The 57,671-nt window shown below is 41.2% G+C and carries 59 protein-coding genes and 1 riboswitch (2 of these 60 cut by a window edge); of the genes, 17 read left to right on the forward strand and 42 right to left on the reverse strand.

Going from position 1 to position 57,671, the window contains the following annotated elements; all coding sequences use genetic code 11:
• Positions 1-292 carry the beginning of a multicopper oxidase domain-containing protein gene (locus LG336_RS25280; protein WP_404330234.1) on the reverse strand. 761 nt of this gene lie to the left of the window's left edge, so only the first 292 of its 1,053 coding nucleotides appear in the window; the start codon lies at positions 290-292; its stop codon lies beyond the left edge, outside the window.
• 564 nt (positions 293-856) lie between these two features.
• Positions 857-2,548 carry a hypothetical protein gene (locus LG336_RS25285; RefSeq protein ID WP_404330235.1) on the reverse strand — a complete coding sequence of 564 codons (1,692 nt, stop codon included), beginning with the start codon at positions 2,546-2,548 and terminating at the stop codon, positions 857-859.
• A 768-nt stretch (positions 2,549-3,316) separates the two neighbouring features.
• On the opposite strand from LG336_RS25285, the gene LG336_RS25290 reads away from it, so the two are divergent.
• Positions 3,317-3,700: a YkvA family protein gene (locus LG336_RS25290; protein WP_404333282.1), complete on the forward strand. Its 384-nt coding sequence runs from the start codon at positions 3,317-3,319 to the stop codon at positions 3,698-3,700.
• 312 nt (positions 3,701-4,012) lie between these two features.
• Here LG336_RS25290 and LG336_RS25295 read toward each other — a convergent pair whose 3' ends face one another.
• Both LG336_RS25295 and LG336_RS25300 read right to left on the reverse strand, forming a co-directional pair.
• Positions 4,013-4,246, reverse strand: coding sequence for a hypothetical protein (locus tag LG336_RS25295; protein WP_404330236.1), 234 nt, complete (start codon positions 4,244-4,246; stop codon positions 4,013-4,015).
• Positions 4,247-5,073: 827 nt separating this feature from the next.
• On the reverse strand, positions 5,074-5,550 hold the full coding sequence (locus tag LG336_RS25300; RefSeq protein ID WP_404330237.1) for a hypothetical protein: 477 nt from the start codon (positions 5,548-5,550) through the stop codon (positions 5,074-5,076).
• A gap of 499 nt (positions 5,551-6,049) precedes the next feature.
• Here LG336_RS25300 and LG336_RS25305 point away from each other — a divergent pair, with 499 nt between their 5' ends.
• The 3 genes from LG336_RS25305 to LG336_RS25315 are packed head-to-tail and all read left to right on the forward strand — an operon-like array spanning position 6,050 to position 8,610.
• Positions 6,050-7,306: a M20/M25/M40 family metallo-hydrolase gene (locus LG336_RS25305; RefSeq protein ID WP_404330238.1), complete on the forward strand. Its 1,257-nt coding sequence runs from the start codon at positions 6,050-6,052 to the stop codon at positions 7,304-7,306.
• 24 nt (positions 7,307-7,330) lie between these two features.
• Positions 7,331-8,152 carry a DUF3100 domain-containing protein gene (locus LG336_RS25310; protein WP_404330239.1) on the forward strand — a complete coding sequence of 274 codons (822 nt, stop codon included), beginning with the start codon at positions 7,331-7,333 and terminating at the stop codon, positions 8,150-8,152.
• On the forward strand, positions 8,119-8,610 hold the full coding sequence (locus LG336_RS25315; protein ID WP_404330240.1) for a hypothetical protein: 492 nt from the start codon (positions 8,119-8,121) through the stop codon (positions 8,608-8,610). Before LG336_RS25310 ends, LG336_RS25315 begins: the two co-directional genes overlap by 34 nt.
• 97 nt (positions 8,611-8,707) lie before the next feature.
• Here LG336_RS25315 and LG336_RS25320 read toward each other — a convergent pair whose 3' ends face one another.
• From LG336_RS25320 to LG336_RS25360, 9 genes are all read right to left on the reverse strand, one after another.
• Positions 8,708-9,088 (reverse strand): hypothetical protein, encoded by a 381-nt coding sequence (locus tag LG336_RS25320; protein WP_404330241.1) that lies wholly within the window; start codon positions 9,086-9,088, stop codon positions 8,708-8,710.
• 809 nt (positions 9,089-9,897) lie between these two features.
• On the reverse strand, positions 9,898-10,650 hold the full coding sequence (locus LG336_RS25325; RefSeq protein ID WP_404330242.1) for a GntR family transcriptional regulator: 753 nt from the start codon (positions 10,648-10,650) through the stop codon (positions 9,898-9,900).
• Positions 10,651-10,748: 98 nt separating this feature from the next.
• Positions 10,749-10,886, reverse strand: coding sequence for a hypothetical protein (locus tag LG336_RS25330; protein ID WP_404330243.1), 138 nt, complete (start codon positions 10,884-10,886; stop codon positions 10,749-10,751).
• Positions 10,887-10,985: 99 nt separating this feature from the next.
• Positions 10,986-11,819: a PfkB family carbohydrate kinase gene (locus LG336_RS25335; RefSeq protein ID WP_404330244.1), complete on the reverse strand. Its 834-nt coding sequence runs from the start codon at positions 11,817-11,819 to the stop codon at positions 10,986-10,988.
• Between the two features lie 20 nt (positions 11,820-11,839).
• Positions 11,840-12,694 (reverse strand): carbohydrate ABC transporter permease, encoded by an 855-nt coding sequence (locus LG336_RS25340; RefSeq protein ID WP_404330245.1) that lies wholly within the window; start codon positions 12,692-12,694, stop codon positions 11,840-11,842.
• Position 12,695: 1 nt separating this feature from the next.
• Complete coding sequence (locus LG336_RS25345; protein WP_404330246.1) at positions 12,696-13,580, reverse strand: carbohydrate ABC transporter permease; 885 nt, start codon at positions 13,578-13,580, stop codon at positions 12,696-12,698.
• A gap of 71 nt (positions 13,581-13,651) precedes the next feature.
• Positions 13,652-14,938 (reverse strand): ABC transporter substrate-binding protein, encoded by a 1,287-nt coding sequence (locus tag LG336_RS25350; RefSeq protein WP_404330247.1) that lies wholly within the window; start codon positions 14,936-14,938, stop codon positions 13,652-13,654.
• A gap of 280 nt (positions 14,939-15,218) precedes the next feature.
• Positions 15,219-16,193 (reverse strand): SIS domain-containing protein, encoded by a 975-nt coding sequence (locus LG336_RS25355; protein WP_404330248.1) that lies wholly within the window; start codon positions 16,191-16,193, stop codon positions 15,219-15,221.
• Between the two features lie 541 nt (positions 16,194-16,734).
• Positions 16,735-18,882 carry a YecA family protein gene (locus LG336_RS25360; protein ID WP_404330249.1) on the reverse strand — a complete coding sequence of 716 codons (2,148 nt, stop codon included), beginning with the start codon at positions 18,880-18,882 and terminating at the stop codon, positions 16,735-16,737.
• Between the two features lie 676 nt (positions 18,883-19,558).
• Here LG336_RS25360 and LG336_RS25365 point away from each other — a divergent pair.
• Entirely contained in the window at positions 19,559-20,068 is a 510-nt protein-coding gene (locus tag LG336_RS25365; RefSeq protein ID WP_404330250.1) for a sigma-70 family RNA polymerase sigma factor, read from the forward strand.
• 257 nt (positions 20,069-20,325) lie between these two features.
• Here the strand turns inward: LG336_RS25365 and LG336_RS25370 are convergent, their stop codons facing one another.
• The 18 genes from LG336_RS25370 to LG336_RS25455 form a co-directional block, all read right to left on the reverse strand.
• Entirely contained in the window at positions 20,326-21,090 is a 765-nt protein-coding gene (locus LG336_RS25370) for a hypothetical protein (RefSeq protein ID WP_404330251.1), read from the reverse strand.
• Between the two features lie 87 nt (positions 21,091-21,177).
• Entirely contained in the window at positions 21,178-22,566 is a 1,389-nt protein-coding gene (locus tag LG336_RS25375) for an alkaline phosphatase (protein WP_404330252.1), read from the reverse strand.
• Between the two features lie 152 nt (positions 22,567-22,718).
• Complete coding sequence (locus tag LG336_RS25380) at positions 22,719-24,101, reverse strand: metallophosphoesterase (RefSeq protein ID WP_404330253.1); 1,383 nt, start codon at positions 24,099-24,101, stop codon at positions 22,719-22,721.
• A 125-nt stretch (positions 24,102-24,226) separates the two neighbouring features.
• Positions 24,227-25,081: a PhnE/PtxC family ABC transporter permease gene (locus LG336_RS25385; protein WP_404330254.1), complete on the reverse strand. Its 855-nt coding sequence runs from the start codon at positions 25,079-25,081 to the stop codon at positions 24,227-24,229.
• Complete coding sequence (locus LG336_RS25390) at positions 25,081-25,866, reverse strand: PhnE/PtxC family ABC transporter permease (protein ID WP_404330255.1); 786 nt, start codon at positions 25,864-25,866, stop codon at positions 25,081-25,083. Before LG336_RS25390 ends, LG336_RS25385 begins: the two co-directional genes overlap by 1 nt.
• Positions 25,856-26,644, reverse strand: coding sequence for a phosphonate ABC transporter ATP-binding protein (gene phnC, locus LG336_RS25395; protein WP_404330256.1), 789 nt, complete (start codon positions 26,642-26,644; stop codon positions 25,856-25,858). The genes LG336_RS25390 and phnC overlap by 11 nt, the downstream gene beginning before the upstream one ends.
• A gap of 33 nt (positions 26,645-26,677) precedes the next feature.
• Positions 26,678-27,706 (reverse strand): phosphate/phosphite/phosphonate ABC transporter substrate-binding protein, encoded by a 1,029-nt coding sequence (gene phnD / locus LG336_RS25400; RefSeq protein ID WP_404333283.1) that lies wholly within the window; start codon positions 27,704-27,706, stop codon positions 26,678-26,680.
• Positions 27,707-27,801: 95 nt separating this feature from the next.
• Complete coding sequence (locus LG336_RS25405; RefSeq protein ID WP_404330257.1) at positions 27,802-28,521, reverse strand: phosphonate C-P lyase system protein PhnL; 720 nt, start codon at positions 28,519-28,521, stop codon at positions 27,802-27,804.
• A gap of 31 nt (positions 28,522-28,552) precedes the next feature.
• Positions 28,553-29,731, reverse strand: coding sequence for a phosphonate metabolism protein PhnM (phnM, locus tag LG336_RS25410; RefSeq protein ID WP_404330258.1), 1,179 nt, complete (start codon positions 29,729-29,731; stop codon positions 28,553-28,555).
• A gap of 85 nt (positions 29,732-29,816) precedes the next feature.
• A complete protein-coding gene (locus tag LG336_RS25415; protein ID WP_404330259.1) occupies positions 29,817-30,662 on the reverse strand; it encodes an ATP-binding cassette domain-containing protein in 846 nt (281 codons plus the stop codon).
• Entirely contained in the window at positions 30,663-31,517 is an 855-nt protein-coding gene (locus LG336_RS25420; RefSeq protein WP_404330260.1) for an alpha-D-ribose 1-methylphosphonate 5-phosphate C-P-lyase PhnJ, read from the reverse strand.
• Complete coding sequence (locus tag LG336_RS25425) at positions 31,514-32,671, reverse strand: carbon-phosphorus lyase complex subunit PhnI (RefSeq protein ID WP_404330261.1); 1,158 nt, start codon at positions 32,669-32,671, stop codon at positions 31,514-31,516. Before LG336_RS25425 ends, LG336_RS25420 begins: the two co-directional genes overlap by 4 nt.
• Complete coding sequence (gene phnH, locus LG336_RS25430; protein ID WP_404330262.1) at positions 32,659-33,276, reverse strand: phosphonate C-P lyase system protein PhnH; 618 nt, start codon at positions 33,274-33,276, stop codon at positions 32,659-32,661. The genes LG336_RS25425 and phnH overlap by 13 nt, the downstream gene beginning before the upstream one ends.
• Before the next feature lie 16 nt (positions 33,277-33,292).
• Positions 33,293-33,715 carry a phosphonate C-P lyase system protein PhnG gene (gene phnG, locus LG336_RS25435; RefSeq protein ID WP_404330263.1) on the reverse strand — a complete coding sequence of 141 codons (423 nt, stop codon included), beginning with the start codon at positions 33,713-33,715 and terminating at the stop codon, positions 33,293-33,295.
• A gap of 25 nt (positions 33,716-33,740) precedes the next feature.
• On the reverse strand, positions 33,741-33,884 hold the full coding sequence (locus tag LG336_RS25440; RefSeq protein ID WP_404330264.1) for a hypothetical protein: 144 nt from the start codon (positions 33,882-33,884) through the stop codon (positions 33,741-33,743).
• Between the two features lie 66 nt (positions 33,885-33,950).
• Complete coding sequence (locus LG336_RS25445) at positions 33,951-34,652, reverse strand: GntR family transcriptional regulator (protein ID WP_404330265.1); 702 nt, start codon at positions 34,650-34,652, stop codon at positions 33,951-33,953.
• A gap of 202 nt (positions 34,653-34,854) precedes the next feature.
• Positions 34,855-35,487, reverse strand: coding sequence for a DapH/DapD/GlmU-related protein (locus LG336_RS25450; RefSeq protein ID WP_404330266.1), 633 nt, complete (start codon positions 35,485-35,487; stop codon positions 34,855-34,857).
• Positions 35,488-35,514: 27 nt separating this feature from the next.
• Positions 35,515-36,378 carry a PHP domain-containing protein gene (locus LG336_RS25455; protein WP_404330267.1) on the reverse strand — a complete coding sequence of 288 codons (864 nt, stop codon included), beginning with the start codon at positions 36,376-36,378 and terminating at the stop codon, positions 35,515-35,517.
• 647 nt (positions 36,379-37,025) lie between these two features.
• On the opposite strand from LG336_RS25455, the gene LG336_RS25460 reads away from it, so the two are divergent.
• The 3 genes from LG336_RS25460 (at position 37,026) to LG336_RS25470 (ending at position 37,705) form a co-directional block, all read left to right on the forward strand.
• A complete protein-coding gene (locus tag LG336_RS25460; RefSeq protein ID WP_404330268.1) occupies positions 37,026-37,241 on the forward strand; it encodes a DUF1659 domain-containing protein in 216 nt (71 codons plus the stop codon).
• 32 nt (positions 37,242-37,273) lie between these two features.
• Positions 37,274-37,492: a DUF2922 domain-containing protein gene (locus LG336_RS25465; protein ID WP_404330269.1), complete on the forward strand. Its 219-nt coding sequence runs from the start codon at positions 37,274-37,276 to the stop codon at positions 37,490-37,492.
• A gap of 69 nt (positions 37,493-37,561) precedes the next feature.
• The gene (locus tag LG336_RS25470; RefSeq protein ID WP_404330270.1) at positions 37,562-37,705 is read left to right on the forward strand and encodes a YvrJ family protein; all 144 of its coding nucleotides are present in this window, start codon (positions 37,562-37,564) and stop codon (positions 37,703-37,705) included.
• Between the two features lie 282 nt (positions 37,706-37,987).
• Here the strand turns inward: LG336_RS25470 and LG336_RS25475 are convergent, their stop codons facing one another.
• Positions 37,988-38,248 carry a hypothetical protein gene (locus LG336_RS25475; protein ID WP_404330271.1) on the reverse strand — a complete coding sequence of 87 codons (261 nt, stop codon included), beginning with the start codon at positions 38,246-38,248 and terminating at the stop codon, positions 37,988-37,990.
• Between the two features lie 469 nt (positions 38,249-38,717).
• Between LG336_RS25475 and LG336_RS25480 the strand changes: the two genes are divergently transcribed.
• The 6 genes from LG336_RS25480 (at position 38,718) to LG336_RS25505 (ending at position 44,449) form a co-directional block, all read left to right on the forward strand.
• The gene (locus LG336_RS25480) at positions 38,718-39,149 is read left to right on the forward strand and encodes a hypothetical protein (RefSeq protein WP_404330272.1); all 432 of its coding nucleotides are present in this window, start codon (positions 38,718-38,720) and stop codon (positions 39,147-39,149) included.
• A 780-nt stretch (positions 39,150-39,929) separates the two neighbouring features.
• Positions 39,930-41,576 carry a PhoX family protein gene (locus LG336_RS25485; protein ID WP_404330273.1) on the forward strand — a complete coding sequence of 549 codons (1,647 nt, stop codon included), beginning with the start codon at positions 39,930-39,932 and terminating at the stop codon, positions 41,574-41,576.
• Between the two features lie 80 nt (positions 41,577-41,656).
• Entirely contained in the window at positions 41,657-41,839 is a 183-nt protein-coding gene (locus LG336_RS25490; RefSeq protein WP_404330274.1) for a hypothetical protein, read from the forward strand.
• Positions 41,840-41,854: 15 nt separating this feature from the next.
• Entirely contained in the window at positions 41,855-42,106 is a 252-nt protein-coding gene (locus LG336_RS25495; protein WP_404330275.1) for a twin-arginine translocase TatA/TatE family subunit, read from the forward strand.
• Between the two features lie 177 nt (positions 42,107-42,283).
• Positions 42,284-43,009, forward strand: a complete 726-nt coding sequence (tatC, locus tag LG336_RS25500; protein WP_404330276.1) for a twin-arginine translocase subunit TatC — start codon at positions 42,284-42,286, stop codon at positions 43,007-43,009.
• A gap of 501 nt (positions 43,010-43,510) precedes the next feature.
• Entirely contained in the window at positions 43,511-44,449 is a 939-nt protein-coding gene (locus tag LG336_RS25505; protein WP_404330277.1) for a metallophosphoesterase, read from the forward strand.
• Between the two features lie 182 nt (positions 44,450-44,631).
• Here LG336_RS25505 and LG336_RS25510 read toward each other — a convergent pair whose 3' ends face one another.
• The 9 genes from LG336_RS25510 to LG336_RS25550 all read right to left on the reverse strand — a co-directional run bounded on the left by LG336_RS25510 (position 44,632) and on the right by LG336_RS25550 (position 54,538).
• Positions 44,632-45,498: an N-acetylmuramoyl-L-alanine amidase gene (locus tag LG336_RS25510; RefSeq protein ID WP_404330278.1), complete on the reverse strand. Its 867-nt coding sequence runs from the start codon at positions 45,496-45,498 to the stop codon at positions 44,632-44,634.
• Between the two features lie 233 nt (positions 45,499-45,731).
• The gene (locus LG336_RS25515; RefSeq protein WP_404330279.1) at positions 45,732-46,811 is read right to left on the reverse strand and encodes a M14 family zinc carboxypeptidase; all 1,080 of its coding nucleotides are present in this window, start codon (positions 46,809-46,811) and stop codon (positions 45,732-45,734) included.
• 612 nt (positions 46,812-47,423) lie between these two features.
• The gene (locus LG336_RS25520) at positions 47,424-48,287 is read right to left on the reverse strand and encodes a 5'-methylthioadenosine nucleosidase (RefSeq protein ID WP_404330280.1); all 864 of its coding nucleotides are present in this window, start codon (positions 48,285-48,287) and stop codon (positions 47,424-47,426) included.
• A gap of 116 nt (positions 48,288-48,403) precedes the next feature.
• A riboswitch (purine riboswitch) is annotated at positions 48,404-48,507 on the reverse strand.
• Positions 48,508-48,817: 310 nt separating this feature from the next.
• Positions 48,818-50,095: a TRAP transporter large permease gene (locus LG336_RS25525; RefSeq protein ID WP_404330281.1), complete on the reverse strand. Its 1,278-nt coding sequence runs from the start codon at positions 50,093-50,095 to the stop codon at positions 48,818-48,820.
• Between the two features lie 39 nt (positions 50,096-50,134).
• Positions 50,135-50,629, reverse strand: coding sequence for a TRAP transporter small permease (locus LG336_RS25530; protein ID WP_404330282.1), 495 nt, complete (start codon positions 50,627-50,629; stop codon positions 50,135-50,137).
• Between the two features lie 78 nt (positions 50,630-50,707).
• Positions 50,708-51,793 carry a TRAP transporter substrate-binding protein DctP gene (gene dctP / locus LG336_RS25535; RefSeq protein WP_404330283.1) on the reverse strand — a complete coding sequence of 362 codons (1,086 nt, stop codon included), beginning with the start codon at positions 51,791-51,793 and terminating at the stop codon, positions 50,708-50,710.
• Positions 51,794-51,841: 48 nt separating this feature from the next.
• Positions 51,842-52,711, reverse strand: coding sequence for an oxaloacetate decarboxylase (locus LG336_RS25540; protein ID WP_404330284.1), 870 nt, complete (start codon positions 52,709-52,711; stop codon positions 51,842-51,844).
• A 13-nt stretch (positions 52,712-52,724) separates the two neighbouring features.
• The gene (locus tag LG336_RS25545; protein WP_404330285.1) at positions 52,725-53,246 is read right to left on the reverse strand and encodes a 3-isopropylmalate dehydratase; all 522 of its coding nucleotides are present in this window, start codon (positions 53,244-53,246) and stop codon (positions 52,725-52,727) included.
• Between the two features lie 5 nt (positions 53,247-53,251).
• Positions 53,252-54,538 carry an aconitase family protein gene (locus LG336_RS25550; protein ID WP_404330286.1) on the reverse strand — a complete coding sequence of 429 codons (1,287 nt, stop codon included), beginning with the start codon at positions 54,536-54,538 and terminating at the stop codon, positions 53,252-53,254.
• 129 nt (positions 54,539-54,667) lie between these two features.
• Here LG336_RS25550 and LG336_RS25555 point away from each other — a divergent pair, with 129 nt between their 5' ends.
• The 3 genes from LG336_RS25555 to LG336_RS25565 all read left to right on the forward strand — a co-directional run bounded on the left by LG336_RS25555 (position 54,668) and on the right by LG336_RS25565 (position 56,571).
• Entirely contained in the window at positions 54,668-55,258 is a 591-nt protein-coding gene (locus LG336_RS25555; protein WP_404330287.1) for a TetR/AcrR family transcriptional regulator, read from the forward strand.
• Positions 55,259-55,593: 335 nt separating this feature from the next.
• Positions 55,594-56,109 (forward strand): competence protein ComK, encoded by a 516-nt coding sequence (locus tag LG336_RS25560; RefSeq protein ID WP_404330288.1) that lies wholly within the window; start codon positions 55,594-55,596, stop codon positions 56,107-56,109.
• Positions 56,110-56,385: 276 nt separating this feature from the next.
• Positions 56,386-56,571, forward strand: coding sequence for a hypothetical protein (locus LG336_RS25565; protein WP_404330289.1), 186 nt, complete (start codon positions 56,386-56,388; stop codon positions 56,569-56,571).
• A gap of 270 nt (positions 56,572-56,841) precedes the next feature.
• On the opposite strand, the gene LG336_RS25570 is transcribed toward LG336_RS25565, so the two are convergent.
• Positions 56,842-57,671: the 3' portion of an NAD-dependent epimerase/dehydratase family protein gene (locus LG336_RS25570; protein ID WP_404330290.1), read on the reverse strand. It continues 184 nt past the right edge of the window; only the last 830 of its 1,014 coding nucleotides appear in the window; the start codon falls outside the window, past its right edge — the gene reads right to left on this strand; it ends in the stop codon at positions 56,842-56,844.

Genomic DNA, 57,671 nt, shown 5'->3' on the forward strand with positions numbered 1-57,671 from the left:
CTGGTGCTTCCCCGTTAAACGTCCATGCTTTGTAAAGATTGCCTTTGGATATTTCGATGTCGGTGATCTGGGACGTCATTTCAATGTTTACTTCATGCTCGCCGACGCGTTCAACTTTTACCGGAATGGGTTCTTGATTAATGTCTTGATGTGGTTTAAACACTTGTGGTTCCGCCGCATGCACGATATTCTGATCCTCTTGCTGTTCCAATGAATTGTTTCCAGTAGTACAAGCACTTAACACCATGACAGAAGTGACCATTATAGCAGCAATATACCTTCTTTTACCCATCAACATCTCCTCCATTTTTCCCTTTTATTGAACAACTACACCTATAGGTAGCGCTTACATAAAAATTTAACGGCGAGGTCTATTTATTGAATACACTCTCATTCTAACTTTTGGAAAAATACCCCTAGTGATTTGAATCACTTATTTTTCAGATACTTTTGAACAATTTGTGAATCGATGAGCAATAAGCAATGTTACTACGTTGTTAAAATAATTTACATAGCTTTTAAGTGATAGGGACACAGGGACAGGTTCATTGTCCCAGAAAAGTTTCGATTCATTCTCCAAAACATCTTCCCCACCCCCACTAATCACACGTATGATTAGAATGGCCTTAACATCTAAGGCTTTCCTGGAACTTCTACCTTGAGTAATATAAAAACTTCCCTCCCAGTTTTCTTTTATAAAAAGTAATTGGGCTCAAATCATATCATCTCTCTGGGACAAGGTGCCTGTCCCCTTGTCCCTCATCAAGAAACCCCCACTTCAAATTTTCGAATAGAAAATGAAGTGGGGGAGTATTCCTCATGGGAGAATTAGTAAGATATTCTCTTTGTTAATTTACTACTTTAAAAAGCTCATAAAGTTAGAGAATGCAGATACTAAGTCTTGATAGTATCCAATCACTTTATCCTTTATCGTGTTTTGGTCAGTCTGTTCTATTTCTGCTGGAGCATCTTGAATTGCTTGCTCAGTGTCAGCATCTGCAGATACTTTTTCTATTACTGGTTGAACTGGTTCTTGTAAATTGTTATCTGCTGCTTTTTGATCAATTTGTTCTTGGTCAGTCGCTGCCTCTTCTTCTGAGGACTGCTCTGTTTCTGCTGGAGCATCTTGAATTACTGGCTCTATGTCAACATTTACAGATCCTTCTACAGCTACTGGTTGAACTGAGTCTTGTAGATCGAATTCCGCTGTTTCTTGCTCCGGTTGTTCCTGGTCAGTCGCCGCCTCTTCTTCTGAAGTCTGCTCTGCTACATCCACTTGATTTTCAACTTCAGCATTAACAGTTGAATCCTCTTCAGTCACATCAATGGATCCATCTGCTGCTAAATCAGTTGAGGCGTTTTCAGATTCACCATTTTGTTGATTAAAATATTGATTAATTAGAGTTTGATAGTAGTCAATCAGGCTTTGGTAGTTATCGCCAATTTGTTCATAAGCTTCGTCTACCCATGTATTGACTACCGTTTCTTCTTCATCAGATGCTGGAACTTCAGCGTCTTCCTCTGCCGTTGCTTCATCTGTTTCTTCTGCTACATCATCGCCAGCCTCTTCTTCATTTCCTGATTCTTCAGGGGTTTCAGCTGGAGCTTCTGCTTCTGCATCTTCCTCTGGCGCTGCTTCATCTGTTTCTTCTGCTACATCACCGCCAGCTGGTTCTTCACTTCCTGATTCTTCAGGAGTTTCGACTGGAGCTTCTGCATCTTCCTCTGCTTTATTTTTTGCTAACTCACTAACAAGCTTGCCTTTTTCAGGGGACCCTGGAAGACTTTTGGCTAATTCGGACACTTCCTGGCCATGGTTTTTATATGCTGCATCGTCACCAGTTGTTTCTTCACTTCCTGATTCTTCAGGAGTTTCAGCTGGAGCTTCTGCATCTTCCTCTGCCGCTTCATCTGTTTCTTCTACTACATCGTCACCAGTTGCTTCTTCATTTCCTGACTCTTCAGGAGTTTCGACTGCAGCTTCTGCATCTTCCTCTACCGCTTCTTCTGCTGTTTCATCTACTTCATCATCGCCAGTTGCTTCTTCACTTCCTGATTCCTCAGGAGTATCAGCTGGAGCTTCTGCATCTTCCTCTGCCGCTGCTTCATCTGTTTCTTCTACTACTATATCATCGCCAGTTGCTTCTTCACTTCCCGACTCTTCAGGAGTTTCAGCTGGAGCTTCTGCGTCTCCCTCTGTCTCAGAATCTTCACTTACTTCGCTATCTTGAGAATCATCATCATTTGTATTATCCAAATCCTCATCTGAAACGTCGGTAGATTTACTTTTTGCTAATTCACTAACAAGCTGTCCTTTTTCAGGGGATCCTGGGAGACTCTTTGCTAATTCAGACACTTCCTGACCATGATTTTTAACTTGTTCAATAACCTCGGGTTGGACTCCTTTTTTATCAAGCTCCGCTGCAGATATTGGCGCACCAGCTACTAATAAGCTGGCAGCGATCATGGACGTCGACATGACCAGTGGAGTCACCTTTTTGGATAACGTATTATTTCCTTTGTTAGAATTCATCTGTTTTTTAGTCATTTGCATCATCTCCTATTTCGTAAAATTCTACTGGTAGGATGGATTTTCTTTCAAATCCTTGAATTAGCAAGTGCACCTCCCGATCACCATTTAAATTTCGGCAGCACCATCCTCTGCCCACGTCTAACTATATCGAATCGCTATTACGATTAAGTTTTAATAGAGTTAAAAATAAAGACGAATTAATTACATAAATGTAGAAATTTGAAAGATAAGTCATCTGGTAATAGGAGAAAATAACAAGAATCCATCTTCAACAGACAGCGCTTCCATTTGCAACCTCACAGTTCTTCCTTGGTTTTCCTCAACAACCAAATCCTACCTAAAATGATCATCCTTACTCTTTACAAACATCAACTTGACGTAAACATTATGTTTATCTGATTAAAGAACATAACAAAATTTTCATAGATTGCTTGCTTTTTTGCAAAAATCGTTATATTAGATTAATAAATTGACGCTTCCCTAATGATCAAGGCAACAAGAGGATAGGTACAGCCCAACAAAAAAAACCATCTGGAAAAGATGTCGAATGCACTCTCTTAAAATTACATATGTTTAGGAAACTTATACCCTTATAAAAATAAATACGGTAAAATTATATATGTAAATAATGGAAACTACTAAGGAGGGGGAAAAATGCTAGAAAGACTTCGGAAGAAAAAGCCAGGAAGGCCAGAATATGAAGAGGTACAAGAAGAAATTCAACTAGAAGACTTAACATTAGAAGAAACACAGGTGGAGAAATTAAAGCTAGAAGCAGAAAGTATGGAAGAAGAAACAATTAAAATTCATGAGCAACACTTTTCGAATGAAGGGCTATGGAATAAAATTCAAAGGTATTCTAAGAAAGCTGGTTCAACAGTCATTTATGCCGTTTTACTCCTTTATTATACTTTACAAAAGCCAGAGATTCCTTTAAAAGTAAAAGCTACTATTGCAGGTGCATTGGGATATTTTATTTTACCAATAGATTTAATTCCAGATATAGCTGCGGGAGTAGGCTATGTTGATGATTTAAGTGTAGTTACAGTAGCTTTAATTCAAGTGGCTATGTATATTGATGAGGATATCAAACAAAAAGCAAAGAAAAAGCTTGCAGATTGGTTTGGAGAGGATATAGATACTTCTGATATAGACGATAAGCTGTGATCTTCTGGGGTCACTCCAACGGGAGTATCCAATTCTAGCAGTATATGGACATTCCCGTTTTAACATTATAAAGTCTATGTAACCATTTTGAAGTGCGACTGGCACCAAAACTTTTTCCTAACTCTGTCCTTCCACTATTTCATAACAATCCTTACACAATAACTTTCTCTCCATCAACTGTTTTATGTTTTACCCCAATCTTTTCCCCGCAGTTATCACAAAGACAGTTTTCGGTCTTGGGACCTTCATCACCCTCTGAACCGTCGGAATCAGTGTCGTTTTCCACCTCCACATAGGAAGTATCTGTTTCACTTACAACAGTACCATCTGATTGTAGGGCTTCCCTTCCCTTTCCTTTTCATTAACATTGTCCTGTGTCGTAACGTCGCCCTCAGCACTTGTATCGATTTCTGTAAGGAAAGGGTTATTATAGATAAAGTTAACATTAGGAATAAACAACTCATTATTATTAGGTTCCTTTACCTTCTCGTTTTTTCCTTTTTCAGACCCTTGAAGGCGATCCTGGGTTAGTCGATCCCTCTCCATTACACAGTCCAGCTCCAGCTGAAAATCATTTTTCAACGTATTTGTTTTTTCGATTTTCTTTTCTGGTGGATTCCAGTTCGGTCCTTTAGGCCCCGTTCCGTTGGTCCACTTGGCCCTTCAATCATAAAAGAAACCTCCTACTTACTAAGGTGTAACACCTTGATTTCACCTACTAATAGTTACATTTATTATATGACATTTTTACTATGTAGGTTGCAATCCCCCCCTTTTTTCTCGCTCCGAATCAACCTTAAAGTTATCAGGGGGACAGGTCCCTTGTCCCAGAACGGAAGGGTCTTTGGCAAGTTCAAACCATCAGTAAGTCATGAGTACATGTCCCTCACCTAATCCATCTATAGACGGCGGACCTTTCCTACGGTGGCTAGACTATGTATTTGCACCCCTCCCACAATTGCTCGTAAAATATCATCCCCAAATTCTACTAATCAAAAGTACGATTAAAGTTGCCTTGAAATCACAGGCATCCCAGTTCTTCATCTGCTAGTAAACTAAAAACCGGTGGGAATGTTCCACCGGTTTTTCTAGTATAAGAAACTAATCCATTTTAATTGCTCTAATCAAAACCCTTTGGGACAAGGTGCCTGTCCCTCTGTCCCTCTCCCTCCCAAGCTAAAAAGCCCGGCAAGCATTTTTCTTGTCTAACCTTTCAGCTTGTCTACTTATGTATAATGGTACATCCTTGGTCCAAACCTCACAATTTATAACCTATCTCCTGTTTTGGAGTACAGTTCCTACCCTTCCATCTCTTGTAGTCATGTTCATTGCTGGAAATGCTCTCAAGAGGAACAAATTCTGACTATCTTCAACTAGGACAAGGAACCTGTCCCTTTGTCCCTAGCGCTTTCGAGCCATTTTTGAAAGCCATAGTTCATAAGAGCAAGAGAATACGCAATAAGAAAAATTACTTTGGAGTTAAACTTTTTTAATTTATAATGCCCCATTTTTTGAAAAGCTGCATTTAATGGATAGGCAAAAATAAAATCTATTATTAAATTACAAAATGCATATAAAGAAAACTTTCCATATGTAAAATGGAACACCCATAAATTTGTTGTAAAAAATGGCCCGAAAATAAAGGCTACGGCATCAAATACCATGTATTTGGTCCCTCCTTTCACCTTCCACCATTTGAAAATTATATTTAAGAGTGTCTCTATTAGTAAAATGCATGAGCAAAATAATGTAACTGGCAAAAATTTTTTTAAGGATTGTTTTGGAAGATAAAATATTACAATAGACCACAAAACAATCGGGGTTAATATTCTAGAAAAGATAGCGATCAACGTAAGCACCCCTATTAATTTTTTTTTAGGTTTGCCCATTTCAAATAAAGTATGCAGGGACAGGTACACTGTCTCAAGTTCCCCTAACAAAACTTCAAAAAATATGAGGCAAGGTGTTCCCCCGAAGCTATAAGACCCGGCAAGCGCATTTCTTGCCGGGTCTTTCGCTTGTCTATTTATGTATAATGGAACATCCTTGATCCAAACCTCACAATTTATAGCCTATCTCCTGTTTTGAAGTATGTGCCTACACTTTCACCTCTTGTAGTAGTCTTCATTACTGAAAATGCTCTCAAGAGGAACAAATTTTGACTATCTTCAACTGGGACGAGGAACCTGTCCCCTTGTCCCAACAAGGAACCTGCCTATGTCCCAAAACACGAACAATACAAACTATACCACAATAATTATTCGTCTTTTGTGTTGACACGGCTTATTTTCAATGTTTTACTAATATATAGTTCGTACTATTTGAAACACAATGGAAATGGGAGGACATATGTTACTCAAACAAAATTATGCTGAAATTAAAAGAATAGCTGATAGCATTTACGCTAATCCTGAACTTGGTTACAAAGAATGGCAGACCAAAGAGACAGTCATTGACTTTCTGAAACAAAAAGACCCCTCTATTGAAATATGTGAATTTAGTACAACTGGATTTAAATTCCAGTTAGGCAACGGTAAGCCCTTAAACCTTGGTTTCATTGCTGAGTTGGATGCGGTATATGCACCAACACATATGTACGCAGACAAAGGCACCGGTGCCGCTCATAATTGTGGGCACTACACACAGGTAGCGATTGCTCTTGCTCTTTATACGTATCTACTAGAATCAGAGCTTTATAAAACGTTCGATTATAGCATTACCTTTATCTTCGTTCCTGCGGAAGAATACTTAGATTTGGCCTATCGTGACGAACTTATCGCGCAAAACAAAATCACTCATTATGGCGGGAAACCAGAGGCGATGAAGCTTGGAGTGTTTGATGATATTGATTTTGCCATATGTGTACATGCGATGGGAGGCGAATTTCCCGAGCGAACCATTGAAGTCAATTGTGATTTAGCTGGATTCCTTTACAAAAAGTATAAATTTTTAGGGAAGGCCACCCATGCTGGCTTTGATCCATTTTCTTCAAAAAATGCTTATAATATGTCCACGCTTTTTAATGTGGCATTAGGGTTAAGTAGACAACAATTGAAGGATGATGAACACGTTAGGATCAATCCAATTGTTATGGAATCAGATATGTCTACAAACGTGATTCCCAACCATATAACAGTCGGAACGGACTTGCGCACCAAAACAATCGGTTATATGAAAGAAGTTGCGAAAAAAATTGATGACGCAGCAAAAGGGAGCAGCCAGGCATTACAAGGAGAAGTGGAGATTAAAACCCAAATGGGCTACTTACCCTTTGTCCAGGATCGATACCTTTCAGACTTCGTGATTGAAGCGTTTAAAGAAAACGACGAAATTACCGGCATTTCTAAAAATAATGCGATTAGTGCAGCAGGAGATATCGGAGACCTTTCTTATATCCTCCCTTGCATCCAGATTGGCTACAGCGGGTTTACTGGGACCATCCATGGGGATGATTTCATCGATATCGACCCGGAATATATATACGAAGTATTTCCTAGATTCCTAGTACAAGTTCTCGAGAAAATGAACGGAAAGATTGATCCATCTCGACTTCACAAGAAATCCTATCCTGAGTACGTCTCATTGATTAACTCGATTGTCGAGTAAAAATAACAGAATTGGGGAGAAACGATGAAGAATAACTTTATCTATTTACTAATCTTTTCACTCGTTGTGATTACAGTAGCTGAAATGATCGGTTTTCAGTTTATACCAATTGGATCCTTTACCCTCACGTTATTGCCTTTAGTTTTTGCCATCATCCTTACAATGGTATTAGGGATACAATTTTTAAGAAAAGGAATCCTCAAAAAAGTTTACAGCAAAGAAAATGTTAGCTTTTCTAGTAAATATCTAATCTTTATTATGCTTCCATTAATGGCGAGATATGGAGCAGATGTGGCTCCTAAACTAGAAGAAATTCTAAGCATCGGATGGGTTTTCATCATTCAAGAATTAGGTAATCTCGGTACGGTGTTAATAGGCCTTCCAATTGCGATCCTACTTGGACTTAGACGAGAAGCGATTGGTGCAACACTCGGAATTGGTCGCGAAGGGGAACTTGCTTATATCTCTGAGAAATACACCCTTGAATCAAAAGAAGGAAGAGGCGTTCTATCTATTTACATTATCGGAACCCTCTTTGGAGCTATCTTCTTTAGTCTTTTTGCACCGATTTTATTAAGCCTTGGATTTGACGTTAGGGCGTTGGCGATGGCTTCAGGCGTAGGTTCTGGTAGCATGATGACAGCCGCATCATCTACATTAGTAGCAACAGTTCCAGAAATGGAAAGCACCATTTTAGCCTATGCCTCAGCAAGTCAATTACTAACTAGTTTTCTAGGTACGTTCACGATGGTATTTTTAGCAGCGCCATTACAGCAAGTCATGTACAAATTGATGGTTAGGAGTGATGATAAATGGAACAATCAAAAACAATCAACAAATATGTAAAATACGGCCTTGTATTATTGCTTAGTGTCGGTCTGATTCTTTTTACTCAAGAAATAAAATTATTAAAAAATCCTGAATCCACTCCAATTTCACTTATGACCATTTATGGTTTAATCGTTCTTTGGGTCTTCTCCCTCATTGGAATTGGCATTTCCGATTTAGTACAGAAGGTTCCTGTGAAATTTATTCGTGACTTTCCCATTTTAGGTTGGGTTTCCATTACATCATTAGTATTATGTATGGCTTCAGACTTCTTTGTACAAGCCATTCAAGCAGTCGACTTTCTTTCCATCACCACTCCGATTCTTACCTTTGCTGGTATATCCGTTGCAGATCGACTAGTAGATTTAAGAAAAACCTCATGGAAAGTAGCCATTGTTGCCGTATTTGTTTTTACAGGGACGTATATCGGAAGCGCCCTCTTGGCACAACTAGGGCTAACACTCGCTGGTAACTAAATGGGACACGGGGACAGGTTCACTGTCCCAGTGCCCCTAGCAATCCAAACGAAAGAGACCGTCAACAGATGACGGTCTCTTTCGTTATTTGGATCCGTTATTTTATTTCTTCTTCAGTAGAGGAATCATTTGAATCTAATTCACTATCGGTCGGAGCCTCAGAGTCAAATTCACTGCTGCTTGAATCTTCTGTATTCATTTCAGTGTCCATATTCTCGTCTGCTGGTTCTTCTGTATTCATTTCAGTGTCCACGCTTCCGTCCGCTGGTTCTTCTGTATTCATTTCAGAGTCCATATTCCCGTCCGCTGGTTCTTGTGGAATCATTTCATTTTCAGAAGGAGCAGAATCTGCTGGTTGCTCAGAATTGATATCTCCATCAACAGGCACATCCTCTATGTTTTCAGCATTTCCACAGGCCGTTGCCCCAATCGTAATAAATGATAGAACCACTAGTTTCCCAATATGTTTTTTGATCATATGAATTCCTCCTTCTGTTTAGTAAAAAATGGTTTGTTCAAATGGTTTTCAGAATTACCTCCCTTTCAACTCCTCCCTGAAAACTAACGTCAGTATAAACAAGCCTTTTTAAAAAGAATGTCGATTGCTCCCATAATTACAACGGTTTAATCAATTTGTTAATCGCTATTAATAATAGTAAAAATCCACTGTTTACAAGTGGTGAACCAAAAGTTTTAGCCATTTTGACTCATTCAAGACGATAGATGTTTCGTCTCGTTGGTCTTTGGGCAAGTATTTGCTTAAAAGTGGATAAAAACTAGGATAATAGGCAGTTCAATAAAAATAGAAAAACCATTTTCTACATTGCAAATATTACAGTGGTTTGCACTTGAATAACTGTGGTTTTTCTCCTGATTTAGTAACACTAACGTAGATGATGTTGATTTGATTCTCAGAACAAAAAAACTGTTCATCCACCCATTCATTTCCTGCCAGAAGAGCACGAACAGGAGGCGTCACTGTGACGGGTACCTAAGGTGAAAGGCCCGACAAGCGCTGCCGGGCCTTTTATCTTCTCAACTTATGTATAAATAGAACACCCTTATCCATACCTCTCGATATAAAAAAACATACCCTATTTCCTGTTTTTGCCTACACTCCTACCCCTTGCGTTATTGAGATTTACTGGAAATTACCTCACAAAAAACAAATTCTAGCTATCTTCAACCGAGACAAAGTACACTACACTGTCCCCTTGTCCTTTCAAACTGTGTTGATAGGCACTGTCTCAAATAAAAATGAGAACAGAAATACTTATTTCTGTTCTCTTAGTCATCTTCTGACATGTCGATATCTATGAAAAAATTTACACTTTCTGCTTTTAGGTAATATTTAGAGTAGTGGACGGGTACGTCATTCTCTTCACTTATTACCTTTCTTATTTGAATGACTGGTTCTACTTTTGCAATTTCAAGGAGCGTACTCACTTCTTGTGTAGGTTTTGTGACTTCAATGTCCTTTTTTGCTTTTCTGAACTTAATTCCATACACATCATGAATTAATTTAAAAGTAGAGACATTATCCTTAACTTTTTCAGAAATCCCTGGGTAAATATCCGTCGGCAAATATGCGTAGTCCACGCTAAATAATGCGTTTTCATCTTTAATCAGGCGAATTAATTTCAACACTTCAAAAGGTTCATTGCGCTTAAAGATTTCCATAAGCTCCTCATCGGCTGTTTCGACTTTTTTCACCAATACCTCTTTGGTGAAATGTTGCTCTCCTATGGCCAATCCTTCTGTGAATCCCTTAAGGTTGAGGATATGTAATTGTTGTTTGATACTTTTAACGAATGTGCCTTTCCCATGGATAATTTCAATAACTCCCTCGTTTTCGAGCTCTTTCAAAGCTCTGCGAATCGTAATTCTGCTCGTTTCGAAAGTATCACATAGTTCTTTCTCGTTTGGTAGCTTGGTACCTGGAGCAAGCTCCCCTGTAGCAATCATCTCTTTTATACGGATTTTTACCTGATCATATAAAAATAATGGACTTTCTGCATCGATTGAATTGTTTTTATCCATAGTATACCTCTTCTTCATGCTTCTTTTTTTATGCTTAATCTTACTATACTCCAAAATGAATGATAATTAAAAATTTTAAAACTTTACAATATTACCCATTATTGACCAAGTTTATATTGCTTGTATGGGATTGCACCGAAATCAGGATGATTGCATCCATAACCAAGGGCGAATTGTTCCAAAATCAGGGGTGCATTGCTCCAAAACCAGGCTTCTTTCTCTAGATCGTAGTTCATCGCTCCAAAACCAGGCTCCTTTCTCTAGGTCGTAGTTCATCGCTCTATAGCCTCGTGCAACCACCATTATCCATAAACATTCCGTCTGCGTTAAGGGAGCTATTTGGAAGGATGATATTCCATTTCCTTTGGGTATCCGAATCCTCCATAATATCCGCAAGTGATGCTCGCTCTTTTCGCAGCGAATTCCAGTGCAGACTCCATTCCCGCTTGATTTGTAAACGCCGTCAAGAAACCCGCGATAAAGCTATCCCCTGCCCCCATCGTATCGATAATGTCCGTCTCCACTACCTCTTTGTAGTAGCGATTTCCATTGTTAATAAAAAGAGCCGGTTTTGCACCTCGGGTAATCCCAATTACTTCCAATTCATACTTTCCAAGCTCTGCAATCAACGCTTCTAGCTCTTCCTCGCTTAAATGGGCGCCAGAGAAAAAGCCGTGAGAAATGAAGGGGCAAACTTTTCCCAAATATTCCGGTGTATACTTATCTGAAAAATCGAAAGATATCTTAATATGTTTGGATAGTCCCGGTAACTCTTCTTCAAAAGAAGAATAACAACTTGTATGGCATAAATCAAAGTTTTTAATATAGTCATAATCCTCTTGTATAAGCTTTAATTTGACAATATGTTGAACCGTATTCTTTGGCCCACCTACAAATACACGATCGCCTTCTTTTGTTAAATTCACTTGCGGTGAACCGCTGATTCCTTCCACGACCCTTGATCTACTGTAATCGACTTGTTCTTGATCTAGGGCGTATTTTATATGAGCTGCCTTCCCATCTGTCGCGAAGATTCCAATATAGCTTACATCCTCTGCTCCCGACCGCTTGCAGTTTACTGCCACATTAACGCAATTGCCTCCAGGGTAAAACTTCTCTTGATCCAGATAACAATCCACCACATTATCACCAATAGCTATCATTTTCATCTGTTCCTTCTCCTTCCTTATTATCCTTTTACCGACCCTTCGGATAGTCCTCTTACCAAATATTTCTGAAGCGCAATCAGCAGTGCAATCATCGGCAATGAGGCAATGACCATCCCCGCGAGTAGAACTCCCCAATCTGTTCGCAGTGCATCTCTAAAATTCATTAACCCAGAAGGAATCGTCTTCAACGCATCGGAGTCAATAAAGATAGTAGCAAATAGAAACTCATTCCATGCAAAGAATGAAGTCAAAACAACTGTCGTAATGAGGATTGGGACGGAAATAGGAAGATAAATTCTTCGATAAATACCGAATTCACTGCACCCATCCAAGATTGCTGATTCTTCAAGTTCCTTAGGGATACTTAAGAAATAAGCACGAATTAATAGGATCGAAAGTGGCAAGCGGTATGCGATATAAGTGAGAATAAGAGCCCATCTCGTATTAATTAAATCCAAAGCACTAAGAATATTAAACAATGGAATTAAGGCAACTTGCGGGTTCATCATCATTCCACCGATAATGAAAATGAGAGCCACATCAATCCAACGTGACCGGTAGCGGGCCAAAGCGAATGCAGCCATCGAACCGATAATAACCACTGCCACAACTGTGATGCCTGTAACAAAGACACTATTGATAAAATAGCTTGATATCCCTTTTGACCAAGCCAGCGCATAGTTTTCTACAAGCCAAATGCTCGGTAGACCCCACACATCACTATAAATTTCTTTATAGCTCTTCATGGATGAAATAACCATCCAAATGAGAGGGTAGATAATCACAAGTGCGTATACAACTAATCCCAGCATAAGCAACCAATTTGCTGCGCCACCATCCCGAAATTTAGCAGATGACCGTTTTTTTATTTTCATTTTAATCATCCTTTCCAGTTCGAGATATTCGTATTTGAATAAGTGCAAGAACAGCTGTAAGTATAAAGATCATCACCGCTAATGTAGATGCATACCCCATGTTATCTTTTACAAAGCCCTGTTGGTACATATGGACGGACATCGTAATCGAACTATAGCCAGGTCCACCATTTGTAAGGATATAAGGCTCATTGAAGACGAGCATTGATCCAGTAACAGTAATAAGCGTATTGACAAATATCGCTTCTTTCACATTTGGAACCGTTATGCTAAAAAACTTCCTTATATTTCCTGCGCCATCAATATCCGCTGCTTCGTATAATTCATTCGGGATTTTTTGAATCGCAACAATAAACAGCATCATGATAAACCCAATACTCTGCCATTGAGACATGGCGATAACCGCATAAATGGCCGTATCTGCATTTCCAAGCCAAGCCTTTGCCACGCTCTCCAAACCGATCAATTCTAGGAAACTATTTAAAAGCCCCATTTGTGGGTTATAAACAAATCCAAAAAGCAAGGCAATGACGGAAATTGAAATCATGACTGGCATGAAGTAAACGACTCGGAAGAATGGAGCAACCTTACGAAAAAATTTATTTTCCAATATATAGGCCAGAACTAATGCGAAGCCAACCTGTAATGCTACCGAGATGATTGCGTATAAAAATACATTGATTAACGCAACAGGTACCACCTTGTCCGATAAAAGTACCTTGAAATTTTCCAATCCTACAAATGTCTTTTCGGGTGAAAATACGGAGAAGTCAAAGAAGCTATTGTAAAAGTTTTGTACAAGTGGAATATAGACAAATGTGACTAGAAATAAGATACTTGGAAGCAAGAATAGTATAGGGATAATTCTAATTTTCTTCCTAAGCATTTGCTGCACCCCCTATATCTTTATTAAATCAAGATTCAGGGAGGAGTTCCCCCCTGAATCTTAGTAAAACATTATTTCAAACGTGCTGCTTCTGCTTGAACTTCCTCCATGATTTCTTCTGGAGTTATCTGATCGGTTGCTAAGGACTGTCCACCTCTCATGAACACGTCTGCAACATTAATATTCACTGCATTATCAAACCAAGGAGCCGGGGAAGAGGCATCTAAGACAACCTGATAAGCTTCCATGATAGTAGGAGATGTATTATCCTCTGTAACTGCACCTTCAATCGCAGTTAATTGACCATCAACCTCCGTAAATTCATAAGCTGTTTCCTCAGATGTCAAGAATTTCAAGAATTCTACCGCTTCAGGTGGCGCATTCTTGCTTAACATCCATCCCTCTGGTGCACCAGTAAGTGCGTTAGGATCTCCTTTTCCTCCTTCAATTGCAGGGAAGTTAAAGAATCCAAATTCCGCTCCGCCCATTTCTTCCACCATTTTGACTTCAGCGAACTGCATGTAAACAATCGGCACTTCACCAGCACCAAACATATTTCTAGCCGCTTCATGGTCGATTGCTGTAGAGACATCGCCCATGTATTTTGTAAGCTCTTGGAATATTTCCAATCCACGTACATATCCTGGGTCTGTAAATTTACCAGTACCGTCGACATAGTCAACTGCGGTTACTGCAGGATCAACGACACGTTGGAAAATAGTTCCTAGGTAGTGAGAAATCGCCCAAGTGTTTGTCAATCCTTCTACTAAAGGAGTTTCATACCCAGCTGCTTGAAGCTGATCTAGTACATCAATAAACTCATCGTATGTTTTAGGAGCTTCGATGTTGTTCTCTTCAAAAATCTGCTTATTGTAGAAGAAGGCTTTTCCATCAATCGTAAATGGAACACCATATGTCACATCGTCAAAGGTAAAGCCACCAAATTGGGATTCCATAATTTTACCTGACCACTCTTTGTCAGCCTCAAGAACGTCATTAAGAGGCATAATTCTTTCGGAGGATACAAGATTTAAGGCAAAAGAGTCGGACCAAGAGGTGAAGACATCTGGAAGGTCATCACTTGAAACAAGCACTTTGATCTTTTCTTTATAAGAATCGTTTAAAACAGAATCCACATTAATCTTTACGTTCGGATTCGCTTCCATGAACTCTTTGATTTTTTGATCATAGAAGGATTTCCGTGGCTCATTCGGCCATCTGTGGAAGAAATCGATTTCAACAACATCTCCCTCAGATTTACCACTATCTTCTTCTGCATTGTCAACACTGGATGAACAAGCAGCGATGATTGGTAAAAGAAAAAGAAACAGAACCAAAACAGCAAATGACTTTTTCATACTCTTTTTTCCCCCTTTTTTATCTTGCTTTTTATTGGCAAATGGCGAGGGTTCCACTCGTAGTTTCCCCCTGCCAAAGTCAAAATGAGCCAAAATTCCGAAAAATCAATCGATACCACGTTCACATTCTATTAAGCTGTAAAGAACTGATTGTTCGTCCCTCACTATGACCAATTATTTTCTAAAAAGTTGGATTTTTAACTATTTTATAATAGAATTATCCAATCTACTAGAATAATTTTTTCATAGTACAAATGGCTCCCGTGGATCAAATATTGGATTAATACTCCATTTTCCACATATAACGTCTTACAGATAGTGGGTGGCCAGTATGCTCCGCTAATCCATCTGCATATTGTCTTAAGACAACTCCCGCAATAGCAGGCCCAAAGTACTCTTTAAGATCCTCATCGATTCCTTCATAATCAAACTCTGCCACGTCTACTACTTCAACCTTGTCACTGAACTTCTGAGCAAAAGTAATTGCTCTCTCATCTAAAGGTCTGGTAGGCCCTTCTCCCTTGATAATAAGGAACGGAACATCATAATCCGTAATTTCAAATGGTCCGTGGAAGTATTCCCCTGTATGAATCGCATTGGAATGAATCCATAGCATTTCCATTAACAGACAGCTTGTAAACGAATAGGCCTGATGATAATAGGCACCGCTTCCCATTGTGTAGATAATCTTTTCTCTTTTGTTTTCACTACCAAATTGGAAGGCTCTTTCCAAAGTCTCCTTTTTATTACGTTCGAAAACACTTTCCAACTGATTCAACTGACTTAACACTCTATCATATTTTTCATTTGGAGAAACCGTATTTAGGATATTGAAGATTAAGCTATAATACACTCCGATTTCCCCATCGATAGCATCGGAACCATCTTTGTAGTTGTAATGAACCGTATATTCCGCTTCCTTACAAAGTGGAGATTCTACATCCATCGAAATGGCAATCGTCACAGCACCTTTTTCTCTCGCAAACTTAGCAGCCTCAACAGTTTCTGGGGTTGTACCAGAATGAGAACGAAGAATGACAACGCTTTCAATTCCTAGCCCCTTAGGGTTGCTATGTACAAATTCATTGGATGTATAGACCCTGCTAGGGATATCAATCTCACAATCTAAGAAGAAATCCCCAGTAGATAACGCCGCCATCGATCCTCCACAAGCCACAAAATAAAAGTTCTTTACATTCCTTTCGCTAACAGCTTTTACAGCAGCAGCAATTTGATTTACGTGTTCGATTTTCATTAACTACACCTCCTGAGATATTATGACATCATATGAGGTCATATCTAAATAATAAAACCTGCATTATAATTTGTCAAACACTTTTGAAAAATTTGTTTTTTTTATTTTAATAACATTTTTATTATTCTATTAATAGTTTTGGCGGGACAGAGGGACAGGTTCCTTGTCCCAGAAACCAAAGATTCCTTTATCTTCAGCTATGGTGCTTCCCCTATATTCTAAGTATTCCAGGACTAGCCAAGAACTGTCCCTTTCCCGGGGTGAGTCCATTATCTTTCGAAGTTTATATATTGAAAATGCGCGAATAAAAAAGAGAAGTGCGCTAACACTTCTCCCTGTAACCAGTTTTATTGATTCATTCCAATACAAACTTAATTTGACACTCCCACCGCTGAAGCAGTGGGCTTTCCCATTCGTGAAGTTCGGTAAAAGCTAATACAGCAAGAAAACAAGACTCCCCCACTCTGGGCCATGATCCTTATCCCTGTTTCCTGGCCAAGACTAAAGAACTCGTTTGATTACCTATTATAACTCATTTATTCTATACCCGGGACAAGGTACTTCTATCACCAAGATAGACCCTTGCAACACTGTAAATTGTCCAATTTGTTTTTTGGGACAAAGCTCCACATACGACCATCCCTGGCTGCATCAGTGAAAGGGGTTCTTTTCGGACCTTAGTTTTATACACTTGTCCAGCGGTTTCATCGATCTTGACAAGATTTACATACGAGGCAGTGACGGATTTTATGAGAAAGCAACCTTCCAGTATTTGACCCGGCACTTCCCCATTTTCAAAAATTCGGCGAAATTCTCCTACATTACTGCTGAATTCGTATCTTCTTTCGTGATAAGGCGTATAAGCATCTAGAATAGTGATTGCATCTAAAACAAGAGTTTCCAATTCCTTCACAAGCTGCTTTACGACAGACCCATAAGCTGTCCTATGTCTTTTGTCGAGCCAAGCCGCAAAGCTTTTGACCATCGTCATAAATCCCTTTGCCTGATTGGCCGTTGCATCCTGGTTAAAATGTAGATAATAATAGCCAATCAGCTTCTCCCATTGCTCTGGAAGAATCTCCGTAGGACGTTGAATCGCTTCCTCTTCAAAGAAATAGGAGATCACCTGCACACCAAGTCGGTATTTATAAAAGGTATTAGGGGATTTTCCAGCTCCTTTTTCCTGAAAAAACTCCAAAAGGTCACGGGCATATTCGCTCTTAATTTCATCAACAGATAAGCCCATCTCATCCCATAACTCCAGTTCTTCTCGTTTCCAGTCCTCCACATGACTTAGCGGGTTTTCCAACAAGACGAGAGACGACTCTCGACGCTCTTGAAGTGTGGTAAATGGAGAAGGCGGCCTATTCAAAGCTTTCCTTACCGAATTAAAATCGGCTGTCCACTTTTCCTTTGTTTGATTTTTTGTGTTCCGATAACTTCCATATTCAATCTCCCGGAGCCACTGTTCAAGTTCAGCATGCTTGTCCAATGCCACCATCTCAGCCGGTGTTTTCCCATTAAACAGCGGCAGTGGTAAGTGCAGGTCTCGGGTGAGCAAGGCCTGTTGGGCAAAGCTGGCGAAAACAGGTGGCACCTCCTTTTCTAATGACACACTAAAGGAGTTAGCTTGAACTTTCCCCGGCACTTTCCGGCTATCTTTCTCTTCCTGGGTTAACACAGCCTGCGGAATATCCACTAGAATCCTTTTGAACTTTTCTGTGACTGCTTGATCAAAAGATTGGTACGTCAGTTGATTTCCTTCAATTTCAAGAATCGCTTCAATTTCATTTAAAAAGACTGCACCACTCGCCAAATTATCATCATAGCGGTAGCGATTTTTTACGAGACTAGCCTTGCCACTACGTCCATCCCACTCATCTATTTCGAGGCATCCAGTTTGGTGGACCGCTGTCATCACTTCGTTCACGTCAGTCATCGAATACACGAGGGTTATGTGCGCCAACTCGCTCTCCTCTTTATCTCGCCATTCCACCTCCTGAAGCAAGGCACCCGTCATTTCTGGAAAAACATCAAACGCCGCTTTTTCATACGAATCGCCCGTTTCCTCCAGATGGCTTTTAAAAAGCCTCTCTGCTGCCTTCAATTTTCTCGGGCCTACGATGGCAGCCACGCCATTCATGTAATAACTGCCATTCCATTCTTCTAATAGACATAATGCCCCTGCCCAAGGTTGTGGTTCCGGTAATGTTTCACAATAAGGCATATGAAACCGTTCATTTGAGAATAAATCTTCGACAAGAACCCCTTGTTCATTAAAATCAACATGTTGAATCAAACGCGGCACAAGCGACTCCCAACTATGCGCCATACGCTGCAATGCCGGTTCATCCCGTCGGCCTTTCTTCCGGTTATACCATTCAATGCCTCGTAATCCCCCAAATGCCGGGTGGCGATAAAAGAACATTAACCAATAACGGACAAACTCTTCCTTTATATCTCGAACACTCGTTCGCTCCTTAAATTCTTTCATGAGCGACTGATACCCCGAGAAAGTATATGACCCAAGCACATCCTCCATTAATCGTTCAGTCAGCCGATGCTTCAACTGAAAAAAATGGTCCCGCTTTGCCTGCCCCAGTTCAACCACTTTCGCTTTCTTTAAACAGCACTGCTTGTACTTCTTGCCGCTACCGCAAGGACAAGGTTCATTCCTCCCAATCGTCATTCCAATTCCTCCGAATCTTTTTTTAAATTTTACCACGAAGAGGGACAGAGGGACAGGTTCACTGTCCCAGCTCCTGCTCATATATAAAACACTTTCACAAGGTTTGTCTTAACTAAGACAAGCTTACTGCTGTAACACCACAAAACCAATTGGGAAAACAACCCAACCGGTTTTGGTTTCTCTCTGAGGGATAGTCAGCCATGCTTACGATTACCAGTGCCCGTCTGAGATCAATTGTTTAAATCCCGCTCTGAAACAGAGTGCCTGTCCCTGTGCCCACCCGGGGGGTGACAGTCACCCGAATCCTTGGCTATAATATAGGCCCGGCAAGCGCTTTTCTTGCCGGGCCTTAGGCTTACCGACTTATTTATAAATGAATCCCCTCGTCTAAACCTCTCATACCGGGTCTATCACTAAACGGGGCAATGTATGACCATATCATCCACCTTCAACTGGGACAAGGAACCTGTCCCTCCGTCCCGGAAAAAACACCCCAAATCTGTCTTAAATCGTTAAAATTGCGATTAAAAGTCAAATTTGACCTCAATAAATCCATTTTAAGTCCTTTCTAGGCATGAAATGGGATTTGTCCTCGTTCGTTGCTCATCGTCTTTCTCGTTATCGTAAAGGTACCCGGGAATCACATTGTGAAGCGCGCTTTCTGAAGGGAAACCAAATGGAAAGCTTTGAACAAGTTCAGGAGCAATACACACCGATGATCCATTGCATCATTCGCAAACTATCAATCTACACGAACAAAGACGAATTCTTTCAGATTGGACTCATTGCGCTGTGGGAAGCCCACCGGCGGTTCAATCCGGAGAAAGGTTTGTTTTCGAACTACGCTTATACGTATATAAAAGGTTCGATGATGCAGGAATTAACCAAAAGGAAGAAGGACGAAGAACATACCTTTTATGCGGATGGGGAATTTTTCGAGGTATTCGAAGATAGCAATGAGAAGCTCCCAGATGAAGAAAGTATTCTCTTGAACATTTGTAGACAATATCAGCTGACCGAAAACCAAACGAAATGGGTCCTTTACAACGTTTATAAAGGGCTTAAAAATACAAAAATTGCCTCAATTGAAAACGTGAGTGTCTCCGCGGTCAAAGCATGGCGTGCCGGAGCAATTAGAAAGCTAAAACAAGATTCACTAAAAGACCTCAGCGATTGGTTTGAATAATGGGACACAGGCACCATGTCCCGCCCTTTCTCATAGCAAACTCTTTCACAAATCCACTATTGAAAGTTTCGTTTTGTTAAGGACAAGCTTATCGATAACTTCACTTTTAAGTAAAGCAAACCGGTTGGGTTCCCCAACCGGTTTGCTTCTCTGCATCGAACACCTTTGCGATGCTGCAACCCTATCCTTTTCTAACTAAAAACCTTTGGCTACTAATTTTGCTGCAAGGAATCTGGGACAGTGTTCCTGTCCCACCTCTAAAACTCGATTTTAATCTTTTGTGATTCACTGATTTTTTTCTGTTCTTGGTCAAATACGTCACTTGTTGTTATTTCTATCCATTCGATTGGTTCTTCTTTATCATTCTGGTGCTTTTCGTCATGACTTTCTTCTTGTTGATCATCGTTATGCTCATCTTGATGGCTGTCTGATGCATTGACAATAAACCCAAGGTTACCAAACTTTGTATGGTTTCCTTTCAATTCACCGTTTAACTCTTCAAGGTAAATATCTTTTTCCCAGTCAAGTGTCTCACCGGTGTTCGTTTTAATTAAAGCAATCGGAGCAAAATTCACATTCTCAGCGGAAGTATTTTTGATTTCAACGAACACCTTAACAAAATCAAATTCCTCATCATGAGTTAACACATGAAAATAATCAATCATGCTATAATCCGGTCTCAAGTGAATCCATTTCAACTCTTTTACTATTAATTCAATTGGTCCAACGGTATAGGTTTGATTGACATCCTTATATGCTTTTAGAGTGGCCTCCCCTTTTCCATCCGCATAAATGTCACCAACTTTTTGCAACGATCTGTCGTCGGTTACTTGGGGATTAGGCTGATACTTGTCAAATAAATCCTGATCTGTTTGCGGAGTCGGTTCATCATTTTTTTCACTCGTAATGTTTTCTGATTGAGCTTTATCACCATTTGTTTTTTCTCCGTCATCAGGTGCAGCGCCAGCTGAACAGCCCGCCAGCAGTAGGGTTAAAAATCCAATAGCAAGAAACCGATTCATGGTGAAACCTCCCTATAAATGTGTTCTTCTTCAAAAAAGTTCCCGCTGCTTTTTTTAAAAGCAACGGGATCCTCCTATTTTATAAAACTACTTATCTTCGATTTTAATGTCGTATTTTAAAGCATCAAATACATTTTTAGCAATATCAGTATTATCAATTTGTCCAGCAAATTTATCACTCTGCGGTCCAAATGCATATACAGGTACGTCTTCACCTGTATGTCCGCCTGTAGTCCAACCAGTGTGAGAACGCTTATTGAAAATGTCCTCAATCGCATTGTCAATGTCGACAACTTTTTTATCCGCAACATCTTTAACAGATTGAATTTCTTCTGCCGTTAACGCAAGAATGTTTTGGTCAATATACGTCTTCAATGTTTCTTCAACATCTGCACCGTTAGCAATTTCTGCTGCCATGAAATCAGGTGTACGTTTAGCAGCTTTGATTGGCTCGCCGAACCAGTTGTAAATACCGTCAGCACCGATAGAATAGCCGCCAGTTGAATGATCAGCCGTTGCAACCACTAGAGTATGCTTGTCCTTTTTCGCAAATTCAATCGCTGCGTTAAAAGCCTTTTCGAAATCTTCCATTTCACTCATCGCGCCAACAATATCATTGTCATGCCCTGCCCAGTCGATTTGGCTTCCCTCAACCATTAGGAAAAAACCATCCTTATCCTTGCTTAAACGAGAGATTGCCGCATTTGTCATTTCTTCAAGAGATGGAGTTTCTTCTGGACGGTCGATCATCTTTGGAAGTCCACCAGATGCAAACAATCCAAGAATTTGATCAGTTTTATCATTTAATAGTTCTTCTTTATTGGTTACATAGCTGTATCCAGCTTGTTGGAATTCTTCGGTTAAATCTCGATCTTTACGATCAAAGTTCCTTAAGCCTCCACCAAGAAGAACGTCTACTTTATGCTCGCCATTCATCAAATCATCAAAATAGTCATCAGCAATGGCATCCATGTTTTTACGGCTATGATCATGTGAACCAAACGAAGCTGGTGTGGCATGGGTAATTTCTGAAGTTGCCACAAGCCCTGTCGCCTTTCCTTGTTCTTTAGCCGCTTCAAGGACGGTTTTCACTTCCGATCCATCGTTATCCACTGCAATAGCATTGTTATATGTTTTAATCCCTGCAGACATCGCTGTTGCAGCTGAAGCAGAATCTGTTACGTTTTGTTCAGGGTCTTCCGGATAAGTCATTTGTTGTCCAACAAGATATTGGTCAAGCGCTGTTTTTTCCGCCGTTTTAGTAGATGGATCATTTTTCAAGTAACGATGGGCAGAAGTATAAGAAACTCCCATGCCGTCACCAATTAAAACAATAACATTTTTGATTTCAGCGTTTGTGTTCACTTCGTTTTTACTTGCCTCAGCATTCGTGAATCCACCAACTAATCCACCAAATGCTACTGTAGAGAGAACCGCAACTGGTAATAATTTTTTAATTAATTTCTTCTTATTCAACAATGTCTTTTCCTCCTATATTTCGGTTTAGGTGTTTGACACTAACCATATTAATAGGAAATTATTAATCTAGCATTAATACACTGTAAACATTAGATTAACTACATTAAAACACTGTAAACTCAAATTACCCTCCGTCCCTGCTCGTGGCGTCACTGTGACTCTATCAACGTTTTCCCCAGTACTTTTAATGAATTTTTGCTGATATTTTCATAGGCGTCTAGTGCGTATAGCTCGATTTCATACATGGTATTGGGGTTCAAACCGTCTACTGTTACTGTAAGTGGATTAGGCACCGGGTCTTTATAAAACTCAGAAAAGGCGAGACGCTCACTCACAATTTCGCCTGAATCAGCCTCTTTTGTGACAACTTTATAATCATGAACGAGAAGGTCATCCTTCGCTTGCGTAAACATAATCGCCAAGCTCATTGCGGTTGTCTCATGATGAACAATCGACATCATCGCCTCTTTCCCAAAAAATGGCGCCTTTTTATCTCGGTCTTCTGTATAGGTGAAATTCTTTTTATTCGCGGGGTAGTTGACCTCAAACGCATCGCCTGTCCAATCATTATGATGGATATCCCGTCGTTTAATGATGACTTTATTGTGATACACCTCTACGATAAGGGCTTGGTTGAGCAAGCTTGCTCCTTCCGGGACTTCTCCTTGTATTCTTCCATCATCTAACCATAAATAGGCCCCTGTCGAAGTACCAATCGAGGTAAAATCCTTTTGGTGAATGATCTTTGGGTCATCCAATGGATAATGCGTGTGTCCGGAAAATGAAATCACCTGCGGATACATTGCTAATGTTTGATAAAATAAATCCCGGTTCTCGTTGAATCCCCATTCACTTCCGTAAACAGTATCCTTAATTGGCTGATGATGGAAGACAAAAATTGGTTTTTTCTTATCGTCGTTTTCGGCAATTTTTAACTGTTCCGCTAACCAAGCGATTTGTTTCACTGAAAACGTTCCTTCTGTCAATCCGTCCTCCGTCCCCAGTACAATAAAGTGGTACCCATTTATCACTTGATGATAATAGATTGCCTCCATCCCGGTTTTTTCAAGGAACCGTTTTTGCGCATCCGCAACGGAGAGTCCGTTCCAGTAATCATGGTTCCCGATGGCGAACATCGGTTTCGCTTGTGGGTGTTTATTTGCTTTGAAAGCAGCCATAAGATCATCGTATTCTTTTACATGGCCATAATCCGTTAAATCGCCCACAACCATAAACGCATCTTGCTGGGGACAAACTTCATTCAGCTGCTTAAGCGTAGTCACGAATTTCTCTAGATTACGAGAATGGTTCGATTTAATATGAATATCACTAATCACCGGAAAAACGAGTTGAGGTTTCGCTCCAGTTACGTTTTCAACCGAAGCACTCGATACCGCCCCTACAGGCAGGCTCGCTAATGAGCCCACAAACGATAACCCGATCGCTGCAGTGGCTAGCTTCGTTGTTCCTCCCAAGAAAGTACGACGATCCATCCCCTTATTCAACCCATTCCCATTCTGTTCCTTCACCATGCATTTCCCCTCTCTGTTTTCTTAAAATATCAAGACAGCAACATTACTCAAACACCAGCCACTCCGCTTCCGACCACCTGGGACACGGTGCCTGTCCCCTTGTCCCACACGGTGCCTTGTCCCACTTACCCGTTGACTTTGAGCTTTTTTTTGAATCTGATGGCTAGGATTTCGAGGAGGATGGCGATGGCTAGGATGAAATAGGTGATGGCTCCGATTTCTCTGATGTCTAGATAGAAGTTGCTGGCCATGAACATGTCAAAGCCGATGCCGCCTGCACCTGCTGCTGCTCCCATCGCGATGGCTACTGCAAAGTTAATTTCAAACCGCAGGAATGTCCAAGAAATCATATACGTAAGCGAGGATGGGATGACTGCTTGAAAGATGATCTGCCACCAACTAGCTCCGCTCGCTTGCAGGGCTTCGATGACTCCGTTGTCTAGTTCTTCAAAGGATTCGGAATACGCCTTGACTAAATAGCTTACCGAATGGAATGTCATCCCGAGGACAGCGGCTACACTCCCAAGTCCTGCCGCTACTGCAAAGATTAACACCCATAAAACCGTCGGAACCGCTCGAATAAACGCTACAAGTCCTTTGATGATGGCAGAAACCCGTTTATTGGTTAGATTTTCAGCCGCAAGAAGCCCTAAAAATACCGCGATAACCGCACCAAACAACGTGGTTAAAAATGCCAGACCTAACGTGACGAAAACTTGATAGAGCGCATGGGTAAACGTAAAATGTGCAAGATGAGGTTCTAAAAACATCGCCTTTAGATTCGCAAAAGTGGCCAGAACCGCTTCCCCAATATCAAGCTCTTTGTAATCAAAGCTGAAAAAGGCGTAAACCGTCAGAAGCGCCAGGGTGAAAAGGGTGCTTCGAATGACCACCGTCGATTTCGTCAGCGTTTTGATTCTGATTGGCTTTTGCAGGTTCAGGAATTGTTTCGCTGAAGTCATTTGTTCCTTTGCTTCCATTACAAAATCACCCTTCTTACGTAATTTGATACAAATTCAATGAATAAGATGGCCACAATAATGACAATTACCACCAATGAGGCAACATCGTAATGTAGACTTTTATAATACAGGTTAAAAGTAAAGCCAATTCCAGAGCCGGTCAGCAGCCCAATCAAGGTGGCACTCCTGATATTGGTTTCAATCATAAACAAGATCCAGCTAATCATTTGTGGAAGGCTTGATGGAATCACCGACTGAAAGATGATCGAAAAATAACCTGCACCAGTCGCTTTTAATGCTTCAACTGCGCCTCCACTGACCTCATCAATCGTTTCGACAAAAGCGCGTGTTAAAAAACCAAACGAACCAAAAAACAAGGCAAAATAACCTGTCAATGAACTTTGACCAAATGAGAATAGTAGAATCATTGCCCATGCGGCCACATCGATGTTACGAAAAATGGTGGCGATCCCTCTGCTCACGCTCCCAAAAAAGGCGTTGACTCTCGTCGTATTCGAGCCCAAAATCGCAAACAGGATCGCGACGACAGCCCCCACCGTTGTGGCTGCAACGGAAACCAATAGAGTTTCAATCAGCTTATCGAAAATATCCGGAAGCTTAGTTAATGATTCTTGTGTTGGGTAAAAATTGGCCACTCCCCATTCAACCGCTTTCGGAAGGGAAGCAAAGCCCTTGGCCACATTGTACTCGGTGATGATGATGGCTAGGAACGTGACAGCTCCTAACAGGAAAACAAATCCCAGTGCGTTCCGTCTCTTTTTGACAAAGTAATCAGCTTGCATGGATGCCTCCTACATCAAAAATAAGGTCTTCAGCTTCCGATCCGTAAATTCGCTGAATATCTTCTTTTGTTATGTTTTTAGGCGAGCCATTGTAAACGACTTGACCATGGTTAATTCCAATGATTTTATCCGAGTACTTCAAAGCCACATCCACTTGGTGCAAATTCACGAGAACGGTAATGCCCATCGTCGTGGAAATGTTTCGCAAGTGATCCATAATAATCTTGGCAGAGCTAGGATCGAGGGAGGCAATCGGTTCGTCGCACAAAAGCATCCGTGGATTTTGGATCAGAGCTCGGGCGATGCCAACCCGCTGCTTTTGACCGCCGCTCAATTGATCTGCACGCTTATAAATATGTTCATCTAATCCGAGAACATGGAGAATGTTCATAGCCTGTTCCTTTTCTTTTTGACTATAAAGGCCAAGCACTCCAGCCAATGCAGATTTTTTTCCTAAATTGCCATGAAGCGTATTTTCAATTACACTCAAGCGATTGACTAAATTATAGTGCTGAAAAATCATTCCGATTTTAGTACGGAGCGTTTTCAAGTCCTTTTTCTTCAGATTCATCACGTTCATGTTATCAAACGTAATTTCTCCGCTGCTGGCATCAATCATTCGATTGATACAGCGAAGGAGAGTCGATTTCCCCGCTCCGGATGGACCGATGATTGAAACAAACTCTCCTTCTTGGACGGAGAAGTGAACATCCGATAACGCCAACGCATCCTTACCAAATTGTTTGGACACATGATTCACTTCTAATAAGGCTGTCATAGATTATTCCCTCTCCTTGCTAGTTGGGTTAAATTAATTCGAAAGCTCACGAATTGGGTTGAACCATGCATCGTCTACTTCTACTAAACGCTCATCTGCCGATTTCTTAAACAACCCTGAAAACTCGGAATCCTCAGGAACAAAGACTTTTTCGTTGTTCGTAATGTCATCGGAAGTCATCACTTCTAGAAGCTGTGCTTGAAGATCCTCATCTACATTCTCTGTATTGATTACAAATGGTGCATTTAGGACTGGAGTAACCGAGATGAGAGAAAATTCTTTTCCTACAACCGTGTTAAATGGCTCCGCTGCATCTTCTTTTACTTGATAAACCGCACCAGGTCGGTTCAGTTCCCCATCTGCCAGTTCGACATAATTATTCACACAGGTATCACAGAAAGCCGCTACATCCGCTTTTCCTGATAAAAGATTAACCGCAGAGCCTTGGTGAGAGCCTCCGTATAAAACTTCACTAAAGAATTGACCTTCGCCACCTTCAAGCAAATCTTCTGCCGTTAACTTCATGTCTCCCTCTTGATTGAAATACTCAACAATCCCAGTTGAAGGAACTTTAAACCCTGATGTAGAACTATTGGAAACAAATGAGAATTTCTTGCCTTGAATCGGATCAATCCCAAACTCATCGCCATTCTTGTATGAATCGGCATCTGCTTTATTTACGGCTAACCAGCTATAATAAACGGCATCTTCTAAAGTGCCAGACGCACCAGAAGGAACAACCAATGGAAGCACTTTTTCATTTTTATTATGCGCTTCGATGTATCCTTGAGCTCCTAAGAAAGCCATATCAGCGTTTCCATTGGCCACTGCTTCGATTGCCACAATGTAATCAGTAGTTGTTTGATGCTCAACCTTTTTCCCTGTTTTCTCTTCGATTACTTTTCCAATTTCATCTCGAGCTTCCGTCAGATCTGCCCCAGATTCATTTGGGAGCCAAGCAATGGTGAGTGTATCCCCATCTCCTCCTCCTGCAGAAGATGAACAACCAGCAAATACGACTAACATCATCAAAAAAAGTAAAGATAAGAACGTCTTTTTCATCATCAAACCCCTCACTCTATTTATTAAAAAATTTGGCTACTTCCATACTGTATCAGCGAATTGTCAAGGGCTTGTTAACCTTGTATAAAGAATTGTTAAGGGGTGGTAAAATTGGTAGAATGAGAGAAACTACCATTTTGCATGTTGTACTCGTGATCACATAGATGATTCATAAATTCAAGGTCATGAAAGATTCCAAGCATCGTCGTTCCTTCCTTCATCAGCTGTTCAATGAGCTCCTTGACTTTCATTTTAGAGTCATAATCCAAGCTTGCGGTCGGTTCGTCTAACAGCAATAGCCTCGGTTTTTTCACCATCGCACGGGCGATGTTCAGCCTCAGCTTTTCCCCTCCGGAAAAAGTGGTTGGATAGCTGTCCCATAATTCACGATCCAATTCAAAATGCGCAAGAATCTTCTCCGTTTCTTTTTCCGCCAACTCACAATCGTCCCCCATTTCTAGGATGGCTTGTTTCACAAGTTGCCTGGCCGTCGTCCTTGGCATCACATTCAAAAATTGGGATACATAGCCAATCTCATGCTTTCTTAAATAAAGGAGCTCGCGATCGGTTGCTTCAGCCAAATTGATTCTCCCTAATGTCTTCGAGTGGTACCAAATACTCCCTTGCTGAATGCGATATGTTCCGTAAATGCATTTTAAAATCGTTGACTTGCCGCTTCCGCTCTTGCCCGTAATCCCGACAAACTCTCCTTCTTTTAGCTGAATATCCACATGGCTTATCGCTCGAATCTGTTTGCCCAAATGATGGAGGTCAAACATTTTGGTTAAATCCCTAATCTCAAGGAGGGTTTCCACCCGCTCACCCGCTTTCTGAAATGTTCATAGGTTAGATACGATAATTGGTCTTTTGAATCAGCTTTCCGTCTACAAATACGCCCGTAATCACTGGGAAGTCATCCGAAATCTTTTCGATAATAAGCAAATCCGCTTTCTTTCCCTCGCGAATTGAGCCAATTTCATCGTCCATTTTGACCGCTTTTGCGGGGTTAATGGTGACAAGCTTCATCATTTCGACTAAGTCCATGCCGTACTTTTCAACCAACTCAAAGATCGAATGGAGCATCGCGGCTGGATAGTAATCACTGCACAAAATATCAATCGATTCGTTTAAAATCGCTTGGGCTGCCCCCAAGTTTCCGCTATGTGAGCCGCCTAGTAGGACATTGGGTGCACCGGCAATCGTAAACATCCCCAGTTCCTTCGCCCTTTGCGCCACCTCCATGGTAATTGGAAATTCACTAATGGTTGTTCCGAGACAATGAACAAGATCGAGTTTTTCAAGGGTATCGTCATCATGGGAAGCCACCGCAACATCGTGGTCATGAGCGAGCTCAGCGATTTCCTTCATGTCCTCAATCGACAGCTTTTCTTTCGTTTGGTGATTCCGAATGAGAACATCAATCGAGGCATCGCTCATATTGTTATAGCTTTTGACCGTATTCCGATAGATTTCAAGGTGACGATACTGCCCCTGCCCAGGAGTATGATCCATAAAAGAAACCAGATGAACTTTGTTCTCGGCAATATAACTCTTGAGATTCTCCATTTCTTCTACATTATCAATCTCAAACCTTGCATGGAATCGGTGGCGAACAAGGTGCTTCGTACTGTGGGTCTGGTCAATTAAGTCAATCAATTTTCGAACATTTTCGGGCTCTCGAATCGGTTTATACTCATAATCGCTCCCTTTGAATAAGGAAAGCGAATGGAACATCGTCGTAATGCCATGCGAGATCAGCTGTTTCTCCGTTTCTCTTAAGCTCAATTCAAAATTCATGAGGGAAGTGGGTCTAGGCGCGGCCATATGCTCGATATAGTCCGAGTGGATATCAATAAATCCAGGTGTCACATACCCTCCAGCCGCATCAATAACCTCGAGGTGTTCCTCAAATTTAATCTCACCTCTTGGAGCGATTTTCGTGATTTTATCCTCTTCTATTAACAGATCATACCCATATAAAACGACTTCTTCGGTGATCAACCTTCCATTTGTTATCACAAACATAATCATTCCCCCTCCTATCAAAATGGTCATCGGAAATGCCCAGCCTCGGCCTGCTACAGAGTGGCTGGCGCATTCCCTGCAACACTTACAGCAACGAATGTACGAGTTGCTGAGTATATCGATGTTGCGGGTCCTCGAGGATTTGGTCGGTTACCCCTTGCTCGATGACCTTCCCCTCCAACATCACGATTGTACGGTCTGCCAGCATACGGATGACCCCTAGATCATGTGAAACGAGGACAATGCTAATGTTTAACTCACGCTGCAGACTTTTAATCAAATCAAGGACGCTTGCTTGGACAGAGAGATCCAATCCAGTCGTCACTTCATCGAGCAAAAGAAGCGGAGGACGATTGGAAAGCGCTTTTGCGATTTGTACCCGCTGCTGCATTCCCCCAGAAAAGTTTTTCGGTGCTTCTTTGCGGCGATGGACAGGGATGTTGACTTTATCAAGGAGCTCTGTCCCCCTGCTCTCCATCAAGCCCACATGTTGATGACCTGCGGCAATGAGCTTTTCAGCAATATTTCCAATCGAGGAAAAGTTCATTTTCAACCCCAATAAAGGATTTTGATAGACTTTCCCCATGATGTTGTTGCGTATATAGCGCTGCTGCTGAGAAGATTCCTGAAAAAGGTTTTTCTCGCCATTTTCATAATCTGCGAGATAGGCCCCGCCACCGGTTACCTCCTGATCAAAATAAAGGCATTGCATCAAGGTCGACTTTCCGCTGCCACTTTCTCCAACAATCCCAAGAACCTCTCCTGGAAAAACATCAAAGGATACATCCCGGCATGCATAGACCGTTCCGCAAACCTGGCAGTAATTTTTAACCAGTGAAGGAGATTCCCCGTTTTGACAATGCGTACATCCAGGACCATATTGTTTTTGTAAGTTTTTAATCGATAAAACTGGAACTTCAAATTCAGCCATTTATTTCACTCCAAATGGTTCGACTTCATTTAATGTTTCAATACAATAGCTTGTATCATTGCATTGATACACTGTTTCATTTGTTTCCTCATCTACGAGTTCATCTAAAAATACCCCCGTTGACCCACATAAACGGCAATGCTTGTCTTCAAAGGACTCAGGCTCAAACGGATAATCTTCAAAATCAAGCGATACAACTTTTGTATACGGTGGGACCGCGTACACCTTCTTTTCACGGCCCGCCCCTAATAGAATAAGGGCTTCACTTTCATGCATTTTCGGATTATCAAAACGCGGAATCGGGCTCGGTGCCATCACATAGCGACCATGAACCATGACCGGGTGATCTGCCCCAGTGGTCATGCTTCCATATTTCATAATCTGTTCAAACAGCATGAGCCAAGCGCCACTATATTCTTTCTCCGCATGAAGCCTTTTCGTTTCATTCTCGCTTGGCTCATAAGATCGGAGCGGCTCTGGGAGCGGCACCTGCAAAATGAGGATCTGATCCTCGTTAAGCGGAACTTCAGGAATTCGATGTCTTGACTGAATCAAGCTTGCCTCTGCTGTATGATCGGTGATTTCCACGCCGGTCGTATCCGAAACGAGCTTTTTGATATTAACAGCGTTCACTGACTCATCTGACCCTTGGTCAATCACCTTCAGAACATCGGACTTGCCAATCAACGATAACGTGATTTGCAAACCGCCAGTTCCCCAGCCCCTACCAATCGGCATTTCCCTTGAGGCAAAAGGCACCTGGTAACCGGGAATTGCGATTGCTTTTAGGGTGGCCCTACGAATCTCTCTTTTTGACCCTTCGTCAAAAAAAGCAAAGTTATAGGCTGTATTCATCCGCTTTTCACCTCTTGTCCGTTTTTCATCCCTTCCTTTTTCGTTTTCCGCACGCTATCAAGCTTAGACTGGAAGGTCACATAATGAGGCATTTTTAAGTGTGAGATGAAGCCCGTCGATTCGACTGAATCAATATGATACAGCACAAATTCTTCATTATGGCTTGGGAATTCAGAATCGGGATGTTCAAGACAATTATCTAAAATGCCCATGGCAATCGCCTTTGTTTCATTTTGGCCAAACACCAGGCCATAGCCGATTTCAAACTCCATTTCCTTTTTTCCGTATTCTTTTTCTGCAGAAAAAGGCATGAGCATCTCCACTTCGGTAACTTTGATTTCACCAATATAAAACGCGTCATCCTCGTCCCCAACCTCTGTTGGATGATCAACCGTAACCGGTAAAGTGCCAACTCGAAGCTCACCGACGGTTGGATGCAGTGCTCCATAGCCGCGAATAACCGCATAGGCAAGGGACGTAACCGCACCTGTCTCTCCTCTAGTTAACACTTGAAGCCTCTGGCTTCTGCTTGAAGGAAACCCCAGACTTTCCCTCGTTACATCATCTGGTTCAAGGTTGTTCTTTTCACGAGGAGGAATCAGCCCTTCTTTCCGTAAATAATCGAGCACCTTTGGGAACGTAGGGGCTTTTTTATTGAGACAGTTTTCCGTTTGGTTTGGCTGTAGCTCTTCTACCGGACAGTTTTCCATTTGATAACGATGCAGCCACTCCTGGATCACTTGATCGGTTTCCTTCATTAACTCAAAGTCAAGCAAACGATGGGTATAATCGGTTGTGGCTCCGAGAATTTGACCTCCTGGAATGTCTTTAAAACTTGCCGAAATCCGTCGCTCCACCTTCATTTGATCCGATTCAATCACCCTCGAATAGTGCTTGCGAGGGACCGTCGAGCGATAAGCCCTTAAAAGAAAGACGGCTTCCTCCGGATTTCCTTCCGCTTGCTTGATCGCAAGGGCGGCCAACGTCTCATTATAAAGACTGCTTTCTGACATCACCTGGTCAATCAAACCGCGCATCCCCGCTTTGATTCTGTCGACTTCGAGCGTTTGTCCTTGATGAACTCTTTCATATTTCAACCGCTTGATCGATTCTTCAATCGCGCGCGTTCCACCTTTAACGGCTACATATCCCATTCAACACTCACCCTATTTCTAGTAATTTGTGTGGTCCTAGGCAGTGATAAAAGCTGATGCTGTTGATCAATCAACATCAAATCAATCCCCAGCGGGTATTCCTTGTTTTTATTCTGGCGACATTGAACCCATTCTTCTTGGGTATCCACATAAGCGGACTCCATTGTTTGGATGCCCGGTCCTTTTAACAAATGAACTTCCCCACTTGTCACAGAATTTGTTTCAACGATTATGAGGGCAGCATCATGTGGGTTATTGAGTGTTCCAGATTTGGACTTTCGAATCGCTTCCTCAAGCGAGCCTTTTTCTGCATCTTGAAGGACTAGAAGATAATCTGCTTGCTCTGTTGTGGTCGGTTTGGAATAGGTGAGTTGATTGATCAGTTTCGAAACCGCTTCTGCTTGCGCGGAGAAAACCTTAAACGTCACTTCCTGATCCAATAAGGTCAACGCCACCAATAAAAGCGATGTCGGGCACCCTTTTTGATTCTCTACCTCTACTAAAGCTGCCTCTTTGCTCAAATCAGAAATGAGCCCAGGCCTTGAAGTGGAGTCGACCATTTTTCGATAAACAGATTGAAGATCGTGAACGATATCTAACTTCAAACTCTTTTCCTCCCTATTAAACATCCATTGTTTCGAAGTCTACTTTTGTTTTTAAAATCGTGTGGCTGGCCGCGGCTCTTTGCTCTAGAATCAGTTTTTCCTCGTTCTCAAGCAATCGGACCCACCCTATCGTTTCAGGCAGCTTTGCCTCAAAGGCAGCGTCAATCACAGCAAGATTATACGCCAGCTCAGGCTGATCGCCTGTGACAATGCCAATTCCAATGGTTCCTTTGATTTGAACCTTACATTCCGTTACGAGCACTTCCCCAGGATAAAATAAGCTATTTTGGGAAGTCTCGCGGACTTTCACCATCACTAAACCACTTTCTGGCTCCTGAATGACCTTCACCTGATAGTGTTCATCGATCACATGGACCATGTCTTCTGTCCGTTTTTGAGAGCCATTGATTAAAATCTCTGTTCTTCGTCTTCTCTTCATCTATAGGCCTCCGTCTGTCTTTGTTCTACATGCTTAACTCTACCTTGTTGCCAAGTGAGCGAATGTAAAAGAACAATGAAGTTTGTATCGTTTTTGTAAAGGCCATATGAAAATAAACAGTGACAAAGCGACGCTTCTTCCGTCCCAAGTGGTCCGTCCCAGAAAACAAAAAAATCGACCTCCTGGTGGCCGATTTCCTCAGATCCTATTCTTATATATTTCCGGTAACAATCGATTAAATCACATAGGTAAAACAATCACTGCGATACATAATCTTTGAGTATTCTAGTACTTTCCCGGTTGTTTTATCGGTACATCCGGATTCTAGCAGAATAAGGGGGACTAGGCTGGGACATTTTAATAAATCTCGCTCTACTTTTATTGGAAAGTTGACGCTGAGTCGGCTCTTCATGGGCTCAAATTCCGTGTACCCTTGCTGTCGATAATAATGAAAAATGGAGTCAATTTCCTTGCCTTCCCTTTCAATATTTTCAAAAAGGGATTGAGGCAAAAACGAGGTATGTACCGCAATTGGACAGTCTTCCACGATCCGCAATCGACTAATTTTAAACACGGCCTCTTCACGCTCTGCTCTTAATGTATGATAAATGGTAGAATCATATGGAATTCTTTCACAAGATAGATTGACTGTACGAAATTCATACTTTAACTCCTGCATTTTTTCAGTAAAACTAACATCTCCTGTTAAGATAAGCGGAATTTGGAGTTTCTGGATTTGGACATAGCTCCCTTTCCCTTGCTTTGAAAAGATATAACCGAGCTCCTGCAAACGCTCATAAACCTTCCGAATCACCATTCTAGGTACTTGATACAAGTCAGCTAGCTCATTTTCCGAAGGTAACTTTTCATTCGGTTTATATTTCCCTTCCCGTATTTCCGAAATCAGCCGATCGACCAACAATGCTTTTTCAGACATCCAGGCTCTGCCCCTTTCGAAACCTAATCTATATCCATTTTACTGTTTGAATATAAAGAAATTGTTAAATTCAGGTAAAGTTTTCTCACCGGCGGAATCCTACTTCTGCTTTTACCCGTCAACAACCCATGACTGAAGTCGTGGGTTCTTGCCTACTTCCTAAAAAAAGACCTAATCTAAGACTAGGACTCATGAAACAAGATTATCCATGATTTTTAAGAAACGTTTCTAAATCGTTTAATTCCTCAAAATGGGCTTCCAGTTTTTCTCTTGGCCAATCCCACCAGGCAATCTCAAGCAATTGATTCGCTACTTCTTTAGAAAACCTTCTTTTGATTGGCCTTGCAGGAACACCGACAACAATCGTATAGGGCTCCACGTCTTTTGTTACGACAGCCCCCGCCCCCACGACAGCCCCAGTACCAATCTCAACGCCCTTCATAATAGTTGCCCCATGACCGATCCAGACATCATGGCCAATTTTCACGCTATGGGTCCGCCGCCAATCAAAAAGGGCTTCGTCATCTTCCTTCGCAAACTGATAGGCCACTTTTCGATACGTCATATGGTGTTGGCTCACTCGGTCCATCGGATGCTGGACCGGGTTTATGCATACATGGGACGCAATCGAACAAAATTTGCCTATTTCTGCATAATTCACCGTTACATCGTCCATTGTGTAGGTATACTTGCCAAAGATGGATTCAATGATATGATTATTTTCCCCAATCGCGGTCCACTCCCCTGCATGGCTATTGATGACTTGACTCGATTCGGCAATGCTCGGGGTGGATGATAGCTTCCTCGCTTTTTTTGGCTGATAGATAAGTGGCATGTTGGATGGCTCAGCTCCTTTAGTCCATTATTTCGATTTTGCAGTCAGGTCTCTTCTTGCTTTTAATGCCTTTAGAGTCTCGATACCTGGGCTTTTGCTCCCAATCTGTACAGGCTGTTCCCCATACGCGCCGTGAAAATCCGATCCCCCTGTCATGATCAGGTCATATTGACTTGCAAGCCTTTTGGCCTCCTCTTCATATGCCTCATGATGCAATGGATGCCAAACCTCGATTCCCTGCAAGCCCGCCTCGACTAATGCCGGGACCATTTCAAAGTTGCCATACTGCCCTGGATGAGCCAGCACTGGTACCCCACCGGCAAGACGGATCGCTTTCACAGCTGTTATTGCATCCATATATTCCATTGGAATAAACGCAATCCCCGGTGCTTCTCCATTTTTACCGCGATTAAATAATTTTTTATAAAGGGGACCATAAATCGAATCGGTATATCCGGCTTCGATCAATGCATGCATGATATGCTGCTTGTAAACCCCCGTTCCTCCGTGGGCGATTTCCAAACAGCGCTCCCAAGTAATCTCATACCCTGCAGCGATCAATCTCTCAACCATTTCCTCAGAAGCTTTATGCCTTTTGGTAACAAGTGGCTGACATATGGTCTCAATCGCCTCATGTCCAGGTTCAATAAAATATCCTAGAATATGTACGCGCCGGCCTCTTGCAAAATCAAACCCTGATACCTCAATCCCTGGAATGACTTCAATGCCGTATCTCTCCCCCGTTTCAACCGCCTCTACAAGACCTTTCGTCGTATCATGATTCGTAATCGCTAAATGAGTAACACCTTGAACAAGAGCCAACTCCACGACCTCAACAATAGACAGTGGACAATCCGAAATATTCGTATGACAATGCAATTCAACCTTCATCCAAGTCCCTCCTTTCCCTTTGCTTTAAGGATAACTTGGTACCAAGTGAACAATGTTAACCGTAAGTAAATTGTTTGTAAAAAGAGACACAGGGACAGGTTCACTGTCTCTAAATCCCAAAACTCCAAAATCTATGGACGGACAAGGTTTCCCCTCCAAGTTGAAAGGCCAGGCAAGCGCTTTTTTCTTGCAGGGCCTTTCATCTTATCAACTTATGTATAATAGAACAGCCTTATCCAAACCTCTCAATTTATAAGAATATAGCCTATCTCCTGTTAAGGGATTCAATGCCTACACTCCTATCTCTTATAGCATTGTTAATGACGGGAAATGCTCACCGACCAATAAATTCTACCTATTTTTATTTGAGACAAGATACCTGTCCCTCTCGCACAAAATAACTTTTTGTTACAAACTTATAACCCAGTAATCAAACGTTTGTACAAATTAACATTAATACAATAGGTTCCCGATCCTCTCACCCCTATGTAAAATCAAAACCAATCTCGATGCTATAGCTCAGTTTGCTTTTCCGGAATAATAGAATCATCAAACGCAATGGCTTCTAAAACCTAAGACAATGTACCTGTCCCCCTGTCCTTTTTTTGACTTTTTGGCTATATAGAGAGTGAAAGGAGGTGAGCGACATGGCACAAGCAATGTTAAAGGATTCACGTATCACATTGGTGTTTGAGACAGGCTTGAATGAAAAGGGTGAACCCATTTTTAAAGGGAAGTCTTATGCAAACGTTCGTAAAGAGGCAACTGCTGACCAGCTTCATCAAGCTGCAACGGCCCTTGGAGGTCTTAGTTCATATCCACTAAGCTCCGTGGAACGAACAGACAATCACGACATTATCTAATCTACCTTTAAAAATGGAAGGAGGTGAACAGAATGGCTAAAACATTGGAACTTCAGTTTATGACTGATCTTGGGAAAGTCGCTCGCCTAACCGTCGACAATCCTGTTGAACCTGTTGACACTGCTGCTGTAAAGCTGGCAATGGAAAGCATCGTTGCATCCAACGCCTTTTTCTCCAGCTATGGGAATCTAGCAGGCGTCAGTGGCGCACGCGTCGTCGAACGGAATGTCACTGAATATGAAATCATCTAATAAGAGTAAAGCCGGTTTCCGCAAAGGGACCGGCTTTTCTACTAAACTTTTAAAAAAGGAGGAACTGACATGCAAGAGCTCATCCCACTAATTAGTGAAGTAGGGTTCCCCGTCGTCGTTACATTGTACTTGCTTTACAGAATTGAAGCCAAGCTAGACAATGTCGTAGAGTCGATTCAGAGCCTGCCCGAGCGAATGAGAGAACGGGCTTGAGGAGTTAGGGACACGGTGTTTTCCTTGTCCCTTTCTTTCAGAAACACTTTTTACATTTTTTAAAATTCATTGGAATATAAAAATTTCTATAGGAAAGTTCTGCATCACTGATGGATTCAAACTGGTACCAGCCACCATCCCTCAAGTTTCGTTCAATTCTTTTAGTACTAGTTTCATTAGATAAGATATATGAACAAGAGTCAGTATGTACTGTGCAACATTTATCGGGGTAATCCACATTCAACCAAACCATTTTAGTATCCACCTTCCCATGAAATTCTATCACCAATCATTTCCCCTTATTCTATGATCCATTAGAATGGCAAATAAGTATGAAGGCGCTTGAAGTCTTTGCAGTGGAACAGTGTTTTCTAATGGTACATATTTTAGGGCTTCAGCAAAAATGCTTTTTGAAACCATACGATTCGTTCTGTTTAGTTGGATGACATTCCCTTTTACACGATAGGTAAATTCTCCACCTCTAATTTGTTTAAATACTTGCCCTTCATGTTCAAGTACTCGATTCCAAATGATTTCTATCATAAAAATCAGCCCTTCCAATTTTAAGAATAAAAAGGGATCTCACAATGATTTACGGAGAGTATTATCTGGTAATCTATTTCTTCACTTGAACCAAAATACCTCCAATTCCTAATATAAAAATGAGTTATCACCCCTTCTTTAATACCATGCAATCTGCTTTCCTCATAAAAAAGCATTCTTAATATAGGGTCCGTTTCCTATTACTTAAAGAACTGGCATCCCAATCCAAGAACCTTATCGCCTCACCCTATTAGAGGTAGAAAGAAAAATAAAGCGAGTTGGCCTCATCCACTGTTCCCCACTAGCTGGGACAACGAACCTGTCCCCTTGTCTCTTTTTTGAAAATTTGATTCTAATCACGGAAAATAATGAGGATGTGTCTTACTATAGTACTAACGGACATAGTGGGGCAAGGATAAACCCCATTTTGCGCACACAAAAAACTATAGGATAAAGGAGACGAAGCATCATGAAAAAGCTTGGATTATTTTTAATCACTAGCGCATTAACATTAGGCTTAGCAGCTTGCGGCGGATCAGAGGAAGAAGTGAGTACGCCAGCGAGCGAAGAAACACCTGCTACTCAGCAAGAAGAAACAAGCACTGACACACCCACAACAGCAGCAGATGCTGATTCATTTACCATTACTGCAACGAACTGGGATTTCACTTCAGATAATGAGTTGGTAATCAAGAAAGGCTCAACAGTTGAATTGAATTTAGTCAACAAAGAAGGCTTTCATACAGTAGGAAATGAAGAATTAGGAATCGAACTTACCGCTGACGCACCTGTAGAATTCACAGCAGATGCCGTAGGCGAATACGAATTAATTTGTTCAACTATTTGCGGCGCGATGGAAGACCACGAAGCCATGACCATTACACTTAAAGTAGTCGAATAAGGGAAAAATTAAGCTAGGAGTCCCCTTCCCTTCCGGAAGTTGACCGCTAGCTTTTTTTCATCAAATCCCTCTACCTTAAAACATGTGGACGGTTCCTCCGTCCCACAGAAGCTATAACATTGTTGTAAGGGCATTAAGTTCCTTCTTGCAGCACACAATAATTTTTGTTAGTTATACCTTTGAGGACATCGGGACGGTTCTAATGTCCATTCAAATCTCGACAGAACTGGGTGGTGGAACCGTCCCCGTGTTTCGGGATGATCGGGGGTCTCGTATACGTATGAAAGAGAGAAGCTAGAGTATCGATTTAAAAATGAAGACATAGAAATAGTCAATGAATAACTTTAGGGGGACATAGGTTCTTTGTCCCACCCATTCTTCTAGAATAGATTTCTCTAATTCCACTAATCAAACGTTTGAATAGTTTCGACTTGGTGTGACAAGCTTCTTCGGACTTCACCCCCATGTAGAACTAAAAACCGGTGAGCAGACCTCTCCGGTTTTACTATTTTATTATAAGGAACGCAACCCCATTCACTTACACCATCTTTTTATCCTGGGACAAGGTGCCTGTCCCTCTGCCCCTGTCCAGACTGGGACAAGGAACCTGTCCCCTTGTCCCGCTGTAGGTCTTTTTTCCTGAATTTTCATGATTTACAAAATCCTCAAACTCTATTAACACTGGGTTAATGTTTGTTCTCTAGAATTCCAAATGTAGGTTGTTATTTACAATTTTCAACAAAAACAATCAAATCATTATAAAAAGGGAGCGATGAATACATGGATCGTCGTAGTTTTTTAACGTATATGGGAACAGGTACTGCCGCAGTTGTAGCTGCAACTTCAGGTTTGGATGCGTTTGTTCCTAAAGCAAGTGCCGCAACAGCCAACCATCTAATGGATGGACAACCAAAGGGAGGGAAAGGCAAGCCTCTAACTGTACCATTTAAAGAAATCAACCGTTCATGGGAAAATGAACTCCTTCTCCCTAAAGGCTACAACTACAATATCATTGCTTCTTATGGCGATGTCATCAATTCAAAAGGCGAGAAATTCGGAGATGCCGCTGACTTAACGGTTTACTTTCCAATCGATAGTTTAGAAGGTGGAAACAACTCTGAAGATGGTCTTATCTGGGTTAACCATGAGTTCCCTGAACCAGACAATTACATGCAAATCCTCGGCATCAATCCGGATACATATAATAAAAAAGATCTAGCGAAGTACCCTGCATTTTTAAAGATGCAGAAAGAAGCCGTTGGCGGTTCTGTCATCCATGTTAAAAAAGAAAAAGGCAAGTGGACCCTGGTTCAGGATGACAAGTACAACCGTCGTGTTGATGGGACAACTCCAATTCAATTGACCGGTCCTGCTGCGGGAAGTTCTGCTGTAAAAGGAGCAAAAGTGGTTGAAGGTTCACTTGGAAACTGCAGCGGTGGACTTACACTTTGGAACACAGCCCTTTCTTGTGAGGAAAATACGGAGTATGGCGACGATTACGGTTGGCCAAACTTTACGGACGAGCACTACGGCTGGGTCATGGAAGTGAATCCATTCGACGCCAACGCACCGGTTCGTAAACACACTGCGCTTGGCCGCTTTGCTCACGAAAATGCGGCAATGGGTCAAACAAAGGACGGCCGAGTGGTCGTATATATGGGCGATGACTCCCGCGGCGAATGTTTTTACAAGTTTGTTAGTAAAAAGAAATTCAATCCAAACAATCGTGAAGCAAACTTCTCTCTTTTAGAAGAAGGAACTTTGTATGTAGCTGACCTTGGCAAGCAAACTTGGGTTGCACTCGATTACGATACCAATACAAAACTACAAAACTATGAAAAAGACGGCAAAAAATTCTTTACCAGCCAAGCTGATGTCTTAACCTATGCACGTGAAGCTGCAGCCGCTGTTGGCGGAACGAAGCTTGACCGTCCGGAAGATGTTGAAATTCATCCAATTGACGGAAGTGTCTTCTTAGCGTTAACCAATAACTCCAATCACGGGAACTTCCATGGCCAGATCTATCGTTTTGTTCCAGCAAACGGGGACCATGCGAGCGAAACTTTTACATTCGAAGTCTTTATTTCCGGTGGACAGCAAAGCGGAATTACTTGCCCAGACAACCTACACTTTGACAGCAAAGGGAATCTTTGGGTGGTCGAGGACTTTGGTGCGACAGAGGACAATCAATATGCTCAATATAAAAACTGTGGCGTGTTTATGGTGCCAACCGATGGCAAAAACTATGGCGATCCATTCCAATTCGCATCAGGCCCTCAAGGTTGTGAGGTTACCGGGCCATGGTTGACTCCAGATGAGCGCACGTTGTTTGTCGATGTCCAACATCCAAGCACATGGAACCAACACCCAGGTCAGAAGTTCGGCCGCTCTTGCCTAGTTGCGATTCAAGGTGGATCTTTTAAATAAGAAAAGCAAAGCACTGGTAAAAAATGAAGGTGTAAACCACTTAAGGTTTACACCTTCCTTATAAGAGAGGAGTCTTTGTCGTGATTATCGTGTGCAAACAGCATGTCAATCAAGGATTGAAAATGATTTTCCTCCCCCATATTCACCCGATCAGCTATGAGGAAAAACGGACTGGAGAAGTAAAATGCCAAGTCTGCGCACAGAACGCCGACTACAAATTGTACAACTTTGAACGTCAACACCAACACAAGCAAGCGATATAAAAAGGAGGAAACGTGATGCTACAAAATATCGGAATCCCTGGGTTAATCCTCATCCTTGTCATTGCCCTCGTGATTTTCGGACCGAAAAAATTACCGGAAATCGGCCGTGCCTTCGGAAGCACCTTGAAGGAATTTAAAAAGTCCACTCGCGAGCTAGTTTCAGAGGACGAAACGACTCCGCAAGCAGCAGAGGCAAAAGCAGATGCTAAGGACGAAACAGCGGCAGATGCTAAGGAAAAGGAAGCGAAGAACCAAAAGGCCGTATAAACCAGAAAGGATGGGCCTTGAAGAATCGAATGGGTAAAAGTTGAACATGTGGAAGGCTTCATTCCTGCTTTTACCTATGAAATTCGGCGATCGAAGCCAGATATTGAATTTGAAGAGATAGAAGATGTAGGTAGCGTTCTATGACTTGCATCTTTTTTCATGAAAAGAGGTGTATTGATGGAGAGTCAGGAATTGAATATGGTTGATCATTTAAGCGAACTACGGAAGCGCCTGTTTATCATCCTTGGGAGCTTTATGCTGTTGTTTATTGTTGCGTTTATCTATGTAGAGGAGATTTACCATTATCTGTTGCAGGATTCAGAAATCCAACTAGCCATCCTAGGTCCTAGCGACATCATTTGGGTTTATTTTATGCTCGCAGGAGTCGTTGCAATTGCCGGCATCATCCCCATTGCCGCACACCAAATTTGGCTGTTCGTCAAACCGGCGTTGTCGGTCAGTGAACGGAAAGTCACGTTGGCCTATATTCCGGCGTTGTTTATCTTATTTATCGTTGGAATCAGTTTTGGCTATTTTATCATTTTCCCGATTGTCTTTGACTTTTTGCTCAGTTTAGCCGGTGACCTGTTCATGAGCTTTTTCACCGCTGATAAATACTTTCGGTTTATGATGAACATCGTCCTTCCATTCGGCTGTTTGTTCGAGCTCCCGGTCATTATCATGTTCCTAACAAGCATCGGCGTGCTGAATCCATACCGCCTGGCAAAAATGAGAAAGTACTCGTACTTCGGCCTCATTGTCACAGCCGTCCTCATCACGCCACCGGACATTGTCTCAGATATACTCGTCATCATCCCACTGCTGTTCCTATACGAATGCAGCGTGATGCTATCCAAAATCGTCTACCGAAAAAAACAAAAACAAGAACTCGCACTAAACTAAATGGACAGGGGAACGGGACAGGGGGACAGGTTCCTTGTCCCGCTCCTCTGCCAGGGACTGGGACACGGTGCCTGTCCCTAGTGTCCCGCTGGGGGATGGCCAAAGCCTCCCCTTTTTCGTGTTGGTTCGAAAATACCGAGGCATCCCTGTGGCTTTTCGATAAAGTTGACCTAAATTCTTTAATGATTTGTAAATCTATGTAAAGTTCTTATGAAATCTGTTAACCTGGGAATCTCACAAATCCAGATCCTTCGAACTAATTTTAAGAGATGATTCCCCTTCTCTCTTCCTGTCAAGAAACGATTCTCTTAAAAAAATTCTATTTCCCCTTCTTTCTACCCAAGACCAACTTATTGTTTTCTCCTGCCTTTTCACTCGGACATTCATACTCTTTACATCTTCTTAACAGTTTTAATAAAACCCTTACGTGTAAGTCATCGGTTTTTTAAGAATATTTACTAAACTGCATATGAATAAACGAAAATAGGAAGGGGAATGATTATGCATCATAAACAAAAAAGAACACAAATCAAATTAAAATGCTTAACCGCCGTGGCGGCACTTGGAATGGCCCTTACAGTTGGAAGTCCAGCTTCATCGGTCCTTGCGAAGGCTGAGGAAAAGCCGAAATTTGAATTTGGAATTATTCCAGATATACAGTATTGCGACTGTGAGATTAACGGTACGCGTCATTACCGTGAATCGGTGGACAAGCTTAAGGATGCTGCACATACGCTGAATAAAGAGGATGTAGCGTTCACGGTTCAAACAGGAGATTTAATCGATCGTAACCTTTCAAGCTTCTCGACCATTCTGCCAGTCTTCAACACAATCGAAAGTCCGAAATATCATGTCCTAGGCAATCATGACTTCCCTGTTCCTACAGACGAGGTCGTCGACATTCTCGATATGCCAAACCAGTACTATGATTTTAAATACAAGAACTGGCGCTTTATTGTCCTTGATACGAATGACCTTAGTCTTTATGCCAATCCGGAAGGGTCTGAAAAGTACAAGGAAGCTCAAAACATGTACGATGCAATTAAAAACAACAATGAAATCAACGCACAAACTTGGAATGGCGGGGTCAGCGAGGAACAACTCTCATGGCTTAGCGGCGTCCTTGATCAAGCCGCACAAAGGCAAGAAAAAGTCGTCGTTTTCTCGCATATGCCAGTCGCACCTGAAAACAATCACAATGTCTGGAACGATGAGGCTGTTGTGAAGGAATTGGAAGCACACGGAAATGTCGTTGCTTATTTTAACGGTCATAATCACGTTGGAAACTATCAATTAAAGAACGGTATTCACTACGTAAACCTTGAAGGAATGGTCGAAACCGCTGACACCACTTCCTATTCCATTGTCCGTGTTTTCAAGGATCACTTAGAAATCGATGGCTTTGGCCGTGAAGCGGATCGTGTATTAAAAATTCAATAAGATGGAAAGAGACCTCTCTTCAAATGAACCGAGGGCCTTCCTGCAATGAGAGAATTGGATCCAACAGTATTAAAAAAGGTAACTAATTTTTCAGAAAAACCGGGGCATCCACTGTGCCGCCCCGGTTTTTGCCCTTATGATATCTTCCATTCCCTTTATCCCACGTGTTCATTTAGTTCATTTTATCGATTCAAAAACTCTGCCACAGCCGCTGCCACTTCAAATCGATCTTTTCCGGTTAAAGAAATAATTTTATCTGCTTGTAAACCACTCGCTGAACCGCCAACCACATACAATTCCTTGGCAATCTTGCCGTTTGGCAGTGCCGCTCTTGTATAAATCGGCGCTTTTAAGCGGGCAGCCAACATTTCAGCTGACGCAAAGTCAGGAAAACCACCAATCACAATGGCTTTATCCATCAAAGCGGATCCCCCCTTATCTGGTTGTGTGGGTGTCGGCTTAGTAGGGGCTGGTTTTGGAGTTGGGCTTGGCGCCGGTTTTGCTACCGCCTTTTTTCTTAAACCATACGCTTTGACCACACCATTTACATGCCCCTGAGCAATTTTATTAAGAATGGAAGCCTGTTTAAGTTTCGCTACATCACCGGAGTTGTCAATGAACAAATTCTCAGTTAAAATTGCATCCATTTTACTTTCACGGAGCATAAAAAAGTCTGCCCTTTTCTTTCCGCGATCACGCACACCATCTAATTCCTTCATCACTTCCGCATGGAGGATATCTTGGTTTCTTTTCGTCACCCCACCAACACCGGGATAAATAAACGTCTCAAACCCAGTTCCTCCTCCGGCGTTGATGTGAACCGATATTAAAAAGTCAGCATTCCAATTATTCGCCATATCTGTCCGCTGCCGAAGAGACATAGTTTTGTCTGTTTCACGACTTAACCTTACTTGAACATTTTCATATGTTAGCAACAGTTGTTGCATCTTTTTTGCAATCTGCAACGTTAAATTCTTTTCCTGCAGCCCACTTCCCACAGCACCTGAATCTGTACCGCCATGGCCAGGGTCAATAAAAATCTTCACCATATCAGCATCGACTCCTTCCATTCATAACTATGTAGAAGGAAAGATTGAGTCGTGGGCTTTTAATTGAAACCCAAGAATTACCACTACCGAAACATGGGGATGGTTCCTGTCCCTCTGACTTTCACATCGGTGGATTATTATTTTTAAAAAAAACAAAAGAAAAAAGAGCTGCTTTAAACAGCTCTAAAAACGGTGAGGATAACTCGGGTGGTGACAGTGAAACGCACCCCATCTTAATAATCAGTTAAATATCCCACAGCATCGTAAGCAGGGATATCGTACCAACGACTTTCATCCACTGTAAACACTTCACCAGAAGCAAGTCCGTAAAGAATTGATTTCAATCCTAAATAGTTCTGCTTTGTTAAATATCCATTCGACTTTTGACCTAAGCTATTATCTCTTGAATTCCCTTTTGTTTCAAAAAAGATTGCTGGATTACTATGTTTTGTTGGATTAATTCCGTCATAATTTAATCCCAACATCATTGCTGAAACGACGCCACCTTTTATATCAATGAAGTATTTTTCATCACCGCCAACTTGGTATCGATCAATATGTGTGTAACCATAATCCTTTAGGTCTTCGTATACATACGAAACCATTTGTTTTGTAACTGTATTGTATGACCCATCTTTAATTCCAGGTAGTGTTGGACCGTCTGGAGCTAATGAGATTCCCAAAGAAAAAGAAGTAGATTCATTTGTCCCAGCTACAGTTTTAAATCCTTGATGGTGAAGATCAATCGCATAGTCGGGTTTAACATCTGCCCAGTATTTGTATACAACTAACGATTCTGCTCCTTTAAAACCGCCGAGTGTCCAATCACGGTTCAAGTCAATACCATTAATATTTCCTCGTGTATTCGCAATGGATCCGTCAGGATTATACATCGGAATTACATAAATGGTTAACTCCTGTAAGATTGTCTCTACATCCGAACTTTTACTCTTACTTAAGTTCTTTAATAATTGTAAAGCTGCTTCTGTTACAAGCTTTTCATCTCCGTGAATTTGAGCCTGAACCCATACTTTTGTTTCCCCACTACCTATAGTAGCTGCGTAAATACTTCTTCCTTTTTCCGTTGTGCCATAGTCATCCAAAGTAAATACATTAACCTTTCCTTTGCTTGTATGCTCAATATCGCCTAATATCTTAATCATATCCTCATAGGTTACAATGCTACTAATCGTGTCATTTCCGTTTGTTGAAGGTCCATTAGGTATCGTTTTTTCCGCAAAAGCAGTTGGAGTAAACATCATACAAGCAATCATAATCATTACAGTTACACAATAAAACGGTTTCCTCTTCATCTTTACATCCCCTTTGTTTCTTCATAGAAACGTTTGTTAGTTTCATTTTTAAAATTTAGAACCTATTAAAATCCCCCCATAATAACTTTAGTTTTATGTATGACTCTAAGCTGTTTTAATTATTGGAATATTGTTTAATATATTAACAGCTTCGACAAAACTTCTGATATAGTTTCAATTTAATAGAGTTTTCGACAAAAAGGGACATGCCCCTTTTTAGGCCGGAGGACAAAGGGTCAAAGGTTCCTTGTTCCATCGGGGCGTAACTGTGACGGGAACCAACAAATTTCATGTATTTACAGCAAAACACTTCCATTATTTGTAATAAATTTCTATATAATAGAATTTAGATAGGGTGCTACAATGTACCTGCGGTGATCCATTTCTATTGAAAAATGATGGGGGAGAAACATTCATGTCTGATGATAATGAGGTTTTATTGGATAAAGGAAATACTTTTTTCCTGTAGCAAAACCATTGAGGCGTTTTGGAAAATGACCATGGGTTATACTAATTTATCATTCGACAAAACTCGGGTGGCGACAGTTTTTAATTGCGCCCGAACCTAAAGAAAAAAGAGCTGCTTTAAACAGCTCCTTAAACGGTGAGGATTTACTTTTTATTATTAATCTGTGAGATATACTGTTTCACTACTTCGTACACATATTCTTGGTTTGCGGCTGCAGTATCTGGGTTATATTGACCGCCATTCGTTTTATTATTAGATAGAATTCGAATAACCAATGAAGGTACCTCATACTGTGTAGCGATTTGGGCTGCTGATGCGCCTTCCATTTCTTCTACGGATGTACCATAATTCTCATGGAACCATTTAATGCGATCGACTTCATTATTCCAAACGTCTGCAGAACCGATGGTCCCTTCGACGATTTTCCCCTTCGTGTACTTATCCTTTACTGCATGAGCTGCTGCAAGCAAGTCCTTATCGCCTTCGTAGTAACGAATGTTTTCAGCATCAGGATCTTCTCCGGCACTTCCCTCGGAAGCCATTAAGTCCATTGGAATCCAATTCGTTGGTTCGATTCCTTCGTTTTCACCCAAACTTCCTGTTTTTAATGAACCGATGTTTGTTACCTTTTTACCTAAAACAATATCAAACACGTTTAAACTTGGGTCATGTCCGCCAGATGTTCCTTGGTTGATGATGGCGATTGGGTCATATTTTTCAATAGCTAAAGCAGTCGCTGCCGCTGTATTTTCCATTCCCTTACCTGTTTTGACCACGATAACTGGATAGTTGTCCACTTTCCCTTTGTAAAATACAAATGTTCCTGACTTTTCCACTTTCACTTTGTCTAATCTTTCTGCAAAGTTTTCCGCTTCGATTGGCATTGGACCTTGAATAATGATTGGCCTCTGTGCACTTTCGACTACCGTTTCCACTTGAGAATTAGCACTGCAACCTGAAAGCAACAATACAGCAATAGCTGCAAATGCAATAAACTTTTTCAACATAAAATCTCTCCTTTTTATTGTTGTTTGATACACTCGGAGAATTTGGCCAAAACAAAAAGGTTTAGACAGGTACCCTTCTAAACCTACGAAAGTTAAAGTATAGCGAATGCTAAAAAAAGCCATATACTTTAACTCGTAGTCTAGTTCTTTCATTGGGAACCAGGTAGAAACGCTCAGACCATATTACCGAGCATATACGAGTCGTGCTATTAAAGATTATCACTCTTACTACTATGCAAATATAACAAACTCAAATTAAAATTTCAACAAAAAGGTGAACTTTATTTTTAAAAAATCGTATTAACGTTCGTGTTTTGCGTTTAAATATGAAATATCCCGGGTGTAATTCCCTTTTTAAAAACCAAACTACTGAAACTCTAGTGATTTCAGTAGTTTGGTTTTTATTATTTGTTTTTTGGTAGTTTTCCGTAAACGGCTCTAGCGTGAGGGTCTGGCCCAATGGCCAAAAACAACCTACAGTGCATACAATCCAGAATGGGACATGAGAACCGCCCCCAAGTCCTTCCCTACTACATCTTCGACGGAAGGTACAACACCAATTCTGGAAATAAGATGAGCAAGAACACTACAAATAAGAGAACGCCTATAAACGGGATGGACCCTTGAAGTACCTTTTTGATGCTCACACCCGATTGCTGACTTGTGATATATAAGTTGATTCCTACTGGTGGGGTAACTAGGCCAATCTCTAGTACAAGTACGACGACAATCCCAAACCAGATTGGATCATATCCCATGCTAGTAATCAACGGAAATACTAGCGGAAGGGTTAATAGCATTGAGCCAAACAAATCTAAGAATAAACCTAATATTAAGTACATTAAAATAACCAATAATAGTACGCCTATTGGGGAAAGATTAGTAGATTCAATATAACTGATCAATGAGTTCCCTAGTCGGCTAAAGGCAATGAAATAGGAGAATAAAGTGGCTCCTACTAGAATCACAAAAATCATACAGGTTTGTTTCACTGTCTCCACTAATGCCTCTACCATGAGTTTGACATTCAATCGTTTGATAAGGAAGCCAATAACAAGTGCACCAAACGCACCAAAGGCAGCTGCTTCTGTTGACGTTCCAATACCTGTATAAATCGCAATAATGACGATGAAGATAAGGAGCAAGACAGGCCAAATATGTTTAATAGAAGCTAGTCTTTCATTCCAACTTGACCTCTCTACAACACTTCCATTCTTGATCGCAACAGCAACTACCACAATACACAATAAAAAGGCTAGCAAGAGTCCTGGAATAATCCCGGAAATTAATAAACTGCCAATAGATGTTTCAGTTTGAATTGCGTAAACGATTAGCGGTACACTAGGTGGAATTAAGGCGGCCAACGTTCCACTAGAAGAGGCAACCAATCCTGCTGAAAAGGACTCTGAGTATTTAGAACGAATCATTTGCGGAACGGCCACTTTGGACATAATTGAAGTGGAGGCAATACTAGAACCAGAAAGAGCACCGAATGCGGCACTTGAGAATACAGTAGCGACACCCACTCCTCCCGGCTTATGTCCAATCCATTTTAAGATACAATCAAATAAATCCTCCGCAATTCGGCTCTTTGAAATAAAATTCGCCATTAAAATAAACATCGGAATCGTCGTATAACTAAAGCCATTCACACTTCGATAGGCTGTGGTCCCCATGATTCCCATCAAAGCATCCCAACCAGACACCAACCAAACCCCTGCTGTACCAATAATTAACAAGACAAAAGCAATGGGCATCCCAATAAATATAAAGATAAGCAGCAAAGCCGTTAAAATTGCAACTGTCAAAATCTTCACCTCACTTCGATATGTATAAAAATACTTTATTTAGCCTTTTACCTGCTCCTTTGTATCCTTTGATGAGATAAAAAGGGAAAGTATGAGCCTTAAGGACATGACAAAAGACCCTAAGGATATGACAAATACAGCTGGAGCGAGGGGATATGCGACACTACTAATCGAACGAATATCTTGATTTAAATGTCGTGTAAATAATAAGAAAGAAGTATAAGTAAGGACGAGGAATATACTTACAGATAGAATCTTAACGAGAAGGTCCAATATGAACTTTCCCTTATCAGGCAACATACGTTCAAGAATGGTAACCTTAACGTGGCCACCTTCCTTTTGCGTAAAACTCATCGCAAGAAAAACAACAAAAACCATTAAATATTCTCCTGTAAACTCGATAACCCCGGCAATTGGTTTATCGAAGAAATATCGAGTAATCACATTTGTAAAAATGAGAAGCATCATAATAAATAGGGCAAAGCTTGCAATATAAACAAACAGCTGATCCAACTTATTTAATAGCCTTAACATAGTCCACCTCCACTAGTTCATTCTTGATTGAAAGGGTATCCATCAACAGATGAATACCCATTCCTTTATGTCATTTTCCTATTGTGCTAGTAGTTCTTCATATTGGGCTAATACTTCCCCGATCTTAGACCCACTTGCTTTTTGTTCTTCGACATAGCTACTATTAAATTCATCAAACATTTCTTTCCATGCATTCTTTTCACTATCTGTTAATGCCTTAATCTCCATATTCTTCGACCATTCTGCAAGAATTTTTTCATTCTGCTCATCATCGGCCTTACTTCCGCTATCTGCCACTTCTTTTCCTGCCTGCAACATTGCTTGCTGTACATTTTCAGGAAGGGACTGCCACACATTTTCGTTTATAATGAATCCACAGCTTCCTGCCCCAAAGCTAACACCTTGTGTTCCGTATTCAATCAATTCTCCTAAACCAAAGGAATCAAGAGTGGTAGAATATTGAGCAACTTGATCAACAATCCCCTTTTCCATTCCCTCGTATAATTCAGGTGTTGCAATGGTGACTGGAGTTCCTCCAAAATGTTCAATTAATGCACTCATAAAGGCACCAGAGCTTCTTACTTGTTGTCCTTTCAGATCCTCAGGAGCAGTAACTAATCCCTTTGTACTGAAAAGATCATATGGGTTGGTTACATATCCGACTAAAGGGCGTACTCCATTTTTCAAGTAATCCTCTTCAAGTATTGGATCCTGTTGAATAAGTTCATGGAACGCTTTTGAACCATGATTACTTGATGAAATTAATCCAGGAAAACTTGCAATCGAACCACTATACGGCATCCGATCCGATGTATAAGAAGGGATGAAAAATGCAATATCCGTTACACCTTGGGAAGTTAAGTCCAAATAATCACTCACATTCCCTAGCTGTTGGGAAGGATAAAATTCAAACTCAACCTGTCCTTCTGTCAGTTCCTCAACTCTTTCCATAAATGGAACAGTAACTGTACTAGAGAAAAAGGCCTCCGGTGCTTCATGGGTAGCAAGCTTTAACACAATTTTTTCTTTCGAGTCATTTGACTTGTCTCCTTCTCCACTACCCTCGGATGAAGAACCACTTGTTGAATCCGTTCCACCACTACAGGCTGCAAGAAGCATCATGATACAGATGAACCAGAATGAATTTTTAAGAATCTTTTTCATTAATAACCCTCCTCATTTTTAAATATCGAATTATTCAGAACTCTATTGTTAGACTTTAGCAGAAAGATATTTTTCTTGTAGTTCCTCAATTTCTTTAAATCCAATAATCTCTTTAAACTCGTTTAGAGTCATCATATCTCCTTGGATTTCCTTGGTCTTTCTGGTTGTGACAACCTCATTTAGACCCTTCTGAATTGCCGCACTTGTAAGCAGTAGGGAAACTAGTGGGAAATGCACAAACTTACAATTCATTTCTCTTAGTAATTCTTCTGGTAGACCATTCTCTGCATATTTAATCATCTGTAATGAAATCGGAGCCTTAATGCTCTTTCCAAATTTGACTAGACCATACTCATCCCCGTTCACATATGACAATGGTTGAATGAAGTCCGCTCCAGCCTCAATATAGGCATTGGCTCTTTCGACAGCCTCGTCTCCCTCAGCATCTGTTCTGCCAATGATGACAAAGTCAGGGTCTGTTCTCGCGTCAACTGCTGCTTTAATCTTGGCTATCCCTTCTTCAATTGGAATCAATTCTGGCTTGGTTGTAATCCCTAGTGGGCACCTTTTTGGGACAAGTTGATCCTCTAACGTAATCCCTGCAATCCCTGCATTCTCAAATGACCTGACTGTTCTCATTACATTGATTGCATTTCCATATCCAGTATCTGCATCTGCAATAACAGGAACATCAACTGCATTGGAAATATTTTGAACAACCATTAAATTTTCAGTAGCTGTATAAAGCTCTGCATCGGGTAAACCTAGGAAACTAGCAGAAACACCGAAACCCGTTGTAAAAACCGCATCAAATCCAGCTCTCTCAATCATTTTTCCACTTAAAGCATCGTAAGCACCAGCAGTATAGATGAATTCCTTTTCCTCAATCATTCTTCTTAACGCAGTTGTTTTCCTCATGCCTCTTCCCCCTTTATCCATTCAGTTGTTCTGCTGCAAATCGTTTTTTCAAATACTCTATATGGCCACCTAGTTCAATGATGTTTTTATCTGATGGCGGAATAGGCTTATAGATTATTTCTTTTTGAGTAGACTCATTGATAATCGTATTTTCATTCCAGTTAACAGTGAGTTGATCAAATCGTTTCACCTTACCCAATATTCCTTCACACGTTATCAACGGAACCCCATCAGCTACTTGACCACGGTAAAAACCTGGAGAAAAGGATTCGGCAATAATACCTGCTAGCCCAAGATGTCGAAGAACGAGCATGGGTGGTTTATGGGGGTGCCCATATCCAAAGTTTCTGCCCCCTAGAATCCAATCCCCTTTTTGAATCTTCTGTGCAAAATCAGGTTCATAGGAGGTCATACAAACCTTCACTAAGTTATCCATATTTGTTTCTTTAATATTTTCAATTCCAATGACACGGTCAATATCATAATGGGACTCATCAAAAACCCATATGGCACGTCCTTTTAGCTGGTTATCCATTCCACTCACCCCTTACTCTCGATTAAGGAATCTGACCCCATATATTTTCTAGGGTCTGTAATCACCCCGTCAATTGCAGACGCAGCAACAGTGGCTGAACTAACCAAGTAGATATCAGCATCCGGACTTCCCATCCGGCCAGGGACATTCAGAGTGGCGGTTGACAATGCCTTTTGCCCTGCTGAAATGGTTCCACTCCTACCAAAGCAAAAGTCACAACTAGGCGCAGAAATAAAAGCCCCAGCTTGTAAAAAGATTGATAATAGTCCTTCTTCGGAGGCCTGATGCATTAAGTCGTTAGAAGATGGAATAATATTCAATTTAAAAGTAGAGGCGACTTTTCTCCCTTTTAGAATTTCTGCCGCCACCCTCATGTCATCAATCGTCCCCCCTACACAAGAGCCAATATAGCCTTGATCAATCTTCGTTCCAGCCACTTGGCTCAATGGAGCTACATTTGCTGGTGAAGGTGGTAAGACCACTAGGGGCTCAAGATCCGTTAAATCAATGACATACTCGTTCTCATACTTCGCGTCAGAATCAGGCTTAACCATTTCAAACTCGTTCAAGGCACGGTCCTTTAAATACTCTTCTACCTGGTGGTCTGGTACAACAATGGCACTTACCGCCCCGACAAACATTGCTAAACCACAAATAATCGCACGCGCATCGATGCTTAAATGCGCTACCGCTGGTCCATCAATTTCAAGTACATTTGACAAACATCCATCTGGTCCAATTTTAGATTGTATATAGTTATAAATATCCCTTGCCGTAACACCCAGTCTCGGCTTACCTGTTAAAGTAATCTTAACACTCCCAGGGACTTGCACCATAACCTTCTCCGAGAAATAAGCCTCAAATAAATATCTACGGTTCCCGATGGCCAACGCCCCCAAAGAACCTAAAGCGCTTACATGACCATCATAATGGAATAAAAACGAGCCTGGTGTAGCATAGCCTAATTCACGAGAAAGTTGATGTCCAATTCCTTTTCGTTCATATAGGGTAATCCCCTGTTCCTCTGCAAAACGGCGGGTTTGTTCATGAAATGCTTCCTCTTTTGCTGTAATCGTCGGTGTCATATGGTCAATAAACAAAACAAATTTTTCTGGATTCTTCACCTTTTGAATTCCAAACTCTTCTTTCATTTGTTTTTCAATCCGGTCAGTATAACCTGGAAAGTCATAAGCCAACACATAATCAGGAGATACCATTACTTCCTCACCTGGTTTGACAGCCTCGTTCCCGGATACTCGAGCAAGTATTTTTTCCGACAGTGTCATTCCCATAAAATCCACCTCCACTTATTTTGACCATGGTCACTGACCGTGGTCATTGTTTTTCTAAATTATATTATGTATAATCAAGTTAAGTCAATCGAATTTTCAGAATTCAATAAAATATAAGTGGAGGACGAAATGAATCAGAGACAATTAAATGCCTTACAGACTAGAGAAAGCATCTTTAAAGTGGCCTTAGAACTATTTATTCAAAACGGCTTTGAAAACGTATCCATTACAGATATTACCCAAAAGGCTGGTACAGCAAAAGGAACCTTCTACACACACTTCAAATCAAAGGACCAAGTCATTGTTGAGCATTTTAAAGGAATTGACCGTTACTATGAAGAAGTGCTAGAAAAGCTCACAGATGAAGGGTCCAACTACGAAAAAATCATCACAATTTTAAGAGAAGGATTTTTATATACTGAAAATATAGGGAAAGAATTATTAAAAGTAGTTTTAATCAATCAAATAAGCGGTAATGAAGAAATTCCTTATGTTATGGACAAAACGAGAAGAATTTATCGGATAGTGTTGAAGCTAATTGTGGATGGGCAAAAAAGTGGGGAGTTTGTTCCTGACAGGGACCCCGACGAACTAGTAATGGCGATTTTACAACACTACAGCGGCATTTATATGCGTTGGTGCTTGTTGGAGGAAAACGAAACACTATCAGAGCTTGGCATTAAATCCTTAAAAATGTTAATTGATAGTTTCAAAGCTTAATACTTTTTCAGGTATACTGCTGCTCTAGATAAAAAGAGAGCACTCTACGCTTTTCCTCCTACGGTGAGAGGTGGTTTTCTTGTTTACACCGTCTTTGGGACACAGTACCTGTCTGAAACCAATAAGAAAGTGCCCTAGACTGCTTTGGTTATCGTAAAAAAATCGAAACCCTGAGTCCTCGTACGACTCAGGGTTATACCAATTTATGTTTCATAAATCTCGATAAAACTCGGGTCGTGACAGGCACCCGTTGGTTATTCCTCTCACAAGCAATCTATCTTCAACCGGGACAAGGAACCTGTCCCTCCGTCCCTTTCCAAAGGAGACCTAACCACTTGACCATTCAAAACCACTACCTCATCGCCCCGCAATTTATGTACATGATGGGTCATTATGACCGTTGTGGGAAGCTTTGCACCCAAATTACTGATACAAAAGGAACCTTCATCGTTGACAAATCCCCTATTGAAATCCTGAATGAAAGCATAAAATGCATCGGTTTTGACTTACGAGGAGCCCTAGAGACATCTAGATGGTTGCTTGGAGAAGTCCACATGTGTCCAATTATGATCAATCCGATTCATCGAATCGTCCTATTCCCTACTCGTTCCTATAAGCACGAAGAGACCATCTGGTTTAACCCCCAACACATCAAAAGAACCACAAGCTTCAACCGAAAGACCATGATCCTATTCAACAATGGCAAAACCCTAATCGTACCAATCCATTTATCCTCCTTCAATACCAAGCTCCAAAACGCCGAGCAATTAGAAAAAATGACTTTCGGAATTTCTACGGACCTTACATTCGTTCTAAATCCTGTGACAAGGTCCGTTAAGAACAAGGGATAAGGCTACTATCATTGTTCATGTATTAAAAAAACAAAATGGCCCCTTTGCTACTCTGCAAGAGGACCTTCAATATCCTTTTATACCAAACTCTCATTCTACATATATCGACAAAACTAAGCACCGTCCCTATAGAAAAATCCTCCCGGGTGGTGACTGACGCCTGCCCCCAAAGATAAAACTCTTGTATAATCTATAAAAATATTGTCCATGCTAGAACTATAGTTAATAGTTTTGGTATATAGGAGAAATGTTTATTGATATATAGGAGGGTTAACTGTGGGCAAAGAAGAACTGAATAAGATTATAGCCATAAAAAAGATGGATTTAGAGGAGTGCCAGCTGGAGCTTAATAGTCGTTATTATCCAACTATAGTTAGAGTCGCCATGATGAATTATATATCCATTCTACAAGAACAATTAGAACAGTATAACGAACTTATTAAAAGAGAAGAAATTGCTTAACTGCAGCGGGCACCTAACTTAAAGAAAAGGGGTATCTTTCTACCCCTTCAACAACCTTTTTCATATTATAACTTTCGTTTTTTTAAGTTGCTGAAGGGGTATTTTTCTTTTTGTGTAAAATTAACGAACATGTTTTCAGCGACCCTAGCATTCTACAAACCACGACAAAACTCGGTTGGTGACAGGAACTGTTCCCCAAGAGGAAAGGGCAAACGGGACTTGAGAACCGTCCCCAAGTCCACGGGTGGTGACCAGCACCTGAACTTTCGCTTACACTTTTTTAGAAATGGTCTTTTCCTCTGTCCAAAACAGAGAGGTATTGTTAATCCAATTCATATAATCGTTGAAAGCCTCTTCAATTCCATATTGAGGGTAGTAACCTCCGTCTTGTTGAAGACGATCAATGGTTAATCCGCTGGCATCCTTCGGACCGAAGAAATCGATGTTGGCTTCGTCAGGATTGTCAACTAAACGATAGCTGAAATTCGGATACTCTTTTTCAAGTAGTTTACACCAATCCTCCACAGTCCACGACTGACCTCGACTAATATTAAATAAGTCGAAAGTTAATTCGTTCTTTTGCATCAGATGTACGATTGCATTGGCAACATCGCGACTGTAAACCCAATCTCGAATGCCAGGCCGAGGCAACAACACTTCCTGATTTAATAACGCAAGTCTAGTTGCTTGAAAAGGTCCTGAAAGGGTGTGTCGAACACCCGTATAACGCTCCCACGGTCCAAAAACATAACCGATGCGAACGACTAATGTTGGTAATTCAAATAATTCTTTATACCGAAGCACCGTTCTCTCTGCAGCATACTTCGTAATTGAATACAAAGACCTTGGCAAGGGGTTGGAGGTACTTTCAGACATCCTGTTTTCTGTAAAAGCGGTGTCTCCGTACACGGCCTCTGAACTTAAATAGACAAACTTTTCAATTCCGTGTCTCCGCGCCGCCTCCAATACTTCGACGGTACCCATATAATTGACTTGAATGACATCCTTACTCGATTGTTGTTCTCTTTTAAAATCGGGCGTCATCGCTGCCCCATGAATGATGGTCTTAATATGATATTTTTCAATAACGGAATCTAGTA

Source organism: Mesobacillus maritimus (genome assembly GCF_044803185.1).
Lineage (GTDB): Bacteria > Bacillota > Bacilli > Bacillales > Cytobacillaceae > Mesobacillus_B > Mesobacillus_B maritimus_B.

Bases quoted from the DNA above. Each gene is read 5' to 3' on its own strand.
- LG336_RS25285 (WP_404330235.1), bottom strand. From the start codon at position 2,548: ATGACTAAAAAACAGATGAATTCTAACAAAGGAAATAATACGTTATCC.
- LG336_RS25290 (WP_404333282.1), top strand. From the start codon at position 3,317: ATGGAAGAAGAAACAATTAAAATTCATGAGCAACACTTTTCGAATGAA.
- LG336_RS25295 (WP_404330236.1), bottom strand. From the start codon at position 4,246: ATGGAGAGGGATCGACTAACCCAGGATCGCCTTCAAGGGTCTGAAAAA.
- LG336_RS25305 (WP_404330238.1), top strand. From the start codon at position 6,050: ATGTTACTCAAACAAAATTATGCTGAAATTAAAAGAATAGCTGATAGC.
- LG336_RS25310 (WP_404330239.1), top strand. From the start codon at position 7,331: ATGAAGAATAACTTTATCTATTTACTAATCTTTTCACTCGTTGTGATT.
- LG336_RS25315 (WP_404330240.1), top strand. From the start codon at position 8,119: ATGGAACAATCAAAAACAATCAACAAATATGTAAAATACGGCCTTGTA.
- LG336_RS25320 (WP_404330241.1), bottom strand. From the start codon at position 9,088: ATGATCAAAAAACATATTGGGAAACTAGTGGTTCTATCATTTATTACG.
- LG336_RS25325 (WP_404330242.1), bottom strand. From the start codon at position 10,650: ATGGATAAAAACAATTCAATCGATGCAGAAAGTCCATTATTTTTATAT.
- LG336_RS25330 (WP_404330243.1), bottom strand. From the start codon at position 10,886: ATGAACTACGATCTAGAGAAAGAAGCCTGGTTTTGGAGCAATGCACCC.
- LG336_RS25335 (WP_404330244.1), bottom strand. From the start codon at position 11,819: ATGAAAATGATAGCTATTGGTGATAATGTGGTGGATTGTTATCTGGAT.
- LG336_RS25340 (WP_404330245.1), bottom strand. From the start codon at position 12,694: ATGAAAATAAAAAAACGGTCATCTGCTAAATTTCGGGATGGTGGCGCA.
- LG336_RS25345 (WP_404330246.1), bottom strand. From the start codon at position 13,580: ATGCTTAGGAAGAAAATTAGAATTATCCCTATACTATTCTTGCTTCCA.
- LG336_RS25350 (WP_404330247.1), bottom strand. From the start codon at position 14,938: ATGAAAAAGTCATTTGCTGTTTTGGTTCTGTTTCTTTTTCTTTTACCA.
- LG336_RS25355 (WP_404330248.1), bottom strand. From the start codon at position 16,193: ATGAAAATCGAACACGTAAATCAAATTGCTGCTGCTGTAAAAGCTGTT.
- LG336_RS25360 (WP_404330249.1), bottom strand. From the start codon at position 18,882: ATGACGATTGGGAGGAATGAACCTTGTCCTTGCGGTAGCGGCAAGAAG.
- LG336_RS25365 (WP_404330250.1), top strand. From the start codon at position 19,559: ATGGAAAGCTTTGAACAAGTTCAGGAGCAATACACACCGATGATCCAT.
- LG336_RS25370 (WP_404330251.1), bottom strand. From the start codon at position 21,090: ATGAATCGGTTTCTTGCTATTGGATTTTTAACCCTACTGCTGGCGGGC.
- LG336_RS25380 (WP_404330253.1), bottom strand. From the start codon at position 24,101: ATGGTGAAGGAACAGAATGGGAATGGGTTGAATAAGGGGATGGATCGT.
- LG336_RS25385 (WP_404330254.1), bottom strand. From the start codon at position 25,081: ATGGAAGCAAAGGAACAAATGACTTCAGCGAAACAATTCCTGAACCTG.
- LG336_RS25390 (WP_404330255.1), bottom strand. From the start codon at position 25,866: ATGCAAGCTGATTACTTTGTCAAAAAGAGACGGAACGCACTGGGATTT.
- phnC (WP_404330256.1), bottom strand. From the start codon at position 26,644: ATGACAGCCTTATTAGAAGTGAATCATGTGTCCAAACAATTTGGTAAG.
- phnD (WP_404333283.1), bottom strand. From the start codon at position 27,706: ATGAAAAAGACGTTCTTATCTTTACTTTTTTTGATGATGTTAGTCGTA.
- phnM (WP_404330258.1), bottom strand. From the start codon at position 29,731: ATGTTTGTGATAACAAATGGAAGGTTGATCACCGAAGAAGTCGTTTTA.
- LG336_RS25415 (WP_404330259.1), bottom strand. From the start codon at position 30,662: ATGGCTGAATTTGAAGTTCCAGTTTTATCGATTAAAAACTTACAAAAA.
- LG336_RS25420 (WP_404330260.1), bottom strand. From the start codon at position 31,517: ATGAATACAGCCTATAACTTTGCTTTTTTTGACGAAGGGTCAAAAAGA.
- LG336_RS25425 (WP_404330261.1), bottom strand. From the start codon at position 32,671: ATGGGATATGTAGCCGTTAAAGGTGGAACGCGCGCGATTGAAGAATCG.
- phnG (WP_404330263.1), bottom strand. From the start codon at position 33,715: ATGAAGAGAAGACGAAGAACAGAGATTTTAATCAATGGCTCTCAAAAA.
- LG336_RS25445 (WP_404330265.1), bottom strand. From the start codon at position 34,652: ATGTCTGAAAAAGCATTGTTGGTCGATCGGCTGATTTCGGAAATACGG.
- LG336_RS25450 (WP_404330266.1), bottom strand. From the start codon at position 35,487: ATGCCACTTATCTATCAGCCAAAAAAAGCGAGGAAGCTATCATCCACC.
- LG336_RS25455 (WP_404330267.1), bottom strand. From the start codon at position 36,378: ATGAAGGTTGAATTGCATTGTCATACGAATATTTCGGATTGTCCACTG.
- LG336_RS25460 (WP_404330268.1), top strand. From the start codon at position 37,026: ATGGCACAAGCAATGTTAAAGGATTCACGTATCACATTGGTGTTTGAG.
- LG336_RS25465 (WP_404330269.1), top strand. From the start codon at position 37,274: ATGGCTAAAACATTGGAACTTCAGTTTATGACTGATCTTGGGAAAGTC.
- LG336_RS25470 (WP_404330270.1), top strand. From the start codon at position 37,562: ATGCAAGAGCTCATCCCACTAATTAGTGAAGTAGGGTTCCCCGTCGTC.
- LG336_RS25475 (WP_404330271.1), bottom strand. From the start codon at position 38,248: ATGATAGAAATCATTTGGAATCGAGTACTTGAACATGAAGGGCAAGTA.
- LG336_RS25480 (WP_404330272.1), top strand. From the start codon at position 38,718: ATGAAAAAGCTTGGATTATTTTTAATCACTAGCGCATTAACATTAGGC.
- LG336_RS25485 (WP_404330273.1), top strand. From the start codon at position 39,930: ATGGATCGTCGTAGTTTTTTAACGTATATGGGAACAGGTACTGCCGCA.
- LG336_RS25495 (WP_404330275.1), top strand. From the start codon at position 41,855: ATGCTACAAAATATCGGAATCCCTGGGTTAATCCTCATCCTTGTCATT.
- tatC (WP_404330276.1), top strand. From the start codon at position 42,284: ATGGAGAGTCAGGAATTGAATATGGTTGATCATTTAAGCGAACTACGG.
- LG336_RS25505 (WP_404330277.1), top strand. From the start codon at position 43,511: ATGCATCATAAACAAAAAAGAACACAAATCAAATTAAAATGCTTAACC.
- LG336_RS25510 (WP_404330278.1), bottom strand. From the start codon at position 45,498: ATGGTGAAGATTTTTATTGACCCTGGCCATGGCGGTACAGATTCAGGT.
- LG336_RS25515 (WP_404330279.1), bottom strand. From the start codon at position 46,811: ATGAAGAGGAAACCGTTTTATTGTGTAACTGTAATGATTATGATTGCT.
- LG336_RS25520 (WP_404330280.1), bottom strand. From the start codon at position 48,287: ATGTTGAAAAAGTTTATTGCATTTGCAGCTATTGCTGTATTGTTGCTT.
- LG336_RS25530 (WP_404330282.1), bottom strand. From the start codon at position 50,629: ATGTTAAGGCTATTAAATAAGTTGGATCAGCTGTTTGTTTATATTGCA.
- dctP (WP_404330283.1), bottom strand. From the start codon at position 51,793: ATGAAAAAGATTCTTAAAAATTCATTCTGGTTCATCTGTATCATGATG.
- LG336_RS25540 (WP_404330284.1), bottom strand. From the start codon at position 52,711: ATGAGGAAAACAACTGCGTTAAGAAGAATGATTGAGGAAAAGGAATTC.
- LG336_RS25545 (WP_404330285.1), bottom strand. From the start codon at position 53,246: ATGGATAACCAGCTAAAAGGACGTGCCATATGGGTTTTTGATGAGTCC.
- LG336_RS25550 (WP_404330286.1), bottom strand. From the start codon at position 54,538: ATGGGAATGACACTGTCGGAAAAAATACTTGCTCGAGTATCCGGGAAC.
- LG336_RS25555 (WP_404330287.1), top strand. From the start codon at position 54,668: ATGAATCAGAGACAATTAAATGCCTTACAGACTAGAGAAAGCATCTTT.